The sequence below is a fragment of the Pseudomonas sp. CGJS7 genome, assembly GCF_036961695.1.
Genome location: NZ_JBAMDI010000017.1, coordinates 56041 through 113711 on the forward strand (window position 1 = coordinate 56041; position 57671 = coordinate 113711).

The window sequence follows — 57671 nt, forward strand, 5'->3', positions numbered from 1 at the left end:
ACAGGCCAATATCGAGCAGCCCTACGAGGCTGCCGAACTGGCGCAAAGCATCCTTGATGACCTGGAAGTACCGTTCGACCTCGACCACGAGCAAATCCGCCTGCGCGCGACCATCGGCATCACCCTGTTCCCCGAAGACGGTGACAGCACCGAAAAACTGCTGCAGAAAGCCGAACAGACCATGACCCTGGCCAAGGCCCGCTCGCGCAACCGCTACCAGTTCTATATCGCCAGCGTCGACAGCGAGATGCGTCGCCGTCGCGAACTGGAAAAGGACCTGCGTGAAGCCCTGCCCCGCAACCAGCTGTACCTGGTGTACCAGCCACAGATCAGCTACCGCGACCACCGGGTGGTTGGCGTAGAGGCCCTGCTACGCTGGCAGCACCCGGAACTGGGCATGGTGCCACCCGACCAGTTCATCCCCTTGGCCGAGCAGAACGGCAGCATCATCAGCATCGGCGAATGGGTGCTTGACCAGGCCTGCCGGCAACTGCGCGAATGGCACGACCAGGGCTTCAGCGACCTGCGCATGGCGGTCAACCTGTCTACCGTGCAACTGCACCACAGCGAGCTGCCACGGGTGGTCAACAACCTGCTGCAAGCCTATCGCCTACCACCGCGCAGCCTGGAACTGGAAGTCACCGAAACCGGCCTGATGGAAGACATCAGCACCGCCGCCCAGCACCTTTTGAGCCTGCGCCGCTCCGGGGCGCTGATTGCCATCGACGATTTCGGCACCGGCTACTCGTCCCTCAGCTATCTGAAGTCGCTGCCCCTGGACAAGATCAAGATCGACAAGAGTTTCGTTCAGGACCTGCTCGACGACGATGACGACGCCACCATCGTTCGCGCCATCATCCAGCTGGGCAAGAGCCTGGGGATGCAGGTGATCGCCGAGGGCGTGGAAACGGCCGAGCAGGAAACCTACATCGTTGCCCAGGGTTGCCACGAGGGCCAGGGCTACCACTACAGCAAGCCCCTTTCGGCCCGTGAACTGACCCACTTCCTCAAACAAGCGCAACGCAACCGGGTTTCGGTGTCCTGAGGCACCTGCCCGGTTACAGGCCGAGCCCCTGATTTACATGAATTGCGCGCCCGCCCCTTTACAGCAAATGCAAATCTTTCGCATGATGTTGTAGTTTTGCGTGCCACGGCGCACGGTCCACCCTTTGGTCCAACCACACGATGCAGGAAAACCAATAATGATTCGAATGCCTCTGGCCTCCGCCAGTCTGCTGGCCATTGCCATCGCCCTCGCCGGTTGCGGTGAAGGCAAGGACGAAAAAGCCGCCGCGCCGCAAGCCCAGGCACCTGCTGCTGCCACCACCGCTGCGCCAGGGGCTGTCGACGAAGCAGCCGGCAAAGCCGTGGTCAAGCATTACACCGACATGGTCTACGCCGTGTACAGCGACTCGCTGAGCACTGCCAAGACGCTGCAGACCGCGGTCGACGCGTTCCTGGCCAAGCCCAACGACGAAACCCTGAAAGCCGCCAAGGAAGCCTGGTTCGCCGCGCGCGTACCGTACCTGCAGAGCGAAACCTTCCGCTTTGGCAACACCATCATCGACGACTGGGAAGGCCAGGTGAACGCCTGGCCCCTGGACGAAGGCCTGATCGACTACGTCGACAAGAGCTACGAGCACGCCTTGGGCAACCCGGGGGCCAGCGCCAACATCATCGCCAACACCGAGATCCAGGTGGGTGAAGAGAAGGTCGACGTCAAGGACATCACCCCCGAGAAACTGGCTAGCCTGAACGAGCTGGCTGGCTCCGAGGCCAACGTTGCCACGGGCTATCACGCCATCGAATTCCTGCTCTGGGGCCAGGACCTGAACGGCACCGGCCCTGGCGCTGGCAACCGCCCGGCATCCGACTACCTGGAAGGCCAGGGCGCTACCGGCGGCCACAACGACCGCCGCCGCGCCTACCTGAAAGCGGTTACCGACCTGCTGGTGACCGACCTCGAAGAGATGGTCGGCAACTGGGCACCGAACGTCGCCGACAACTACCGCGCCAAGCTGGAAGCCGAGCCCGTCAACGACGGCCTGCGCAAGATGCTGTTCGGCATGGGCAGCCTGTCGCTGGGCGAACTGGCTGGCGAGCGCATGAAAGTTTCGCTGGAAGCCAACTCGCCGGAAGACGAGCAAGACTGCTTCAGCGACAACACTCACTACTCGCACTTCTACGACGCCAAGGGCATCCGCAACGTCTACCTGGGCGAGTACACCCGCCCGGACGGCACCAAGCTGACCGGCCCTAGCCTGTCGTCGCTGGTCGCCAAGGTTGACCCGGCCGCCGATGCAGCCCTCAAGGCCGATCTGGAAGCCACCGAGGCCAAGCTTCAGGTGATCGTAGACCACGCCCTCAAAGGCGAGCACTACGACCAGCTGATCGCCGCCGACAACGCTGCCGGCAACCAGGTTGTACGGGACGCCATCGCCGCCCTGGTCAAGCAGACCGGGTCGATCGAACAGGCCGCGGGCAAGCTGGGCATTGCCAACCTGAACCCGGACACTGCGGATCACGAGTTCTGATCCTGCTGTAGCGCTTCACCGCAAACGCCCGGCCTTGTGCCGGGCGTTTTCGTTTGCTGCCGGGTAAAACGCTTCCCGCTGCCTGGCGTGCGCGCAGATGCTCATCCTGTAGGCCTTCGATCAAACCTAACAGGAGGCACAGTGCTGCAGATTCTTGATGTCTGGGGCGAAGGCCGAATCGTCCAGCGCATGAATGGGGAAGACCTCATCACCGGATTCAACGATGCGTACAACCTGAACAAGGCTGGCCAGCTCATCTCCAACGGGCCGTTCGCTGGCGGGCACATTCCCAACCTCATCGTCGTATACGAATACGATGCTCCGGACTTTCCCCTCGACGACCATGCAGTCCCTCACGTGACGCTGATGGGCGCTCCGATCACCCACCGTGTGGCCGAGGAAATGTGCCGGGTAGTTGCCCGCCCCGGCAAGATCTACCTCTACGACCCCAACGAAACCGACCGCCGGATGTTCGAGGCAGTCGCCATTGACCATGGGATGCAGCTGCTCGGTCGCTTTCATCCCGCCGAGCTCGACCCCCCGTTCAACGAAATCACCTTGCTCGCGGCCTATGTCTATCGCGCCCCGACCAGCCCATTACCACGCCCGAAAACTGAACATTGAAAGGAAAACACTACATGGCCAACGTCACCTACTTACGCTCCATCGCCAATAACACCCCTTATACCTTGACCCTGATCGACGGTGAAAACCGCAGCAACAGCCTGGCAGTCGGCGCACAGCACGTCTGGAATGGCTCGCTGGCCATCCCGTGGATCGGCAGATCGACTGAGAACCACAAGGCCTTGCGCCTGATACTCGGCCCGTCTGCCGACACCAGCATCTGGATATTCCAGGATTACTGGCAACCTGCGCACATGGACGCGGTCAAGTGCATTACCGCCTCCTCCATGGAATACACCAGCGAAGAAGTCATCGAAGTCACCGGCGATAATCGCGGTGGTGGCAACAAGAACCTGATCGTCAACCTGGTCAACCGACACTTCATGCTCTATATGGCCTGACCAACCGCGCTCGCAGCGATTTCATCAAGCAAACGCAAATTGCTCTTATTCAATGATCCTGGGCCTGCTAAGCTGCACGCCGGTTTTTCGCTCACGCCCAGGATTCTCGATGTCCTTGTCGCTGTCCCGACTCCCCCCCCTGCTGCTGGCCCTGGCCTTGGCTGCCTGTGACGACGCCCCGCGTTTCACCCACGCCGAGCCCGGCGAAGCGTTGTCGGGTGGCCAGGCGACCGTGCAGCGCAGCGACCGCAATGCCTATTCCCTGCCCTCGGCCAACCTCTCGCCAGAGCTACGCCTGGACTTCGCCGTGGGTAACAGCTTCTTTCGCAACCCCTGGGTGATCGCGCCGTCAACCACCACCGCGCGTGATGGTCTGGGCCCGTTGTTCAATACCAACGCCTGTCAGAACTGCCACGTGCGCGACGGCCGTGGCCACCCGCCAGAGCCGGGCGACAGCAACGCGGTGGGTATGCTGGTACGCCTGTCGATCCCCGACCAACCCTACCTGGCCAAAGTGATCGAGCGCCTCGGCGTGGTGCCAGAGCCCGTCTACGGTACCCAGTTGCAGGACATGGCCATCCCCGGCGTGGCGCCCGAAGGCAAGGTGCGGGTGAGCTACACCCGCGAAACCGTGTCATTCAAGGACGGCCACCAGGTCGAGCTGCGCAAGCCGGCCCTGCAAATCACCCAGCTCGGCTATGGAGTGATGCACCCCGACACGCGCTTTTCTGCGCGGGTGGCACCACCGATGATCGGCCTGGGCCTGCTTGAAGCGATCCCCGAAGCCGACCTGCTGGCCAACGAAGACCCGGACGACCGTAACCGCGATGGCATCCGCGGGCGGGCCAACCGTGTGTGGGACGACGCCCAGGGCAAAACAGTGATCGGCCGCTTCGGCTGGAAAGCCGGGCAGCCCAACGTCAACCAGCAGAACGTGCACGCCTTTGCCGGCGACATGGGCCTGACCAGCACCCTGCTGCCCAACGACGATTGCACCCAGGCACAAACCGGCTGCCTGGCTGCGCCCAACGGCGATGGTGCCGATGGCGAGAAAGAAGTCAGCGACAACATCCTGCGCCTGGTCACGTTCTACACCCGCAACCTGGCTGTGCCGGCCCGCCGCGACGTCGGCTCGCCACAGGTACTGGCGGGCAAGAACCTGTTCTACCAGGCGGGTTGCCAAGGTTGCCACACACCGCAGTTCACCACCGCCGCCGACGCCACCGAACCCGCGTTGGCCAACCAGGTCATACGCCCCTACAGCGACCTCCTGCTGCATGACATGGGCCCGGGGCTGGCCGACGAGCGCACCGAATTCGCCGCCAACGGCCAGGACTGGCGTACGCCGCCACTGTGGGGCATCGGCCTGAGCGAAACGGTCAGTGGCCATAGCCAGTTCCTGCATGACGGCCGCGCCCGCAACCTGCTTGAGGCCGTGCTGTGGCACGGTGGCGAAGCCGAGGCGGCACGCAATTTCGTACTCACTTTCGATGCCGAGCAGCGCGCTGCGTTGCTCGCGTTCCTGAACTCACTTTAAACGCGCAAAGGAGCCGGGCATGTTCCGACCCAAACTGTTGTTCACCAGCCTCGCCGCACTCGCCCTCGGTGCCTGCTCGCCACAAGACCCGCAAGCAGTGACCTCCGCCGCCATCGCCAACCAGGTGATCCTGCCTACCTACAGCCGCTGGGTCGAAGCCGATCGAACGCTGGCTGCCAGTGCCCTGGCCTATTGCGAAGGCAAGGAAAGCCTGGACAAAGCCCGCGCCGACTTCCTCAACGCACAAAAAGCCTGGGCCGAGCTGCAACCGCTGCTGGTCGGCCCGTTGGCCGAAGGAAACCGCGCCTGGCAGGTACAATTCTGGCCCGACAAGAAAAACCTAGTCGGCCGTCAGGTCGAGCAACTGGTCAACGGCGACAAGCCCGTTGATGCTGAGGTCTTGGGCAAGTCCAGCGTGGTGGTGCGTGGCCTTTCGGCCTATGAGTACATCCTGTTCGACAGCAAGCCGGACATCGCCACGGCCGAACAGAAAGCCCGCTACTGCCCGCTGCTGGTGGCCATCGGCGCGCACCAGAAGGCCTTGGCAGAGGAGATTCTCAAAGGCTGGAACAGCACCGACGGCATGCTTTCGCAGATGACCAAGTTCCCCAACCAGCGCTATGCCGACTCCCATGAGGCTATCGCCGATCTGCTGCGCGCCCAGGTGACCGCCCTGGACACCCTGAAGAAGAAGCTCGGCGCACCGATGGGCCGTCAGAGCAAGGGCATCCCGCAGCCGCTGCAGGCCGAGGCCTGGCGCAGCCACAACTCGATGAACAGCCTGCAGGCCAGCCTCAAGGCCGCCGAAGCCGTCTGGGTCGGGGTAGACAACCAGGGCCTGCGCGGCCTGTTGCCCAGCGATCAGAAAGCGCTGGCGGACAAGATCGACGCCGCCTACGCTACCTCGCTCAAGTTGCTTGCCGACAACCAGAAAACGCTCGGTGAGCTGCTGGCCGACGACGCCGGCCAGCAAACCCTCAACCAGATCTACGACAGCTTGAATGTCGTCCACCGCCTGCACGAAGGCGATCTGGCCAAGGCACTGAACATCCAGCTGGGCTTCAATGCCAACGACGGTGACTGATCATGCTGCGACGCCAGGCACTCAAACTCGGTAGCGTATTGCTCAGTGCCCTCACCTTGGGCGGCTGGAGCCTGTTCCGCAGCAAAGGCAGCGAACCCTTGCTGCTCTCGGCGCGTGACAACGGCGACGGCCAGCACTATGCCGTAGGTTTTCGCCTGGACGGTACACAGGTGTTCAGCACGCAGGTCGCTCAGCGTTGCCATGCCATCATCCACCACCCCGAGCAGCCAATCGCTCTGTTCGTCGCCCGCCGCCCAGGTACCGAAAGCTACCTGATCGACCTGCGTGACGGGCGCCTGCTGCAAACGGTAGCCTCGCAGCCGAACCGGCACTTCTATGGCCACGCCGTCGTGCACAAAGGCGGCGAATGGCTGTATGCCACCGAGAACGACACCACCGACCCAGGGCGCGGCGTGCTTGGCGTGTACCGTTTCGAAGGCGAACGCCTGGTGCACACCGGTGAAATCCCGACCCACGGTATCGGCCCGCACGAGGTTGCCTGGCTGCCTGACGGTGAAACGCTGGTCGTGGCCAACGGCGGTATCCGTACCGAAGCCGAAAGCCGTGTCGAGATGAACCTCGACGCCATGCAACCGAGCCTGGTGCTGATGCAGCGCGACGGCACCCTGTTGAGCAAGGAAACCCTGGCCCAGCAGATGAACAGCGTGCGACACCTGGCAGTGGCCAGCGATGGCACCATCGCCGCCTGCCAGCAGTTCATGGGCGATGCCGATGAAATTGCCGAGCTGCTGGCGATCAAGCGCCCGGGCGAGCCATTCAAGGCCTTCCCGGTACCGGAGCGGCAACTGCAAGCCATGGCCCAATACACCGCAAGCGTTGCCATCCACAGCGAGCTGCGGCTGGTGGCGCTGACGGCACCGCGGGCCAACCGCCTGTTCATCTGGGACCTGGACAGCGGCGCTGTGCGGCTGGATGCCCCGATGCCCGACTGCGCAGGCGTTGGCGCGGTGAAGGACGGCTTTGTCGTCACCTCCGGGCAGGGCCGCTGCCGGTTCTACGATTGCCGCAAGGCCGAACTGGTCGGGCAACCGATGAACCTGCCGTCCGGCTTCTGGGACAACCACCTGCATCTCGTCTGATTGTTCTGTTGCACTCACTGGCCTTCTCGCAGCTAAAGCCGATCCCACAGGGTTCTACACAGTCCCTGTAGGAGCGGCTTTAGCCGCGAAAAGGCCGGCACAGGCATTTCACCCCCCCACCTCCGGAAAAACAGTCAATACTTCCCCCATCCACACGTGGGCAGGATCGCCCGTTGTCGTGTAGAAGCGAATAACAACTGCATCCAAGGAACCGGACCTATGCTGCGCCGCCGCATGCTCATCATGTTGGCCGTGGTTCTGCTGATCGTGCTGGCCCTGGGGGGTTACAAAGCCTTCTCGATCTACCAGCAGATCCAGATGTTCACTGCCCCCAAGCCCCCTATCACCGTGGCGGCTGCCATGGCTGAACAGCGCCCGTGGCAAGAGCGCCTGCCCGCTGTCGGCAGCCTCAAGGCGCTGCAGGGTGTGGATCTGAGCCTGGAGGTGGAAGGCATCGTCAAATCCCTGCACTTCGACTCAGGCCAGCAGGTCAAGGCCGGGCAACTGCTCTTGCAGCTCAATGACGATCAGGAAACAGCCCTGCTCGGTACCGCCCTGGCCGACCTGGGCCTGGCCAAGGTCGACTTCGGCCGTGGCAGCCAGCTGGTGGGCGATTCGGCCATCTCCCGCGGCGAGTTCGACCGCCTTTCCTCCCAGTACCGGCGCAACCAGGCGGTGGTCGAGCAGCTTAAGGCGCAGAAGATCAAGAAACGCATCAATGCACCTTTCAGCGGCACCATCGGCATCCGCCAGGTGGACATCGGCCAGTACCTGGCCGCCGGCACTGTGATCGCCACCCTGCAAGACACCTCCAGCCTGTACGTAGACTTCAACGTGCCGGAACAGGCGCTGCCACACCTGAGCCTGGGCCAGAAAGTGCTGGTGCAAGTGGCCGCCTACCCGGGTCAGCGCTTCCCCGGCAGCCTCAGCGCCATCAACCCCAAGGTCGAGGAAACCACGCGCAACCTGCTGGTACGCGCCACCATGGCCAACCCCGACGGCAAACTGCTGCCAGGCATGTTCGCCAGCCTGTTGATCCTGCTGCCCAACCCGCAGCCGCAAGTGGTGGTGCCGGAAAGCGCCATTACCTACACCCTGTATGGCAACTCGGTGTATGTCGCCTCACCGAAAAAGGACAAGGACGGCAAGCCGGAATACGACGACAAGGGCCAACCCCAGCTGGTCGCCGAACAGCGCACGGTAAAGACTGGCGAGCGCCGAGACGGCGTGGTTGTAGTCAGCGAAGGCCTGCAGGCCGGGGAACAGGTGGTCACCGCCGGGCAGCTGAAACTCACACCCGGTGCCGCAATACGCATTGGCCAGGACAACGCCCTCAAGCCCGAACCGGGCGCAGCGGCCAAGGACTCAGGAGGCTGACATGGCGTTCACCGACCCGTTCATCCGCCGCCCGGTGCTGGCCAGCGTGGTCAGCCTGCTGATTCTGCTGCTCGGCTTCCAGGCCTGGAACAAGCTGCAGATCCGCCAGTACCCGCAAATGGAAAACGCCCTGATCACGGTCACCACCGCCTACCCCGGGGCCAACGCCGAAACCATCCAGGGTTATATCACCCAGCCATTGCAGCAAAGCCTGGCCAGCGCCGAAGGCATCGACTACATGACCTCGGTGAGCCGGCAGAATTTCTCGATCATTTCCATTTACGCGCGCATTGGCGCCGACAGCGACCGGCTGTTCACCGAGCTGCTGGCCAAGGCCAATGAGGTGCGAAACAAGCTACCCCAGGACTCCGAAGACCCGGTACTGAGCAAGGAAGCTGCCGACGCCTCGGCGCTGATGTACGTCAGCTTCTACAGCAAGGAAATGAGCAACCCGCAAATCACCGACTACCTGTCACGGGTTATCCAGCCCAAGCTGGCCACTCTGCCGGGCATGGCCGAGGCGGAGATCCTCGGCAACCAGGTGTTCGCCATGCGCCTGTGGCTGGACCCGGTGAAGCTGGCCGGTTTCGGCCTTTCGGCTACCGACGTGACCAATGCCGTGCGCCGCTACAACTTCCTTTCCGCCGCTGGCGAGGTGAAAGGCGAATACGTGGTCACCAGCGTCAACGCCAGCACCGAACTGAAGTCGGCCGAGGCGTTCGCCGCCCTGCCGCTCAAGACCAGCGGTGACAGCCGCGTGCTGCTGGGCGATGTGGCGCGGGTCGAGATGGGCGCAGAAAACTACGACACGGTCAGCTCGTTCGACGGCACCCCGTCGGTCTATATCGGCATCAAGGCCACCCCGGCCGCCAACCCACTGGATGTCATCAAGGAAGTGCGGCGCATCATGCCTGAGCTGGAAAGCCAGCTGCCCTCGGCATTGAAAGTGTCGATTGCCTACGACGCCACGCGGTTCATCCAGGCCTCGATCGACGAAGTGATCAAGACCTTGGGCGAAGCGGTGTTGATCGTCATCGTCGTGGTGTTCCTGTTCCTTGGTGCCCTGCGCTCGGTACTGATTCCGGTGGTGACCATACCGCTGTCGATGATCGGTGTACTGTTCTTCATGCAGATGATGGGCTACTCGCTCAACCTGCTGACCCTGCTCGCCATGGTGCTGGCCATCGGCCTGGTCGTGGACGATGCCATTGTGGTGGTGGAAAACATTCACCGGCACATGGAAGAAGGCAAGTCGCCGTTCGACGCAGCCCTGGAAGGCGCGCGCGAAATTGCCATGCCAGTGGTGTCCATGACCATCACCCTTGCCGCCGTGTATGCACCGATCGGCTTCCTCACCGGGCTCACCGGCGCGCTGTTCAAGGAGTTTGCCCTGACGCTGGCCGGGGCGGTGATCATTTCCGGTATCGTTGCCCTGACCCTGTCACCGATGATGTGCGCCCTGCTGCTGCGCCGGGAGCAGAACCCGAGCGGCCTGGCCCACCGCCTCGATCAGCTGTTCGAACGCCTGAAAGGGCGCTACCAGCGCGTGCTGCACGCCACCCTCGACAGCCGGCCGGTGGTGCTGGTGTTTGCCGTGATCATCCTGTGCCTGATCCCGGTGCTGCTCAAATTCACCCAGAACGAACTGGCGCCCAACGAGGACCAGGGGGTGATTTTCATGATGAGCAGCTCGCCTCAACCGGCCAACCTCGACTACCTCAACGCCTACACCGACCAGTTCACACCGCTGTTCAAGGCCTTCCCCGAGTATTACTCGTCGTTTCAGATCAACGGCTTCAACGGCGTGCAGACCGGTATCGGTGGTTTTTTGCTCAAGCCCTGGAACGAGCGCGAACGCACACAGATGGAGCTACTGCCGCTGGTGCAGGCCAAACTCGAGGAAATCAGCGGGCTGCAGATCTTCGGCTTCAACCTGCCTTCGTTACCCGGCACTGGCGAGGGCTTGCCATTCCAGTTCGTGATCAATACCGCTGGCGACTACCCGGCACTGCTGGACGTGGCCCAACGCATCAAGACGCGCGCTCAGGAGTCGGGCAAGTTCGCCTTCCTCGATATCGATCTTGCCTTCGACAAACCCGAAGTGGTGGTGGACATCGACCGGGCAAAGGCGGCGCAGATGGGGGTGTCGATGGACACCCTCGGCGGCACCCTGGCGACCCTGCTGGGCGAGGCGGAAATCAACCGTTTCACCCTTGAAGGCCGCAGTTACAAGGTGATCGCCCAGGTTGAACGGCCTTACCGCGACAACCCCGGCTGGCTGAACAACTACTACGTGAAGAACGACCAGGGCCAGTTGCTGCCGCTGTCGACCCTGATCACCCTCACCGACCGCGCTCGCCCACGCCAGCTCAACCAGTTTCAGCAACTGAACGCTGCGATCATCCAGGGCCTCCCCATGGTCAGCCTGGGCGAAGCGCTGAAGACCGTGCAGGACATCGCTCGCGAAGAGGCCCCGGAAGGCTTTGCCTTCGACTACGCCGGCGCGGCCCGCCAGTATGTACAGGAAGGAAGCGCACTGTGGGTCACCTTCGGCCTGGCGCTGGCGATCATTTTCCTCGTGCTGGCTGCACAGTTCGAAAGCTTCCGCGACCCGTTGGTGATTCTGGTGACAGTGCCGTTGTCGATCTGTGGCGCGCTTTTGCCGCTGTTCCTGGGCGTGTCGAGCATGAACATCTACACCCAGGTTGGGCTGGTGACATTGATCGGGCTTATCAGCAAGCACGGTATCCTGATCGTCGAGTTCGCCAATCAGCTACGCGATGAGCGTGGCCTGAGTGTGCGCGAAGCGATCGAGGAAGCAGCGGCCATTCGCCTGCGGCCGGTGCTGATGACCACTGCGGCTATGGTGTTCGGCATGGTGCCGCTGATTCTGGCAAGCGGGGCCGGAGCGGTCAGCCGGTTTGACATCGGTATGGTGATTGCCACCGGGATGTCGATTGGCACGCTGTTTACCTTGTTTGTGTTGCCGTGCATCTACACCCTGCTGGCGCACAAGGCGAGCGCCAAGGCACCTGCAATCGCTTGAACCCTACCTGGGGGCTTGCCCGCGAAGAGGCCGGTAAGCCAGACGCAAAAAGCCAAAGGCCCCGCAATCGCGAGGCCTCTGGCTTTTCCAGCTAACGCAGGGTTCATCCCTGTGGCCGCAACCCTTGACGCAGGCCAAACAGGAACAGCAAAAGGTCCTGGTCCGGCTCGCTCCGGGCCTGCTGCTGCGGTTTTGCATCCCGCGGCAACGCGCACTGGTCTGCCATCTCAGCCTTGCTGAACACGGTTGGCCTCGGCTCTTCCCAGGCAGCCACCGCCACGGTGGTCACCGCCAGGCCAGCTACCAGGAACAAAGCTCGAGCAATTTCTAGTTTCATTACTCTAACCCTTTGACAGCGCTGCCAAACGCCATCTTGTAAAAGTAGAGCAGCGTCCGCCATTCCGCGTCATTGAGCGACGAATGGCGGCGTAGCTGACGCAAGTCATTGCCGGCCGCCCGCTGGCAGCTGATACGCCGCCTGCACTTTTCCAGGTCCAGCAGCGCCACTTCGACGCGGGCCTGCTCGCCCTCGCCAATTACCTTGATGAATACGTGCTTGCCATACAGGCAGCCGTGCTGCCAGTGCCCCAGGTGCATCCGCGCCAGGTTGTCCGCCAGGTCCTTGAGCATGCGCTCATGCACCACCTGCGGGTAACGCTCGCGGGCACCTTCGGCATGCCAGGTGTCGAGTTCGACAAAACCGTCCAGCGCTTCGCTGACCAGCAGCGCGCGCCACTGGTGCTGGGCATCGCGCTGCGCGCCACAGAAGACGATGCGCGGTACACGCACGCCCAACTGCTCGAAACTGTTCAGTGCATCGAGTTCACGCAACACGGTCGGCCGACCAAAAGGGTGCAGCAGGCTGCGGTAGATATGCCCGACCTGGCGTTTGGCATACAACAGCTTGCCATCGGCATCGTTGAGGCGTTGCACGCCACTCTCGCCGCCGCGGCGCTGGTTAGGCTCCTCGACCCACTCGCCTTGCTGGCGCCAGTAAAAATCGAACTGCGCTTCCCCTTTATGGGCTACAGCCATCAAACACTACCCCTTACGCAATACATAGACCCGCCACATGGCATAGAACGGCAGGAAGTCGAGGCGTTCCTGGATTCTGAAGCCGGCGGCCCTGAATTCTTCTTCGACCGTTTCGGCAGGTAACACGAAACGGTTCTGGTAATTATCCTGCTCGGCCTTGGCGCTACGGCGTTGCTCCAGCTTTTTCCGCCGCCAGGCCTTGAAGTTGCCATCCACCCACAGGGAAAGGATCACACTATCACGGCTAACCCGTTGAAATTCCGAAAGAATGGTCTTTCTGTGCGCCGACTCGCCAATGTGATGGAACAGGCGCATGCAGAAAATACTGTCCACCGCGTTATCTGGCAGGTCGATGGCAAATGCAGAAGTCTGCAAAGGCCGTACCCGTGCCACAACTTCTGGCGGTTGCGCCGCACAGGCTGTCTCGATCATGGCCTCGGAGTTGTCGGCACCGATGATTACCCGATTGGGCTTTTCCGCCAACAGCGGCCAGAAACGGCCCGCTCCGCATGGCAGGTCGAGTACCAGGCCAGGCTCGCCCGCCAATGCCAAGGCGCGGCGCGCCAACTGCTCATCTCGCTTGTGGGAAAGGCGTCGCGCCAGGCCGTCCTGGTGCTTGAGAAAGTACTCGCGCGCATGGTCTTTGTCGTACTTCTCGGAAAATTCAAGCTTGATGGGGCTACGCATTGGGCATCTCCTGACTCCATTGCGCCCACACTAGTCATGCAAGCGTTGGAATCAGGTCATGCCAATGTGAAAAAAACGTTGGGCGCCAGTTGACCTGATACAAGAAATTACTCGACCAGGGCGTCCGGGTCGCCTTTGGCCGCGGTGTTGCTCAGGTCCACCTGGAAGCGGCAGCCATGCGGCAAGGTGGATGTCAGGGTGACACGCCAACCTTGGTCGTCGCAGATCCGCTGCACCAGCGAAAGCCCCAGCCCAAGCCCCTCGCCACGCCGTTCATCGCCCCGCACGAACGGTCTGAACATGGCCTCACGCTGCTCTTCGGGGATACCCACGCCACTGTCCTCTACGCTGAAACCGTTGGCTTCCAGACTCAGGCGGATATACCCACTGTCGGTGTAGTGCGCCGCATTGCGCAGCAGGTTGCCCATCACCGACTGCAGGAAGGTGGCGTTGTACAGCACAGGGCTAGCGCTCACGCGGCCATCGAAATACAGGGTGAGGCCTTTCTGTTCGATGGTGTCGCGCCACACCCCGATGAGCTCGTCGGCCACTTCGCGCAGGGTCGCCCGTGACGCCACTGCCCCCTCATCACGCTGCGCGCGGGCCAACATGAGGAAGGTCTTGACCAGCTCGCGCATCTCTTCGGTGGCCCGCGCCACGCGCTCCACCTGGCTACGCGCGCGGGCATCGAGGCCAGGGTTTTCCATCAGAAGCTCACACGAGGTCGCCAACACCATCAACGGCGTGCGCAGCTCGTGGCTGACGTCGCTGGTGAACAGCCGCTCGCGGGTCAGCGCATCACGCAGGCGGCCCAGGGTATCGTCGAAAGCCACTGCAAGCTGGCCGACTTCGTCTGCCGCATAATCCGGAGCCAGCGGCGGGGCCAGGCCCAGTAGTTGATCGCGGTGGCGCACCTGACGCGCCAGGCGGATGACCGGTGCCATTACCCGACGTGCAACCAGCCAGCCAAGGATGACCGCCAGCACCAGGCTGAGCACGAAGCCCACCACAACCACGGCAAACAGCACGCGCTCGCGCTCCTCGAAGTCGCTCTGGTCCTGCAGCAGTACATAACGGCGACCATCGACGATCTCGACCATGGCGTGGTAGGACAGCTGGTCTCGGAACACCTCGTGGAAACCGCGGTCGAGGTGACGCAGGTCCTTGGGCAGCTCGAAGTCGTCACGCCCGCCGCTGAAATAGAACAGCTGGTCTGGGCGAGGCCGATGACTCCAGTCACTGACGCTGTCCATACGCAGCAGGCGCTGCAGGTCACCGCCCAGTACCGAGGAAATCAGTCGCTCTTCGACCAGGTGCACCGTGCCGACGATACCGAATGCGAAGGCCCCGGCCACCAGCGCGCTCATCAGGGCAAAGGCGATGATGATGCGCTGGGCAAGGCTTTGCTTAAACTCCATCGCGGCCCTCGGCGAGGCGATAGCCGACGCCATGGACGGTATGCAGCAACGGTTTTTCAAACGGTTTGTCGATCACCTGGCGCAGTTGATGCACATGGCTGCGCAGGCTGTCGCTATCAGGGCAGTCGTCGCCCCACAAGGCTTCTTCCAGCACCTCGCGGCGCAGTACGTGCGGGCTTTTCTGCATCAGTACCGCCAGCAGCTTGAGGCCGACCGGGTTGAGCTTCAGCAGACGACCCTGGCGGGTTACCTCGAGGGTATCGAGGTCGTAGCTCAGGTCAGCCACCTGCAGGGTGCGGCGCCCACCGCCCTGGGCACGGCGCAGCACCGCTTCGATGCGCGCCGCCAGCTCCGACAGGGCAAATGGCTTGAGCAGGTAGTCGTCAGCCCCCGAGCGGAAGCCCTGCAGGCGGTCGTCCAGCTGGTCACGGGCAGTGAGCATGATCACCGGCGTGTCACGGCGGGCATCTTCGCGCAGGCGCTTGCACAGGGTGTAGCCATCGATGCCTGGCAGCATGATGTCGAGTACGATCAGGTCGTAGTGTTCGGTGGCGGCCAGATGCAGCCCGGACAGGCCATCCTGGGCGCAGTCGACGGTGTAGCCTTTCATGCCCAGGTAATCGGCCAGGTTGGCCAGGATATCGCGGTTGTCTTCAACCAAAAGAATGCGCATCGGTTTCTCCTGTGCGGCGCTTCTCGCTGTGGTGCGCGGCAGGCGCAGCTTAAGGCCTATGCCTGCACGGTGCCAGCCCTGGGGAAAATTCACCGCACTTGACGGTTTTTTCACTGATCCTTCACGGACACAGGATAGCGGGCGGCCGACAATACCCGATCTTTTTCGCGCCCTGGAGCCGTCATGCAGCAACGCACCCGCCCTCGCCCTATCAACTACTGGCTGTACCTGGGAATTCCCCTGGCGACTGCGGTGGCCTTGATCCTGCTGGAGCTGACTTCAGTCGACATGGATGTCGCCAACCTGTTCTTCGACCCCGCTGCCGGGCAGTTCATTGGCCGCCACAGTTACCTGTTGGAAAACATCCTGCATGATCGGGTCAAGCAAGTGGTGATCCTGTTGGGGGTGATATCGCTGCTGACCTTTGCCGCGAGCTTTTTCTGGAAGCGCCTGTTTGGCTGGCGCCGTGAACTGGGCTGCCTGGCGCTGGCACTGGGCTTGTCCACGGCGTTTGTCACGCCGCTGAAAAAAGTCACCCAGGTGCAGTGCCCCTGGAGCCTGACCCAGTTTGGCGGCACCGAAACCTACAGCAAGCTGCTGGAACCACGGCCGCCTACCGACAAGCCTGGCCTGTGCTGGCCGGGCGGGCATGCAGCGACCGGTTTCTGCCTGTTCGCCTTGTTCTTCATGCTGCGGGATCGCAAGCCGCGTCTGGCACGGGTGGCGTTTGTAGTGGCCTTGACAGCAGGGTCGATACTGTCGGTGGGCAGGATGATGCAGGGGGCGCACTTCCTGTCGCACAATGTGTGGACGGCAGTGTTCTGCTGGTTGATCGGATTGGGGTCGTATTACCTGGTTCTCTATCGGCGGGGGCTGGCCGAGGTGCCCGTCGCCGAGCGCAGCGCCGCATGAAAGAGGGGCCGCTTTGCGGCCCTTCGCACTTCAAATGCTACTCAGGCATGCTCGACGAACACATCAGCAAACACCTGTCCCCGCGGTACCCCTGTCATGAACATGCGCCGGGCAAACCGCTCGACACTCCCCGGTGCCCCACACAGCAGCGCCACCGTCTGTCGCGACAACAGCCGCATCCCGGCCAACGCTTCATCCACATGCTCCACCAGCACCAGCTCGACACTGACCCCTGGCAGCTTCAGCAGCTTCTCCGCCAGATAGTGCCCAGCCGGATCCCGCGCCACATGCACCACCCGGATTTCGCCCCGATGCCCCCGGCGCAACGCTTCGCGCAAGATACCCCAGAGCGGCGCCAGCCCGGTTCCCGCAGCCAGCAACCACAGCGGCCGCTCCTGCCAATCAGGGTCGTAATGAAGGGCTCCGCCTCTGAACTCCCCCAAACGCATCTCATCGCCGACCTGCAGACCACGCGCCTTGTCGCAAAAGGCACCAGGCCGCTGGCAATCGATATGAAACTCGAGAAAATCATCCTCGCCCGGCAGGCTGGCCAAGGAATAAGGCCGAGCAACCGCGCCTAGCCACAGCACCACGTGCTGCCCCGCCTGGTAACGCACCACCCGATCGGGGCGCAACCGCAGGCGCAATACATCGCCAAACCAGTCCAACGCACAGACCTGTGCCGGTACACCACCCAGCAAGGGGTCGTATAGCGCCACACGCAGGTCCTCGACCACCCGGCACTGGCAAGCCAGACGCCAGCCCTGGGCGTGCTTCTCCAACGCCAATGCCTCGGGCAATGCGTCTGCCGGTTGCCCTTCCAGGCAGCGCACCAGGCAGGCGTGGCAACTGCCAGCACGGCAACTGTAAGGCACATTCAGCCCCGCCTCGTTGAGGGCATCGAGCAGGTTGCTGCCAATGGGCACAGTCCAACGGCGCAAGCCCACACAGATTATGGGCATGATTACAGTTTCTCCAAAACAAGGAACCCGACGGCGGGTTTCATGGCGAATGTACCACAGCGACGGCAGAATTATTTTTTACAATCAACGAATTGAGTGTCAACTGACAAATTTGACAGTTTAACCTTGATGGTTAACACATCACGCTGGGATCTCCTCAAGCGTGGAGGTACCCATCATGAAATTCACACCTATAAAATCAGAACTATTAGACCCTGACTATGGCGAACAAGGCATTGCTTATCCAGACCTGAACTTGGTGTCAATAAACGCCTCAACAGTCTCAGCCAAAGATGATAAATGGCGCCTGTGCGTAGGTCAGACCCGTATTGGCGATGCGTTGGGTTATGCGCTCATGCGCATAGACCACAACGGGAAATTGGATACTACGTTTGGCAAAGGCGGCTTGGCTACCGGAACCTTCAAAGAGGGCTTCAACTCTTCATCCGCAGGCATTCATCTGCACGGCGAGCACATCATCATCACGGGCACCTGCCGCGACCCATCGACCAACTTGGAGTTGCCGGCGCTGGCTCGTTTCACTGCGAACGGGCAGTTGGACACCCGATTCGGCAGCCATGGACACAAGGTCATCGAACTGCCCCCGGCACCTCCGAAGTCCTCAACAAATCCGACAACGAATCCGGCAGCGGCACCGCCCCTCACCAGCATATCCAGCACAGACGGAGTTTTTGTTACCTACCAGTACCCCTGGTCACACAGCGTGCTGATGAAGTTTAACTTCGACGGAGATTACGACACCAGCTTCAATAAGGTTGGATATAAATTCCTGACCCCTCCTCAATCTTCCGAAAGCTCCGGAAAAGTCTGCTTGATCACAGGCAGAAAAATCTATGTCTGCGGCATCACTACAATCAAGGACGACAGTGGCCCCTACATAGTCTGCTTGAAAGACACCGGTTTGGAAGATGGAGAGTTTGGTGCGAATGGATATTTACTATCGGAGCTCGCGAGCGGCTTGTATTTCCATGATCTGGATACGCTGAATGATGAAGGCAGCATCGTTTGCATCGCCTCCGTGGGCCTGCAAAAAGGCTACCTGACGGCCTTTACGCGCAGCGGCTCGAAAATCCCCGGCTTCGGCGGCACCACCGAATTTGGTGGCGAGGGCGGGCAGTGGACAAGCGGATACGTCAACCGTTCCCTGGAGAAAATTATCACCTCCGGTTCCACGTTAGGCGGTGAAGAAGCTGATGTCGTCGTCGGGCGCTTCAACCTTGACGGAACTCCTGACACAGCATTTGGTGAAAACCGCGGCTGGGGACGCATTGCATTGGGTGACAGCATGGATATTGCCGTGAGATCCAGCGCCGAGGTGACTGGCAAAACCATCATCTGCGGAACCGATTTCGAGTCCGGTCGTGCCCGCGTGGGCTTTTTACTCCGTTGCAACACGGACAGTTGACCCCATCACCTCTGCTACGTTGTAGTGATCAAAGGCCGAGTTCACCTTAACCCGTGCACGAGCTCGGCCTGTACCCTCCATATTCTTCAGTCGGCTCACCCCCTATCACCACTCAGCCTCTTGGATACCTGTCGCCTGCGACGTCACGCTTGGCAGAAAAACCATGCCTGCCCGTTACCGACCATGGTCCAGACCGGCCGCAGGTGTGCCGGGCACGGATGCGCGCTATACTGCCGCGCCTTTTTCCGTCGGCCTGACCTGCCGGCGCCTTGCAAGGCGCTTCGACGTGCTGGTCGGCTATGTCGAGCGTCTTTTTGAATGTTCCCGTCTTTAAGAGGAGCGCGCTGCATGACCGTGATCAAGCAAGACGACCTGATTCAGAGCGTCGCCGACGCCCTGCAATTCATCTCGTACTACCACCCCGTCGATTTCATCCAGGCCATGCACGAGGCCTATCTGCGTGAGGAATCGCCTGCTGCACGCGATTCCATCGCCCAGATCCTGATCAACTCGCGCATGTGCGCCACCGGCCATCGTCCAATCTGCCAGGACACCGGTATCGTCACCGTGTTCATCCGCGTGGGCATGGACGTGCGCTGGGACGGCGCCACCATGAGCGTCGACGACATGATCAACGAAGGTGTGCGTCGCGCCTACAACCTGCCTGAAAACGTCCTGCGCGCTTCGATCCTGGCCGACCCGGCCGGTGCCCGCAAGAACACCAAGGACAACACCCCGGCAGTGATCCACTACTCCATCGTCCCCGGCGACAAGGTGGAAGTCGATGTCGCAGCCAAGGGTGGCGGCTCGGAAAACAAGTCGAAGATGGCCATGCTCAACCCGTCCGACTCGATCGTCGACTGGGTACTGAAGACCGTGCCGACCATGGGTGCTGGCTGGTGCCCGCCTGGCATGCTCGGCATCGGCATCGGCGGTACCGCCGAGAAGGCCGCGGTCATGGCCAAGGAAGTGTTGATGGAGTCCATCGACATTCACGAACTGAAAGCCCGTGGCCCACAGAACCGCCTGGAAGAAATCCGCCTGGAGCTGTTCGACAAGGTCAACCAGCTGGGCATCGGCGCCCAGGGCCTGGGTGGCCTGACCACCGTGCTCGACGTCAAGATCATGGACTACCCGACCCACGCCGCGTCCTTGCCGGTGTGCATGATCCCCAACTGCGCTGCTACCCGCCACGCCCACTTCGTGCTCGATGGCACCGGCCCGGCAGAACTGGAAGCGCCGTCGCTGGACGCTTACCCGGAAATCGTCTGGGAAGCCGGCCCGAGCGCCCGTCGCGTCAACCTCGACGACATCACCCCGGAAGAAGTTGCCAGCTGGAAGCCGGGCGAAACCATCCTGCTCAACGGCAAGATGCTGACCGGCCGCGATGCCGCGCACAAGCGCATGGTTGAAATGCTCAACCGTGGTGAAGAGTTGCCGGTAGACCTGAAAGGCCGCTTCATCTACTACGTCGGCCCGGTCGACCCGGTGGGTGACGAAGTGGTAGGCCCAGCCGGCCCGACCACTGCTACCCGTATGGACAAGTTCACCCGCCAGATCCTTGAGCAGACTGGCCTGCTGGGCATGATCGGCAAGTCCGAGCGTGGCCCGACCGCCATCGAGGCGATCAAGGACAACAAGGCCGTGTACCTGATGGCCGTTGGCGGCGCTGCCTACCTGGTCGCCCAGGCCATCCGCAAGTCGAAGGTACTGGCCTTCGCCGAGCTGGGCATGGAAGCGATCTACGAGTTCGAGGTCAAGGACATGCCGGTGACCGTCGCCGTGGACAGCAACGGTGAGTCGGTACACATCACTGGCCCTGCCCTGTGGCAGAGCAAGATTGCCGAAAGCCTGGCCGTCGAAGTGAAGTAACCTGATGTAACTGCGGCGGCTGCTTCGCGGGCAAGCCCGCTCCCACACGTACAGCGCAAGCCAGAAGGCTACGCATTTGACTGTGGGAGCGGGCTTGCCCGCGATGAGGCCGCCACAGTCATCACAGGACTCTCTCGAACTGCTCCGGCCAGTCCCGCCAGGTAAACACCTGCCCTTCCCGCCTCACCCGCCGCACTTCCTCCAAATCTACCTCACACACCAGCCACTGGCTGCAGTCCGGGTTCAGCTGCTCGCTCAACGCTACCACACCGTCCCCCGGCATCCCGTGATCCGGCGGCACGAACAAGCCTGCCCGGCCGATATTCTCGTCCAATGCCGGCGACCAGGGCGCCACGCCCACCGTAGGGCTCTGCAACACGGCAATCTGGTTCTCCAGGGCGCGCGCCTGGGCGCCAATACGCACCCGGTGGTAACCGGCTTCGGTATCGGTACAACTTGGCGCCAGGATCAGGTCGGCACCACACTCGGCCAGGCGGCGGGCCAGCATCGGGAACTCGTTGTCGTAGCAGATCAGGATGCCCAAGCGCCCCAGTTCGGTTTCGAACACCTGCAGCCCCTGGCCTGCAGCGATGTCCCACTGCTCGCGCTCGAAGCGGGTCATCATCAGTTTGTCCTGATAACCCAGCACACCTTGGGGGCCGAACAGCCAGGCACGGTTGCGGTAGCGCCCATCGTTGTCCAGCACCGGCACACTGCCCGGTTGCAGGTAGATCCCCCAGCGTCGGGCAAGGCTCTCGCACAACGCTTTCCAGGGTTCGATCAGCGGCTGGATGCCGGCAATCGAAGCCTTCAGGTCTTCCCGCTGCCCGGCATTCAGCTGGCCGCTCAGCACCAGCCCGGCGTACTCCGGCAACAGCAGCAAGCGTGCCCCCGCCTCCACCGCTTCGGCGCACAGGCCTTGCAGGTGGTCGGCGTAGGCGTCCCAGGTTTCGTGCAGCTCGATGGCGTACTGGCAGGCTGCCAGGCGGATCATATCGGCAGTGCCTTGAGCCAGAACGACATCAGCTTGTCGGAGCTTTCCTGCTCGTCCAGATCGCGCCAGGCGTAGGTGGTACGCAGCGACGGGTCGTGCAGGAAGCCGCGGTTGCGCCAGAAGCCGTGCAGGGGTTTGTACTCGGCTGGCCGGCGCGGGTGCGCACCGGGTCGCTCGACCGCGCAGAACGCGCAGTAATCGAACTCGGCCAGTTTGTGTGCGTAGGACTCGCGCTCGATGAAGAAGCGAACCCCCAGGCCCTGTCCGCGGTATGCCGGCAACACCAGCGACTCACCGAAGTAGTACACACTGGCCGGGTCGCGCCCCTGGGCCAGGAATGGCTGCTGGAATTCGGGCGCGACATCCACCAGCGGCAGGCCGGTAGAGGCGCCGACCACCTTGCCGTCGTCCAGCGCCAGCACAACCAGGCTGCGCCCGGAGCGGGCATAGTTGGCCAGGTAGTCGGCCTCGTACTCCGGGGTGCCGTCGTAAAGGTAGGGGAACTCGCGGAACACAGTAAGGCGCAGGCGAGCGAGGTCATCGATGTAAGGCGCGATAGCGGCACCGTGCAACAGGCGTATTTCCATGTTTGGCGGTCGTTTTGTCGATGTGGATGACGCGCTCGGCTAAGCCGGGCTTGAGGGGAAACCCTATCATCCGAGTTAACGACCCGCCTTTTCCCTACACGACAGGAAATGTTCCATGACCGCAACCGAACTGGTAAATGCTTACTACGCCGCCTTCAACGCGGGTGACATGCAGGCGTTTCTGGCGCTGCTCAGCGAAGACGTGATCCACGACATCAACCAGGGCGAGCGCCAGATGGGCAAGGCCAGGTTCGCCGCGTTCATGGAAAAGATGAACCGCTGCTACCGCGAGCGCCTGGCCGACATCGTGGTGATGCAGAACGCCGATGGCAGCCGCGCGGCGGCGGAGTTCACCGTGCATGGCCAATACCTGGCCGATGACGAAGGGTTGCCGACAGCAAACGGCCAGACCTATGTGCTGCCGGCGGGGGCGTTCTTCTATATTCACTGTGGCAAGATTGCCCGGGTGACCAACTACTACAACCTCAATGACTGGGTGGAGCAGGTTGCCTGAAGCAACCCACTGCCAACCCAATCAAGCCTGTCAGACAATACGCGTGCCCAGCACTTGCAGGAACGCCGCCAGCCAGGCCGGGTGCGCGGGCCATGCCGGTGCGGTCACCAGGTTGCCATCCACATGCGCCTGGTCCACCGCGATGTCGATGAACGTGCCACCCGCCAGGCGCACTTCTGGCGCACATGCCGGGTATGCGCTGCACTCACGCCCCTCCAGCACCCCTGCCGCCGCCAGCAGCTGGGCACCATGGCACACCGCCGCAATCGGCTTGCCGGCCTGGTCGAACGCCCGCACCAGGTCCAACACCTTTTCATTCAGGCGCAGGTACTCCGGCGCCCGGCCACCCGGGATCAGCAGCGCGTCATAACTCTCGGGCCGCACCCGCACGAAATCATAATTCAGGGCAAAATTGTGCCCAGGCTTTTCGCTGTAGGTCTGCTCACCCTCGAAGTCATGAATCGCGGTACGCACGGTCTGCCCCGCCAGCTTTTCCGGGCACACCGCATGCACCGTGTGGCCCACCATGCTCAAGGCCTGGAACGGCACCATCGCTTCGTAATCTTCGACGTAGTCGCCCACCAGCATGAGAATTTTCTTCGCCGTCATCTCGCCCACTCCTTCGGTTAACTGTGAATAGTCACTGCACGATAGCCGCTGTCAGTCACGGCGGTCGAGGAAGTTGACCACCAGCCGATCGAGCCAGCCCCAGATCCGTTGCTTCACCCTGCGCCACAAAGGGCGCGCATGCCAGTGGGCGAGGTCGACTTCTTCGCTCTGGGCGAAGTCGCGCTCGAAGCTGGCCACCACCGCCGCTGTCAACGGCGGGTCGAGCGCTTCGATGTTGGCTTCAAGGTTGAAGCGCAAGTTCCAGTGGTCGAAGTTGCACGAACCGACGCTGACCCAGTCGTCTACCACAGCCATCTTCAGGTGCAGGAAGCACGGCTGGTACTCGAAAATCCGTACGCCCGCGCGCAACAGACGCGGGTAGTAACGATGCCCGGCGTAGCGTACCGAGGGGTGATCGGTACGCGGGCCGGTCAACAACAGACGCACGTCCAGGCCCTTGCTGGCAGCCCGGCGCAACGACCGGCGCACGCTCCAGGTCGGCAAGAAGTACGGCGTGGCCAGCCACACCCGTTTCTGGCCGCTGTTCAGCGCCCGTACCAGCGCGTGCAGGATGTCCTGGTGCTGGCGGGCGTCGGCATAAGCGACCCGGCCCATGCCCTGCCCCTGCGCAGGCACCTTGGGCAGACGCGGCAGGCCAAAGCCTTCAGCAGGGCGCCAGGCGGTGCGGCGGTTGTTGGCTTGCCACTGACGGTCGAACAGCAACTGCCAGTCGCTCACCACCGGCCCCTGCATCTGCACCATCACTTCGTGCCATTCGCTGGTCGCCTCACCCGGCGTCCAGAACTCGTCGGTAACGCCCGTCCCCCCCACCACTGCCCAACGTTCGTCAACCAGTAGCAATTTGCGATGATCACGGTAGAGGTTACGCAGGCCACGCTTCCAGCGCAGGCGGTTATACCAGCGCAAGTACACGCCAGCGTCCAGCAGGCGCTGACGCAACGCGCTGTTGAAGGCCAATGAACCGTAGTCATCGAACAGGCACCGCACTCGCACGCCACGCCGGGCAGCCTGCTCCAGCGCGTCGACCACCGCCTCGGCACAGGCACCGGCCTCGACCAGGTACAGCTCCAGGTCAACCTGGAACTCGGCACGCATGATCGCCAGGAGCATGCGCGGAAAGAACGCAGGGCCGTCGATAAGCAGTTCGAACTGATTGCCATCCCGCCAGGGGAAGACCGGCCCCGCCATGTCAGCGCGCAGTGAAGATCAGCACCGCGCTAACCGGTACCGACGGGTTGATGGACTTCAACCTGGCGAACTTGCGCAGGCTTTCCAGCCCCGGCACCAAGCCAAAATCTTCGGCGCGCAGCACCAGAGGCTCAAGGGTCACCACCTGAAAGCGCCGCGCATCCAGGCGGGTGGCCAGCAACAGGACATTGTAGCTGTGCGACTGGCCATGCAGGGTGACCGTCAGCGGCAGGCGCAATTCGATCTGTGCACCGTCGGCCAGGTCATTGATCGGCTGCAGGTCGATCTGCGCCTTCACTGTGGCCTCGGCGAAGCGCTCGACCTCGAACAGGTTGTCGCGCATTTGCTCGTCACGCAGCGGAATACCGCTGCTCACCGAGTCCATCTCGATCCTCAACCCGGCCATACCCTTGCGATCGACCGTGCCATGCAACACCAGAAAGCGATGCACTTCGGCGGTGTCGCCGTTCTTGCCGGTGATGAACGACAGCCGTGAAGATTCGCCATCCAGGTGCCAATTGGCATGAGCGGGCAGGCACAAAGCCAGTAATAAGGCAGGCAGCAGACGGGGCAACTTGAACATGACAGATCTCGTGAAACCAGGCCGCCAACCTTACCCGCCTGCATTCATGGCAGCAAGCGGCAGCCCTCACGCGCGCTTTGCCAGGCCGCCTGGCTGCGCCGCCCCAGGCCTTCAGCGGTGACTCGCTGCTGCTGGCTGTTTTCCTCCAGCAGGCTCAGTGGCAGCCACTGCTTCACGTACCCTTGGCAGTACACCTTGTCGAAGCCCATGACAAAGCGGCAGGAACAATATTCCTTGGCCGAGTAGGCCGAGAGTATGCCGGGGAAGTCCGCCAGCGCCTGGCGTTCCTGCCAGGCCCAGTACAGGAGCCCTGCCAGCGCCAGCAGCAATAACCGCTTCATGCCCCCTCCCCGGCCAGTACCGCCAGCACCCGCTTGAGCAATTCGTCGTGTCGATAGCTGCTGTCGCGGTCATCGGCGTAGCGCACGATCACCAGCCTTTGCTCAGGTAGCACATATAACGCCTGCCCCCAGTGGCCAAGGGCGGCGAAGGTGTCTGCGGGTGCACTGGGCCAAGGCCGTTCGGCGCCAGCCAGCGGCTGGTTGAGCCACCAGTGGCCGCCCGGGATGGCCTCGCCAGGCAGCGCCTGGGCCTGGGCAAACGGGGTGCGGTTGAAGGCTACCCAGGCTTTGGGCAGCAATTGTCGGCCCTGCCAGCGCCCGTCGCGCTGCATCAGCAGGCCAATACGGGCCAAATCGCGGGCACTGAGGTAGAGATAGGAAGAGCCTACGTAGGTGCCTGCTCGGTCACGCTCCCACACCGCACTGCCGATACCCAACGGGGTGAACAGTGCGTGCCAGGGGTAGTCGGGGTACTGCCCGGCATCGAGCATGCCACGCAGCGCGGCGGCCAGCAGGTTGCTGTCGCCGCTGGAGTAGAGGAACCGCTGACCGGGGCTGGCGGCGGCACCCCGGGCCGCCGCGTAGGCGGCCATGTCTGCGCGGCCACGGGTATACAGCATGGCCACTACCGAGGACTTCAGCGGCGCGTATTCGTAGTCTTCCTGCCACTCGAGGCCACTGGCCCAGTACAGCAGGTCGGCCACGCGCACGCCTGGGTGGGCGCGCATGGGGGGATAGAAGCGGCTGACCGGGTCTTGCAGCTGGAAGCGGCCTTCGCCCTGGGCTACGCCCATTACCGTGGCCAGTATGCTCTTGCTTACCGACCAGGTCAGGTGCGCGGTGGCGGCGCGGGTGGGCGCGGTGTAGCGCTCGTGGAGGATACGCCCGTCGCGGATGATCAGCAGAGCGTCCGTGCGGATGCCGTTGCGCTCCGAGGGGGAGCGTGCAGGAAAGGCGTAGGCGTCGACGGCCTGCCAGTCGAGGGTGGCAGGGTCGTTCTGCCACTGCGGGTCAGGCCAGTCTTCAGCTTTGGCGCTACCTGCAACCAGCGCAAGGATGACCAACAGTACCTTCATCGAGCTCGCCTTGATTGGGGCTGCTGTGCAGCCCTTCGCGGGCAAGCCCGCGCTCACAGTTGCAGGAGCGGATTCCCCCGCGAACAGGCCAACATCATCGATAAGGAATCAGCGCCGAACCGGCCGCTTCTGCAGCTTGCGCTGCAACGTCCGTCGGTGCATGCCCAGCGCCCGCGCGGTGGCCGAGATATTGCCTTCATGCTCGTTCAGCACGCGCTGGATGTGTTCCCACTGCAGGCGATCGACCGACATCGGGTTTTCCGGCACCAGGGTATCCAGGTCGGTGTGCTCCGACAGAAGTGCTGCCAACACATCATCGGCGTCAGCCGGCTTGCACAGGTAGTTGCAGGCACCGCGCTTGACCGCCTCCACTGCGGTGGCAATGCTCGAGTACCCGGTCAGGATCACCACGCGCATTTCCGGGTCCAGTTCCAGCAGCTTGGGCAGCAGCACCAGGCCGGAGTCGCCATCCATCTTCAGGTCCAGCGTGGCGTAGTCCGGCAGGTCCTGCTGGGCCAGAATCAAGCCTTCTTCGGCAGAACTGGCAGTGCTCACACGGAAACCGCGACGGCTCATGGCCCGGGCCATGACCCGGGTGAAGGTGGCATCGTCATCCACCAGCAGCAGGTGCGGCAGCTCTTCGCTTTCGACCTGGTTTTCTTCGCTCATCATTCATCTCCTCGCTTGCCATAGGGCAGGCGCAGTTCGGTCAGGGTGCCACCCTGTTCATGACTATAGAGTTTCACCGAGCCGCCCGCACGGGTCACGCTGGCCTTGCTCAAGAACAGGCCCAGGCCGAAGCCTTTGCCCTTGGTGGTAATAAAAGGTTTGCCGATGGCTTCGGCAATGGCTGGCGGTACACCAGGACCATGGTCGTGGATACTGATGACGATGTCCTGGGCGTCCCAGTCCAGGCGAACTTCCAGATCATCAGGGCAGGCATCGGCGGCATTGTTCAGCAGATTCAGTAACGCCTGGGTCAGGTCTGGCGGCGGCGCCAGACGCGGCACCTTGCCGTCGCGCAGGCGCTGGAAGCGGTAGCTGGCTTCCGGGCGCATCAGGTGCCAGCGGTTGAGCGCCTCGTCCAGCCAGGCAGTCACATCCTGCTCCACGATGGCCAGGCGCCGGTTGGCTTCCGCTGCGCGCACCAGCTGTTGCAAGGTCTCTTTGCACAGCTTTACCTGGTCCTGGAGGATCTGCAGGTCCTCCTGCAACATCGGGTCGGTGTGGTCCTGGCGCATTTCGTTGATCAGCACGCTCATGGTCGCCAGCGGCGTACCCAGTTCATGGGCGGCACCGGCAGCCTGGGTAGCCACAGCCAGCAGTTGCTCGTCGCGCAGGCTTTCTTCACGCCGCTCTGAACGCAGCTGCTCCTGGCGGCGCAGCTCTTCGGCCATGCGCGCGGCAAAGAAGGTGATCACAGCCGCCGCCAGGGCAATGCTCAGCCACATGCCGTAGACCTGCATCTTGTCCCGCGCCATCGGCAGCCCTTCGAGCGGGTAGAACTGCACCAGCAGCAAACTGTAGGCCGTCAGCGCAATGCCCGACAGGATCAGCGAATACAGCCACGGCAAGGTCACCGCAGCGATCGCCAGCGGCACCAGGTAATACGACACGAACGGGTTGGTCGAGCCGCCGGAGTAATACAGCAAGGCACTGTGGATCAGCAGGTCACAGGCCAGCTGCAGGGCGTACTCCATTTCGGTGACGGGCAGCGACAGCCGCAGGCGCAGGGCCGTGAAGGCACACAGCAACGAAGACAAAGCCAAGGTGCCGGCCAGCGACAGCCAGGGCAATGGCAGCAGTTCGGTCCAGTAGGCAACGCCCACCGAGCCGGCCTGGGCAGCCAGGACCAGGACCCGAATGACGGTCAGGCGCCAGAGGTTCTGGCGGGTAGCGGACAACGGTTGTACGGCGGCGAGCATGAGCTCTCCTGATGAGTGCTCCAGAAAAATCGGCTGGAGTATACCGAAGCCGGGCGCCTCGCTGCAGCGATGCGGCAAAGCGCCACACTTTGTCACAGGTTCATGATGGCACTTTTGAACCCACTACACTGTTGCCGGTCCTATGGGCCATGCGTGGAATGGATGACCAGCCCCCACGCCTTCAAATGCCAAGGAGTACCACATGCAAATCCCACGTCGCGGCGCCGCCCTGATCATGTCTTGCGGCCTGCTCGCCAGCCTGCCGGCACTGGCTGCCGATGAACCGCGTTTCAACCAGGTATCGCTGCGTGCCGAAGTCAGCAAGGAAGTGGCGCGCGACCTGATGGTCGTGACCCTGTACAGCGAAGCGCAGAACAGCGACCCGGGCAAGCTCGCCAAGCAGATTACCGAAACCATGAACAAGGCCGTGCAGCAGTCGCGCCAGGTCAAGGACGTGAAGATCAGCCAAGGCAGCCGCAACAGCTACCCGGTGTATGACAGCAAGGGCCAGAAAATTACCGGCTGGCGCGAGCGCGCCGAACTGCGCCTTGAAAGCGCCAACTTCCCGGCCTTGTCCCAGCTTACCGCCGATTTGTTGCAAGAGCTGAAAATGGCTGGCATGGACTTCTCCATCGCCCCGGCCACGCGCAAGGCCAGCGAGGATGCTCTGCTCAAGGATGCGGTCGATGCCTTCAAGGCACGCGCGCAACTGGCGACCGAAGCGCTGGGTGGCAAAGGCTACAAAGTGGTGAGCCTGAATCTCAACAGCAGCGGCTACCCGCGCCCGTACTTGCGTAGCGCGCCGATGGCGATGAAGGCCATGGGGGCTGATGAAGCGGCACCGGCGCCAGATATCGAGGCAGGCACCAGTGAAGTGAGCATGAATGCCGATGGCCTGATCGAAGTGCAGATGCCATAAGGCGTCCACGCATCATTTGTGGGAGCCCGCGAGCAGACACGGTGGTGGAGGCACGGGCTTCGCCCGTGTTCGCGGGTAAACCCGCTCCTACGGGTGACTGCGTCATTGTCACGATTTTCAGACATTTCTTACGCACCAACAGGGTGCGTCCTACGCATTCCCCTGCCTAGAAACATCGCGCAAAACGCCATCATTTTGCCTACGCAAACGTTTAACTTCGCCAAAAGTTATACCGATGCGACATCCATGTACGTTCGTGCCACTTTCCCGGCGTCAACTATCCTTGTACCTGTTGCAATGGGAACGCCCCCTGCATAAGTATCCGCAGGTCGGCTCACGAGGCCACCTCATCCAAAAAATGACAACAATGAGGCCACCATGCTCAAACACGCAGTCATTCCGTTCCTGCTGGGTGCAGGCTTGCTCAGCGGCGCACCGTCGGCCGTTGCCGCATCCAACCTGGTGTTCTGCTCCGAAGGCAGCCCGGCCGGCTTCGATCCGGGGCAGTACACCACCGGGACCGACTTCGATGCCTCGGCAGAGACCGTGTTCAACCGCCTGACCCAGTTCGAGCGCGGCGGCACTGCGGTCATCCCGGGCCTGGCGACCAAATGGGAAGTGTCCGACGACGGCAAGACCTACACCTTCCACCTGCGCGAAGGGGTCAAGTTCCACACCACCGACTACTTCAAGCCCAGTCGCCCGTTCAACGCCGACGACGTGCTGTTCACCTTCAACCGCATGCTCGACAAGGACAACCCGTTCCGCAAGGCGTACCCCACCGAGTTTCCATACTTCACCGACATGGGCATGGACAAGAACATTGCCAAGGTGGAGAAGCTTGACGAGCACACGGTGAAGTTCACCCTCAACGAGGTTGACGCCGCGTTCATCCAGAACCTGGCCATGAGCTTTGCCTCGATCCAGTCCGCCGAATACGCCGACCAGCTCCTAAAGAACGGCAAGGCCGCCGACATCAACCAGAAGCCGATCGGCACCGGCCCGTTCGTGTTCAGCAAATACCAGAAGGACGCGCAGATCCGCTTCAAGGGCAACAAGGACTACTGGCAGCCCGAGGACGTGAAGATCGACAACCTGATCTTTGCCATCACCACCGACGCCTCGGTGCGCATGCAGAAGCTCAAGAAGAACGAGTGCCAGGTCACCCTGTTCCCACGCCCTGCCGACATCGAGCCGCTAAAAGCCGACAAGAACCTGCAAATGCCGCAGCAGGCCGGTTTCAACCTCGGTTATATCGCGTACAACGTGATGGACAAGATCAAGGGCAGCAACGAGGCCAACCCCATGGCCCAGCTGAAAGTCCGACAGGCGCTGGACATGGCCGTGGACAAGAAAAAGATCATCGAGTCGGTGTACCAGGGCGCCGGCCAGCTGGCGGTCAACGCCATGCCGCCCACGCAGTGGTCCTATGACGACAGCATCAAGGACGCCGCCTTTGACCCCGAGAAAGCCAAGCAACTGCTCAAGGAAGCCGGCATCAAGGAAGGCACCGAAATCACCCTGTGGGCCATGCCCGTGCAACGCCCGTACAACCCCAATGCCAAACTGATGGCTGAAATGCTCCAGTCCGACTGGGCCAAGATCGGTATCAAGGCGAAGATCGTCAGTTATGAATGGGGCGAGTACATCAAGCGCTCCAAAGGTGGCGAACAGGGTGCCATGCTGATTGGCTGGAGCGGTGACAATGGTGACCCGGACAACTGGCTGGGTACCCTCTACGGTTGCGATGCCGTCGATGGCAACAACTTCTCCAAGTGGTGCTACAAGCCCTACGACGACCTGATCAAGCAGGCCAAGGCCACGTCCGACCAGGCCAAGCGCACCGAGCTGTACCAGAAGGCGCAGCATATCCTCAAGGAGCAGGTACCGATCACCCCGATCGCCCACTCCACTGTCTACCAGCCCATGAGCGCCAAGGTGAAGGACTTCAAGATCAGCCCGTTCGCGCTGAATTCCTTCTACGGCGTCAGCGTGGACAAATAGGCTGACTGAGGCACCCGCTGAATCGCGGGTGCCCTTCACCCCCGCCACCTCTTCATGTCGTCCTGCGGCCATACGCTGCGGGGACGGCGAACTGTTGCCGCCATTCGTACCCGGAGGCGGCGCGAACAGATGAAAAAGGATTTGCCATGCGCCACGTTACCCGCCTTTCCGCGCTGCTGGCTCTGGGCCTGGTCAGCCAATCCCCGGTCCTGCTGGCCAACAACCTGGTGTTCTGCTCTGAAGGCAGCCCAGCCGGCTTCGACACCGCCCAGTACACCAGCGCCACCGACAACGACGCCGCCGAACCCATCTACAACCGCCTGGTCGAGTTCGAACGTGGCGGCACCACCGTGCACCCGGCCCTGGCGACGCACTGGGAGGTGTCCGACGACGGCCTGCGCTACACCTTCCACCTGCGTGAAGGGGTCAAGTTCCACAGCAACAAGGCCTTCAGCCCGAGCCGCACGTTCAACGCCGACGATGTGCTGTTCACCTTCAACCGCATGCTCGACAAGGGTCATCGGTTCCGTCAGGCCTACCCTACCGAGTTTCCCTATTTCAACGGCATGGGCCTGGACAAGAACATCGCCCGCGTCGAGAAGGCCGACCCATTGACCGTGGTGTTCACCCTGAACACCGTCGATGCCGCGTTCGTCCAGAACCTGGCCATGAGTTTCGCCTCCATCCTCTCCGCTGAATACGCCGAACAGCTACTGGCCAGTGGACGCCCCAGCGACATCAACCAGCAGCCTATCGGTACCGGGCCGTTCGTGTTCCAGCGCTACCAGAAGGATTCGCAGATCCGCTACAAGGGCAACAAGGACTATTGGGCAGCGAACGAAGTGAAGATCGACAACCTGGTGTTCTCGATCAATACCGACCCGTCGGTGCGTATCCAGAAGCTGCGCCGCAATGAATGCCAGGTGACCCTGCACCCACGCCCGGCCGACCTGCCGGCGCTCAAGGCCGACAGCACGCTGCAGGTGCTCCAGCAACCAGGCTTCAACCTCGGCTACATCGCCTACAACACCCAGCACCCGCCATTCGACCGCCTGGAAGTGCGCCAGGCAATGGACATGGCGGTCAACAAGGAAGCCATCCTCCAGGCGGTGTACCAGGACGCCGGCCAACGGGCGGTCAACGCCATGCCACCGACCCAGTGGTCCTATGACGACAGCATAAAGGACGCCCCGTACGCGCCAGAAAAGGCCAGACAGCTGCTCCAGCAGGCGGGTGTCAAACCTGGCACCGAGATCACCCTGTGGGCGATGCCGGTGCAACGCCCGTACAACCCCAATGCCAAGCTGATGGCCGAAATGCTCCAGGCGGACTGGAGCAAGCTCGGATTCAAGGTGCGCATCGTAAGCTACGAATGGGGCGAATACCTCAAGCGCATGAAAAACGGTGAGCACGACATCGCCCTGATCGGCTGGACCGGTGACAACGGCGACCCGGACAACTGGCTGGGCACCCTCTACAGCTGCGAAGCCATCGGCAGCAACAACTACTCGCGGTGGTGCGACCCGCAGTACGACAGCCTGGTCAAGCAGGCCAAGCAGGTGACCGACCGTACGCAACGCACCGCCCTGTACCAGCAGGCCCAGCAGCGGCTCAAGCAGCAGGTACCGATCACGCCGGTGGCGCATTCCACCGTGAGCCAGCCGCTTAGCGTCAAGGTTTCCCAGTTCAAGGTCAGCCCGTTTGGGCGCAATGATTTTTCCGGTGTGAGTGTTGATTAAGCGTTAGCCAGTACCGGCCTCTTCGCGGGCAAGCCCGCTCCCACAGGATCTCGACAGGTTCGGACACTGCGCCCTACCTGAGGGAGCGGGCTTGCCCGCGAAGAGGCCAGAACGGCCAACACAACGCCCCGATTCTGCCCGGTGATCCCGCGGCACCCCTGGCAACACCGCAGCAATCACCCGGCCCACAAGGCCGGCCATAACTAGAAAAGAAAGGGAGCTTTAACCTTGAAAGTATTCACCTTGACCGCACTGGCGTTATCCATCAGTGCCTTTTCCACGGTGGCCCAGGCAGATCCGCAGAGCCAGGACTACATTCCGCTCACCCTCAAAAGCAGCAGCGAGCAAGCGCAAGCCAGCGGCTTCATCGACGGCCAGAGCCTGTCCGGCAGCACCCGCAACTGGTATGCCCGCGAACGTGCCGCACGCGCGCCGCTGTGGAAGTACTACAAGAACGACGGCACCCGCCACGACACTCACAGCCGTGAAAACTGGGTCCAGGGCACCATCCTCAATTACAGCTCCGGCTTCACCCAGGGCACCGTGGGCTTCGCCGTCGAGGCTGCCGGCTACAACGCCATCGCCCTGCAACAGAGCCGCGAAGCCATCGCCGGCCCCAACAACCGCACCCTCACCCACAGCGATGGCGACCCCGTCGGCCAGTGGAGCAAACTGGGCCTGGGCAATATCAAGGCGCGCGTGTCCAACACCACCCTTACCCTTGGCCGCCAATCGGTGGATACGCCGATGATCGCCTACATCGGCAACCGCGCCCTGCCCTCGAGCTTCCAGGGCGCGTTCCTGCACAGCGCTGAATTCGACAACCTCAGCATCGACCTGGGCACCTTCGACCGCGTCTCGCCACGTACCGAACAGAGCCTCAGCAAGTTCCGCAGCGAGTACAGCGCCACCGGCGTGGAAACCGACCGTGCCAGCACCGCCGGCATCAACTACCAGCCGTTCAAGAGCCTGAGTACCAGCCTGTACGCCACCAAGGTCGACGACTTCTGGAACCAGTACTACTTCGGCGCCAACCATGTGCTCGGCGACAGCGCAGTGCTCAGCCTGAGCACCGGCCTGAACTACTACAAGACCGTCGACGCCGGCAGCCAGAAAATGGGCAAGATCGACAACGACACCTACAGCCTGTCACTGGGCCTGACCCATCAGGCCCACACCCTCAGCGCCTCCTGGCAGCAGGTCAACGGCAATGAATACTTCGACTACCTGCACGAAACCAACGGCATCTTCCTGGCCAACTCGCTGCTGTCGGACTTCAACGGCCCCAACGAGAAATCGCTGCAGATTTCCTATGTGCTGAACATGGCGCCCTATGGCGTGCCTGGCCTGAAGTTCAACCTGTACAACGCCCGCGGCTGGGGTATCGACGGCACCCACTACCGCGGCACTGCCTACGACGTGAATGGCCTGGATGGCGAAACCCACTATGAGTGGGGTATTGGCACCAGCTACGCGTTGCAGAGCGGGCCGCTGAAAGACACCAGCATCCGCGCCACCTACACCACCCATCGCGCCAGCAAGGCCCAGGGCGATGGCAGCCTGGATGAGTTCCGCGTGGTCACCACCATTCCGTTCAACATTCTCTGACCGTCGGCGCCCTGGCCCGTTTCGCTGCGGGCCGGGGCGGCTACGCTGGAACCAATGCAAGCAGGGAGTTTTCAACACATGCACAGAGCTTTCATGAAATCGCGGCCGTTGCGCCTAGCCCTGGTCGCGCTGCTTCTGGGCGGCGCCACGCAACTGGCGGCCAAGCCGCTGGTGGTGTGTACAGAAGCCAGCCCGGAAGGGTTCGACATCGTCCAGTACACCACCGCAGTCACCGCCGATGCCTCGGCCGAGACAGTGTTCAACCGCCTGGTCGACTTCAAACCCGGCACCACCGAGATCCAGCCGGCCCTGGCCGAGCGCTGGGACATTTCAACCGACGGCCTGACCTACACCTTCCATCTGCGTCAGGGGGTGAAGTTCCACACCACCGACTACTTCAAGCCCACCCGTGACTTGAACGCCGATGACGTGCTGTGGAGCCTCAATCGCCAGCTCGACCCGAACCACCCCTGGCATGACAAGACCAGCGTCGGCTACCCGTACTTCGAGAGCATGGGGTTCAAGGAACTGCTCAAGTCGGTCAGCAAGGCTGACGAGCACACCGTGGTGATTACCCTCAGCCGACCGGAAGCGCCGTTCCTGCGCGACATGGCCATGGGCTTTACCTCGATCTACTCCGCCGAATACGGCGACCAGTTGCTCAAGTCTGGCAAGACCGCCGAGCTGAACAGCAAACCGATCGGCACCGGCCCTTTCATCTTCCAGCGTTACAACAAGGACGCCCAGGTCCGCTTCAAGCCCAACCCGGACTATTTCCGCGGCAAGCCGCCGGCCGATGCGCTGGTGTTCGCCATCGCCATCGACAGCAACGTGCGCCTGCAGAAACTGCGCGCCAACGAGTGCCAGGTGGCGCTCTATCCCAAGCCCGATGACGTGCCGTCGATCAAGCAAGACCCGAAACTCAAGGTTGAAGAAATCGAGGCCCTGGTCACCGGCTACATCGCCATGAATACCCAGCACAAATACCTCAACGACGTGCGTGTGCGTAAAGCCATCAACATGGCCTTCGACCGCCAGACCCATGTCGACCAACTGTTTGGCAAAGGCAACGCGCTGGTGGGTGTAAACCCTTACCCACCCACCATGATCGGCTACAACACCCATAACCAGAACCCACCGCGCGACCTCGATAAAGCCCGCGCACTGCTCAGCCAGGCCGGTGTACCCGAGGGCACGGTAATCACCCTGTTCACCCGCAACGGCGGCGGCCCGACCAACCCCAACCCGCGCCTGTCCGCCGAGATGCTGCAGGCCGACCTCAAACAGATCGGCCTCAAGCTGGATATCCGCGTCATGGAATGGGCCGAGATGCTGCGCCGGGCGAAGAACGGCGAAGCCGACCTGGTGTCCACCGGCTGGGCCGGCGACAACGGCGACCCGGACAACTTCCTCAGCCCACTGCTCAGTTGCGATGCCGTGAAAAGTGGCGAGAACTATGCGCGCTGGTGCAACCCCAAGTTCCAGGAGCTGATCAGCCGCGCCCGCGAAGTGATCGACAACGACGAGCGTGCAAGGCTCTATAACGAGGCATTGAAAGTGTACGATGACGAACAACCCTGGATCAGCATGGCTCATCCAAAGATGTTCACCGCCATGCGTGACAACGTGGAGGGCTACGTGATCAACCCTCTGACCAACAACAACTTCGCCACCACCAAGGTGAAGTAGAACAACAACGACCGCCGGCCACCCACACGGGGACCGGCGGCTCTGCCGTACCGGGCTGATCGCCCCACGGCCTGATGAGGTAACCCCGACAATGTTGAGTTTTATTGCCCGGCGCCTTGGCCTGCTGATACCGACCTTTTTCGGCATCACCTTGCTGACCTTCGCGCTCATACGCCTGATCCCCGGCGACCCGGTGGAAGTGATGATGGGCGAGCGCAGGGTCGACCCCGAAATGCATGCCCAGGCCATGGAACGCCTGGGCCTGAACAAGCCACTGCCGGTCCAGTACCTGGACTACGTCGGCAAACTTGCCCAAGGTGACCTTGGCGAATCGCTGCGCACCCGCGAAAGCGTGTGGCGCGAGTTCCTCACCCTGTTCCCGGCCACCCTGGAGCTGGCCTTCGCCGCCCTGCTGTTCGCCGGCGTCGTCGGCCTGCTGGCCGGTGTAATCGCCGCACTCAAGCGCGGTTCGCTGTTCGACCACGGGGTCATGGGCATATCACTGGCCGGCTACTCGATGCCGATTTTCTGGTGGGGCCTGATCCTGATCATGTTCTTCTCCGTGAGCCTGGGCTGGACCCCGGTGTCCGGGCGCATCGACCTGCTCTACGACATCGAGCCGAAGACCGGCTTCATGCTTATCGACACCCTGCTCAGCGATGAAGAAGGCGCGTTCAAGGACGCTGTGATGCACTTGATCCTGCCGGCCATCGTGCTCGGCACCATCCCGCTCGCGGTGATCGCCCGCATGACCCGCTCGTCGATGCTGGAAGTACTGCGTGAAGACTACATCCGCACCGCCCGCGCCAAAGGCCTGTCGCCGGCCCGTGTGGTGTTCGTCCATGGCCTGCGCAATGCGCTGATCCCGGTGCTGACCGTGTTCGGCCTGCAGGTCGGCACGCTGCTGGCCGGTGCGGTGCTGACCGAAACCATCTTTTCCTGGCCGGGCATCGGCAAATGGCTGATCGAAGCCATCGGTGCCCGTGACTACCCCGTGGTCCAGAACGGCATCCTGTTGATCGCCTGCCTGGTGATTCTGGTCAACTTCGTCGTGGACATCCTCTACGGCCTGGCCAACCCACGCATCCGTCATCAGCGCTGAGGCCCTTGCCATGACTAGCCCGATTACAAAATCCGTGTCACCGGCCAGCCCGGTGGACCAGAGCCTGCTCTACCCCTCCCCGTACAAAGAATTCTGGCAAGCCTTCGCGCGCAACAAGGGCGCGGTGATGGGCCTGGCCTTCATGTGCCTGGTGGTGTTCTGCGCGCTGTTCGCACCTTGGGTAGCCCCGCATGACCCGAGCGAGCAGTACCGCGACTTCCTGCTGACCCCGCCGGTGTGGCTGGAAGGCGGCACCTGGCAGTTCATCCTGGGCACCGACGAACTGGGCCGTGATCTGCTTTCGCGGCTGATTCAGGGTGCACGGCTATCGCTGCTGATCGGCCTGTCGTCAGTGGTGATGTCACTGATCCCAGGCATTCTCCTTGGCCTGCTGGCCGGCTTTTTCCCGCAGTTGCTCGGCCCGTCGATCATGCGCCTGATGGACGTGATGCTGGCCTTGCCGTCGCTGTTGCTGGCCGTGGCCATCGTCGCCATCCTCGGCCCTGGCCTGATCAACACCGTGATTGCCATCGCCATCGTTTCCCTGCCGTCCTACGTGCGCCTGACCCGCGCCGCGGTGATGGGCGAACTTAACCGCGACTACGTCACCGCCGCACGCCTGGCCGGCGCCGGCTTGCCCCGACTGATGTTCGTCACCGTGCTGCCCAACTGCATGGCACCGCTGATCGTGCAGGCCACGCTCAGCTTCTCCTCGGCCATCCTTGACGCCGCCGCACTGGGCTTCCTCGGCCTCGGCGTACAGCCGCCAACCCCCGAGTGGGGCACCATGCTGGCTTCGGCCCGGGATTACATCGAGCGCGCCTGGTGGGTGGTAAGCCTGCCCGGCCTGACCATCCTGCTCAGTGTGCTGGCAATCAACCTGATGGGCGACGGCCTGCGCGATGCGCTGGACCCGAAACTCAAGAACGCCGCCTGAGGAAAACGCCATGCCACTTTTGCAGATCAACAACCTCAACGTGCGCTTCGGCGACGCCAATGCGGTACCCGTGGTGGACGGCCTTGACCTGGTGGTAGACGCCGGCGAAATCCTGGCCATTGTCGGCGAGTCCGGCTCGGGTAAATCGGTCACCATGATGGCCCTGATGGGCCTGATCGACGCCCCCGGGCGCATCACCGCCGACGCCCTGACCTTCGACGGCACCGACATGCTCAAGCTCAGCGGCCGTCAGCGGCGCAAGGTGGTGGGCAAGGACATCGCCATGGTCTTCCAGGACCCGATGACCGCGCTCAACCCCAGCTACACCGTAGGCTTCCAGATCGAGGAAGTGCTACGACAGCACCTGGGCCTGAAAGGCAAGGCTGCACGCCAGCGTGCTCTGGAGCTCTTGAAAAAGGTCGAGATCCCGGCCGCCGAAAGCCGCCTGGACGCTTACCCGCACCAGCTGTCAGGCGGCATGAGCCAACGTGTGGCGATCGCCATGGCCATTGCCGGCGAGCCAAAGCTGCTGATCGCCGACGAACCGACCACGGCCCTCGACGTGACGATCCAGGCACAGATCATGGAACTGCTGGTCAACCTGCAGAAGGAGCGCAACATGGCGCTCATCCTGATCACCCACGACCTCGCCGTGGTCGCCGAAACCGCCAGGCGGGTGTGCGTGATGTACGCCGGCCAGGCCGTGGAAGTGGGCCAGGTGCCAGAACTGTTCGATGCGCCCGCCCACCCTTACAGTGAAGCCCTGCTAGCGGCGATCCCCGAGCACAGCATTGGCGCCGAACGCCTGGCCACCCTGCCTGGCATCGTCCCCGGCCGCTACGACCGCCCGGTCGGTTGCCTGCTGTCACCACGCTGCCCCTATGTTCAGGACAATTGCCGGCGCCAGCGCCCCCCCCTCGACCCTCAGGCCCACAGCCTGGTGCGTTGCTTCTACCCGCTGAACCAGGAGGTGGCGTGATGGCCGTCGTTCTATCCGCCCGGGAGCTGACCCGGCACTACGAAGTCTCCCGCGGGCTGTTCAAGGGCCATGCCCTGGTCCGTGCGCTCAATGGCGTTTCATTCGAACTGGAGGCCGGCAAGACCCTGGCTGTAGTCGGCGAGTCCGGCTGCGGCAAGTCGACCCTGGCCCGCGCCCTGACGCTGATCGAAGAGCCGTCGTCCGGCTCGCTGCAAATTGCCGGCACCGAGGTGAAGGGCGCCAGCAAGGCAGAGCGCAAACAACTGCGCCGCGATGTACAGATGGTGTTCCAGAGCCCCTACGCCTCGCTCAACCCAAGGCAGAAGATCGGTGACCAACTGGCCGAACCGCTGCTGATCAACACCTCGCTGAGCAAGGCCGAGCGCCGGGACAAGGTGCAGAAGATGATGGAACAGGTCGGCCTGCGCCCCGAGCACTACCAGCGCTACCCACACATGTTCTCTGGCGGCCAGCGCCAGCGTATCGCCCTGGCCCGGGCGATGATGCTGCAGCCCAAGGTGCTGGTGGCCGACGAACCGACCTCCGCGCTGGACGTGTCGATTCAGGCGCAGGTGCTGAACTTGTTCATGGATCTGCAGAAGGAGTTCAACACTGCCTACGTGTTCATCTCGCACAACCTGGCGGTGGTGCGGCATGTGGCGGATCAGGTACTGGTGATGTACCTGGGGCGGCCGGCAGAAATGGGGCCGAAGGAGGACATCTACAACAAGCCGCTGCATCCCTATACCCAGGCGCTGCTGTCGGCGACACCGGCGATTCATCCAGACCCGTTGAAGCCTAAGATTCGCATCGTCGGGGAGCTGCCCAACCCGCTGAACCCGCCGGATGGGTGTGCCTTCCACAAACGCTGCCCGTACGCGACCGAGCGGTGTGCCAAGGAGGTGCCGGCGCTGAGGCAGGTGAGTACGCGGCAGGTGGCCTGCCACTATGCGGAGCAGTTTCTTTAACTGTTAGAAAACTGGGCAGCCCTCAATGCGAAAAACAGCAGTTTGCTGCGCTGCCCAGCTGAAGTACCAAGGCTTTTTGATTGTGGAGCTGAATCCATTTGTGGACGAGGTTGCCATTGAGGCTGTAGCCCAAGGCGATGTTTGCGATGGAGGCGCCGGGCTCGTCGCACTCTGGGCTTTGAAAGGTTTATTGTAGGTACGGCGCTGAGGCCTGGAAAATCCGCTTGCTGGGTCAGAAATGGTGTCTACTTTTAGGTGGACACCATGGCCTTCGCCGGTTCCATCAGGAAGATGTGTTGGCCGGACGGATACCGGGATTCGACCATCAGGGAAGTGTCAGACTTTTGTGTACGGGACAAGGTATTTTCAATGCTTTGATACCTGCTTGCTGACTGCAGACGCCGTCAAGCCTAATCGGGCAGATGCGTATACAATACTTCCAGTTTCAACCACTACCGCAAATGCTGCCATGCAAGGCAACATATCAACATGACTTTCGCAAGATAGATTTGATAGTCCATTACTATGAGCACTCATATCTACAGGCCCACAGCGAAGAAATACGCCATTGGCACACCCCCAAAATCTACAATTTATATACCGAAGAAAATGTCACCCATACAGGTGCAGAAGCAAAGCCCCTGACAACACTAGGCTAACACCACCGATCTGGATGACTGACAGCCGCTCGCGAAAAAAGAAGTACCCCAGGATCGCGGCGATACCACCCGACAACGTGCTGATGACGGTGACAACGGACACCGAGCCATTTAGAGCCCCCCAAGAAAACGCAGAAAACCCTCCCAAGTTGAAAAGACTGGCCCCGCACAGTGAGCCATAGGTCTTCAGCATTATCGTCGTATGATCCCGCAGAAACTTGATGGCTTCAGGGATAAGGAACATGACCCCCACCGCATACCCTAGCGCCAGCATGTTCACCGGTCCCAGCGCCGGCAAGGTGAATTTCCCCTGAATCCAGAAGCTGATGCCGTAAAGCATGGCCGCCAACAAAGCAAACCACACAGACATTACGCTGGTGACCTTACGATCGAAACCACCATTATCGCTGCGGCAGGCCAACAGCACGCCGAAAAAGCAGACAAGGATACCGACCACCTGCCAAGCGGAAAGGGCATCACCACCCAGCCATGCCAACAGCGTTGTAAAAACACCATACGAAGTGACCAGGGGCGCCACGATGGCTGTCTTGCCAATAGCGAAAGCTTTTGAAAGCGCCAGCGCTCCTACTACGGTGCATAGAGAGGCGACAATTCCTAACCCTATCGTGAGCCAGGGCGCAGAAGTAAATTTCTGCCACTGATCGGCTGAAATGGCAATAATGATTGCCATCAAGAAAAGCCCTAGCAACTGACCGAAAAATACCGCCCGTTTTACTCCAACCGCTCTTGCGTTCACGCCGACCAAGAAGTCTGTGCACCCCCAGAACACCGCAGCCAGCAACCCCATGAATACGTCCATAGCAATGGTCCTTAATTATGAATTATTCCTGAACCTCCTCAGACAGTAATCGGGAAAACAGCAGAAATCAAACACCTATTTTGACAAGAATCTACAGACTAACGTATTTCGGCACGTCCACCAGCCTAGCAACATTATTAACGAGTTAGTTAGTACTGTAGAGATAGCGGCAAGTGCCAAGAGAATACTGTAGGAACTTTCAGACAACACTCCACTTGCACTTACTACACTAAATATTACTAATTCAACGAGACCCTTGGTGTTCATCAGAACACCAAATTGGATTTATTGATCTCAAGCCGGCATCCGGGCCCTGCCTTGCACACGCCTTTTGTAGCGAAGAGTTGTAGCAAAAGGGCCGCAAAGCGGCCCCTAAAATCTCAATGCATAAAGAACCAGATCAGAATAATCACCGGAATCGGCACCCCAATCATCCAAAGCAGTATCGAGCGCATGGCCTTTCTCCTTGTTCGATGGTGACAAGAAAGGTGCAGCCGCCATGCCAGTTGTATCAAAAAACTACATTCATAAGAATCAAAGGCTTACCCTCCAAGCCGCCTGAGCAAACCGTGCAATATGCAGGATCCACGCCCTTGCACCTGGGTGTTCTGCAATGCACTATCCTCCCATGATCGCCACCACCCTCCCCGACGGCCCCGAGCAAACGCCGCTTACCGCCGAAATCGTGCTGCGCTACCACCTCTGCTGGAAGCACCGCGACCTCGACGGTGTCATGGCGCTCTACCACCCCGATATCCAGTACCACGACTTCTTCCAGAACCGCGTGCTCGGCCACCAGGAACTGCGCGACTACGTACGCGCTTGCCTGCCCCATGAAGCCGGCGAGGACATCGTCCACAGCGACCGCATTCGCGTCGATGGCTGCACCGCATTCATCCAGTATCAGGTCACGGTCCAGGGCGGCGACGGCCTGGTTGCGTTTCAGTCCAGCGAGGCGATCACCGTCAGGGACGGGCTGATCTGGCGGGTCAACGAATACGCCACGCTGGTCCGCCGGAACGGCACAGGCCCCGCCAACAGCGGCCCGCGCCCCGCCACCAGCCGCCTGGGCCTGTCGCCCCGGCAGTTGTCGACCATGGCCCAGGACCTGGAGCACTACTTCCAGCGTCAACGCCCCTACCTCGACCCGGAGCTCGACCTGCAACAGGTCGCCGACGCCAGCGGCTACAGCCGCAACCAGATTTCCTACCTGCTTAACCAGGTGCTGGGGCAAAGCTTCTACCGCTACGTCAACCAGGCACGCCTGCAGCACCTGATGGCCAGCCTCGGCGATGACAGCGTCGAGGCGACGATCGACGAGCTGGCCTTCAGTGCCGGCTTCAACTCGCTGTCGGCGTTCTACAAGTGCTTCCGTGAGCACACCGGGCTCACGCCCAAGGCCTACCTGAAGCAAATTTCCCTGCGTGCACGCACGTAGGACAGCTGCCCGCTGACACCACTACGATCGCCCACAGACCTTGACGGATGTGGAGCCGAACCCGATGCAACCCCTGCGCACGCTCAGCCTGTGGATGGACCAGCTCGACGAGCCGCTGTGCGCGCGCCCGGCACTGCGCAATGACCTCGACGTTGACGTGTGCATCATCGGTGCCGGCTATACCGGCCTTTGGACCGCGTACTACCTCAAGCGCCAGGCCCCCCAGCTGAACATTGCGGTGATCGAAGCCCAAATCGCTGGCTTCGGCGCCTCCGGCCGTAATGGGGGCTGGCTGATGGGCAACCTGCTCGGCGAAGACCGCCTGCTCGGTGCCCTCTCGCCGCAACAGCGCCGCGCCAGCATCGACCTGCTGCACGGCATCCCGGATGAAGTGCAGCGCGTGCTGCAAAGCGAAGGCATCGACTGCGACTACCGCAAAGGCGGCGTCCTTTATTGCGCGGCGCGCTACCCGGAGCAGGAACGCAGCCTGCGCGCCTACCTCGACGACTTGTATCGTCAAGGCATGACCGAGGACGACTACCGCTGGCTGAGCCCCGAGCAGTTGGGGAGCCAGCTGCGGGTCAGCAATGCGTTTGGAGCCATTTACAGCCCGCACACGGCGACCATCCAGCCAGCCAAGCTGGTACGCGGCCTTGCCCGGGCAGTGGAGGCGCTGGGCGTCTCGATCTACGAAAACACCCCGGCCATCGACTGGCAGCCGAGCGAGGTGCGTACCCCGCTGGCACAGATTCGCTGCCAGTGGATGGTACCTGCCGTGGAGGGTTACGCCGCCAGCCTGCCGCCACTGGGCAAACACCAATTGCCGGTACAGAGCCTGCTGGTGGCCACCGAGCCGCTGCCGGAGGCCACCTGGGAGCAGATTGGCCTGAGCCAGGGCCAAGCCTTCAGTGAAAGCAGCCGCCAGGTCACCTACGGCCAGCGCACCGCCGACAACCGCCTGGTCTTCGGTGCCCGCGGTGGCTACCGCTTCGGTGGGCGTCTGCGCGAAAACTTCAACCTCGACGAACACGAAGTCGAACTGCGCCGCTACCTGTTCGGCGAACTGTTCCCGCAGCTCAAACAGGTACGCATCACTCATACCTGGGGCGGCAACCTGGGCATGGCGCGACGCTTCCGCCCACACATGCTCTGCGACCGCCAGCGCGGCATCGCCCTTGCCGGCGGCTACGGCGGCGAAGGCGTGGGGGCTACCAACCTGGGTGGACGCACCCTGGCGGCGCTGATCCTCAACCAGCGCAACGAGCTGACGGCGCAACCCTGGGTGCTCGACAACCGCCCGCTATCGAGCCTGGCCAGCTGGCCTCCCGAGCCCTGCCGCTGGCTGGGCTACAACGCGATCATCCAGAGCTTCGTCCACGAGGACCGGACCCTCGCCAACCCCGCCAGCGCGCCGTGGAGGCGGCGCCTGGCCATCTCGGTTGCGGACTTCATGGAAGGCTTCATGCACTGACTTCCCTTTTCACTCGTACAGGATCCACCGGTCATGAGCATCACCCAGTTCAAGAACACCGAATTTGCCGTGCTCGACAGCTCCAACCCGGTCGCGGTACCGCTCGGCGAACCCGTGGCAGTCACGTCAGTCACCTGCGTGGAGCGCAGCGATGGCGTTGAAACCGGCATCTGGGAATGCACCCCAGGGCGCTGGCGGCGGCAGATCGTGCAACAGGAGTTCTGCCATTTCATCAAGGGCCGCTGCACGTTCACCCCCGACGGTGGCGAGCCCCTGGTCATAGAAGCCGGAGACGCATTGATGCTACCGGCCAACAGCACCGGCACCTGGGACATCCAGGAGACCGTGCGCAAGACCTACGTGCTTGTTTTCTGATCCGCTGATCGCCTGCCTTCGATAACAACAGACAAAGCAAGGTAAACCCGACATGCGCACCTTCCTCCTCGCCCCCCTGATGCTGGCCGCCAGCGTGGCCAGCGCCGCTGAAACGGTGAAGATCTACAACTGGTCCAGCTACGTGGCTCCCGACACGTTGAAGAACTTCCAGCAAGCCAGCGGCATCGTGCCGACCTATGACGTGTACGACAGCAATGAAACCCTCGATGGCAAGTTGATGACCGGCAATTCCGGCTACGATGTGGTGTTCCCCTCCAACCACTTCATGGCCCGGCAGATCCAGGGCAAGGCCTTGAAGCGCCTGGACAAGTCGCAGCTGCCTAACTGGCACAACCTCAACCCGGTGCTGCTCAAGGCGCTGGAGGTCAACGACCCAGGCAATCAATACGGTTTCCCGTACCTGTGGGGCAGTACCGGTATTGGCTACAACATCGACAAGGTCAAAGCAGTGCTCGGCGACAACGCGCCCGTGGACTCCTGGGACCTGATCTTCAAGCCCGAGTACATGAGCAAGCTGAAAAGCTGTGGCGTCGCGGTGCTGGACAATGGCCCCGAACTGCTGCCGATCGCCCTGCACTACCTGGGCTTGCCCCATCACAGCCAAGACCCCAAGGACTACGAGAAGGCCAAGGAGCTGCTGATGAAGGTGCGGCCGTACATCAGCTATTTCCACTCGTCCAAGTACACGGGCGACCTGGCCAACGGCGATATCTGCGTGGTGGTGGGGTTCTCAGGGGATGTGCTGCAGGCGAAGAACCGCGCCGACGAGGCGAACAATGGCGTGAAGGTGGGCTATTCGATACCCAAGGAGGGTGCGCCGATGTGGTTCGACATGGTCGCGATGCCCGTCGATGCGCCGGATGAAAAGGCCGGATATGCCTACATGAACTACCTGCTGCAGCCGGAAGTGATGGCCAACATCAGCAACCATGTGCAATACGCAAACGGCAACCTCAAGGCAGACGGCCTGGTAGACCCGGCGATGAAGGGCAATACGATGATTTACCCGAGCGACGAGGTAATGGGCAAGCTGTATGCGCTGGAGGCGATGCCGGCGAAGATCGACCGTATTCGTACGCGAATCTGGACCAGTATCAAAGCCGGGAACTGAAATGGGGCCGCCTAGCGGCCCTTCGCGGGCACGCCCGCTCCCACAGGTATCCCATGACCTCCTGGTTTGGTGATTCCCTGTGGGAGCGGGCGTGCCCGCGAAAGGCTGCAAAGCAGCCCCGATTTCAGGCCTTAATGGTGCTCGCGGGTAGCGCGGAACTTGATGTCCGGCCAGCGCTCTTCCATCAGCGCCAGGTTGACCCGGGTCGGCGCCAGGTAGGTCAGGTGACCGCCGCCGTCGATGGCCAGGTTTTCCATGGCCTTGGTCTGGAATTCCTCGAGCTTCTTCTTGTCATCGCAGCTGATCCAGCGCGCCGACCAGACAGTGATGGGCTCGTAGGCGCACTCGACCTTGTACTCTTCCTTCAGGCGGCTGGCGACCACGTCAAACTGCAGCACACCGACCGCACCCAGGATGATGTCGTTGCTGCGCTCAGGGAAGAACACCTGAGTAGCACCTTCTTCGGCCAGCTGCTGCAGGCCTTGTCGCAGTTGCTTGGATTTCAGCGGGTCTTTCAGGCGTACGCGGCGGAACAGCTCCGGTGCGAAGTGCGGGATACCGGTGAAGCCCAGCGCCTCGCCTTCGGTGAAGGTGTCGCCGATCTGGATGGTGCCGTGGTTGTGCAGGCCGATGATGTCACCGGCAAAGGCTTCTTCCAGCTGCTCACGCTCGGAGGAGAAGAACGTCAGCGCATCGCCGATACGCAGGTCTTTGTTCAGGCGCACGTGGCGCATTTTCATGCCTTTCTCGTACTTGCCCGAGCAGATGCGCATGAAGGCGATACGGTCTCGGTGTTTCGGGTCCATGTTCGCCTGGATCTTGAACACGAAGCCGGTGAACTTTTCTTCCACAGGCTCCACGGTGCGCTCGTGGGCCACACGGCCAAGCGGACGCGGCGCCCAGTCGACCACGGCGTCGAGCACGTGGTCGACACCGAAGTTGCCCAGTGCAGTACCGAAGAACACAGGGGTCAGCTGACCGTTGATGAACTCTTCCTGGTTGAACTCGTGGCAAGCGCCCTGCACCAGCTCCAGTTGCTCGACGAACGAATCGTACTGGTCGCCCAGGTGCGCGCGGGCTTCGTCCGAGTCCAGCTTCTGGATGATCTTGGCTTCGGTGCGCTCGTGGCCATGGCCCGGGGTGTACACCACGATGTAGTCACCGGTCAGGTGGTACACGCCCTTGAAGTCGCGGTAGCAACCGATCGGCCAGGTGATTGGCGCGGCCTTGATCTTCAAAACGGCTTCGATCTCGTCGAGCAGTTCGATCGGGTCGCGGATGTCTCGGTCGAGTTTGTTGATGAAGCTGACGATTGGCGTGTCGCGCAGGCGGCACACGTCCATCAGGGCGATGGTACGCGGCTCAACGCCTTTACCGCCGTCGAGCACCATCAGCGCCGAGTCCACCGCGGTCAGGGTGCGGTAGGTGTCTTCCGAGAAGTCTTCGTGGCCGGGGGTGTCGAGCAGGTTGATCATGTGCTCACGGTACGGGAACTGCATCACCGAGGTGGTGATGGAGATGCCGCGCTGCTTCTCCATTTCCATCCAGTCGGAGGTGGCATGGCGGTCGGACTTGCGCGACTTCACGGTACCGGCGACGGCAATGGCCTTGCCCATCAGCAGCAGCTTCTCGGTGATGGTGGTCTTACCGGCGTCGGGGTGGGAAATGATTGCGAAAGTGCGGCGCTTCGCGACTTCGGCGGCCTGGTTGGTCATGGGAAATCGCCTGACTGGGGGATTTGAAAGGGGCAGTATCATACCTGAAGTTGGGCCTGGGCCAAAATCTGCCGAATGAATGGCGCCTGTGCCGGCCTCGTCGCGGGTAAACCCGCGCCTACAGGTACGACACAGGATCCGGATGCGGTGCAGTCTTCGTAGGAGCGGGTTTACCCGCGAAGACGCCAGCACAGACAAAACAAACCCAACAGGCAATCGCTTTATCACGACAAATAACCAAAACGCAGTTATTTCAACGCCTGCAGCACATCAAGTCGCTGTTTTTTCTCGCCCAAAAACCCGCAACCCAGCGATTAACGCTGGCCAAATGCCGTCCCAGATGGGAACCTTTACGCCCACGGAGACGTCCACTCCCCTGCAAACCGCTTCGGTTGGGGACTGGTTTCATCAGCATTTTCGGGCCCGACGGGGTTCGGCTCATGGCCTGATCGCAGCCCTCGGTTTGCATCACGCTGCTACTCGCGAACACACCACCCGCCGCCAGGACTGGCCGGCAACCAAGAAGTGTGCTCGCCGACTACACAAGGAGTCCACCTGTGGCTAAACGCTACGGAAAGGGGCTGTTGGGATGGGCCGCCGTGCTCGTCATCCTGGCCCTGCTGGTCCACTGGATCGGCATCGACACGATCGCGCGTTATCGCGACGATCTTGGGTTCTACCTGCAAGCGCACCTGGTACTGGTGCTGGCTTCGATGGCGGCGGCGCTGGCCGTGGGCATCCCCGCCGGCATTGCGTTAAGTCGACCGCACCGGGTCGACAAAGCCGAGCGCTTCATGCAGTTCTTCAACGTTGGCAACACCATCCCCCCTCTGGCCGTTCTGGCCATCGCCCTGAGTATCCTGGGCATCGGCGCCGGGCCTGCGATCTTCGCACTGTTCCTCGCGTCCCTCCTGCCCATCGTGCGCAACACCTACGAAGGCCTGAAAAACGTCCCCGCATCGCTCAAGGAAGCCGCTACCGGCATTGGCATGACCCCGCGCCAGCAACTCTGGCAGGTGGAACTGCCCAACGCCGTGCCGATCATCGTCGGCGGCGTACGCGTGGCCCTGGCGTTGAACGTGGGCACCGCACCGCTGGCATTCCTGATCGGCGCCAACAGCCTGGGCAGCCTGATTTTCCCCGGCATCGCCCTGAACAATCAGCCGCAGCTGCTGCTGGGGGCCGCCTGCACCGCGCTGCTGGCACTGGTGCTGGATGCGGCGGTGAGTTTCTCCAGCAGGCGCTGGCTGGAACGTGGCCTGGCCCAATAAGGATAGGAAACGCATGAAGAAGAGAATCGCCTTGCTGCTGGGCGCGGCCCTGCTGTTCGCAGGATTTGCCCAGGCAGCGGAAAAACCGCTGATCCGCATCGGCGCGCGGGTGTTCACCGAACAGACCGTGCTCGCCGAAATCACCGCGCAGTACCTGCGCGCCAATGGCTTCGATGTGCGTGTCATCGGCGGGCTTGGCAGCAGCCTCGCACGTCAGGCCCAGGAAACCGGCCAGCTCGACCTGATGTGGGAATACACCGGGGTGTCGCTGGTGTCCTACAACCACATCGATGAGCGTATGCCCAGCGCCGAGGCCACCTACGCCAAGGTCAAGGAGCTGGATGCCAAAAAAGACCTGATCTGGCTGACCCCGTCGAAATTCAGCAACACCTATGCCCTCGGCTTGCCAAAGCAGGTCGCGGAGGCCTACCCGCAGATCAACTCGATCAGCGACCTTAACCAGGTGCTGCGCGACGAGCGCAAGCGTAATCACCTGGTGGCCCTGGACACCGAGTTCGCCAACCGCCCCGACGGCCTGGTCGGGCTCAAGGAAATGTACGACCTGAAGGTCGGCCGCGCCAACATCCGCCAGATGGACGCGGGCCTGGTCTACACGGCCATGCACAACAACCAGGTGTTCGCAGGCCTGGTCTACACCACCGACGGTCGCCTGAGCGCGTTCAACCTCAAGCTGCTCGAAGACGACAAGCACTACTTCCCCGACTACACCGCCGCCCCGGTGGTGCGCAAGGCCGTGCTCGACGCCAACCCGCAACTGGTCGCCCTGCTCAAGCCACTGGCCGAGCAGCTCGATGACGAGACCATGCGCCAGCTCAATGCCAAGGTCGACGTAGACCACCAGAACCCGACCGCTGTGGCCGCGGCATTCCTGCGAGAGCATCCCCTCAAGGAGGTACAGCCATGAGCCTGCTCGACACGTTCGCCCACCTCGACTGGGCCCAGGTGCTGCAACTGACCTGGCAGCACATCATGCTGGTTGGCATCGCCGTCGGCCTGGCGATCCTCGTTGGCGTGCCGCTGGGCATCCTGATGACCCGCTTCCCGGCAGTGGCCGGCCCGCTGCAGGCCAGCGCCACAGTGCTGCTGACCATCCCATCGATTGCGTTGTTCGGCCTGCTGCTGCCGTTCTACTCCAAGTTCGGCCAGGGGCTGGGCCCCTTGCCTGCGATCACTGCCGTGTTTCTTTATTCGCTGCTGCCAATCATGCGCAACACCTACCTGGCCCTGACCAATGTCGAGCCCGGTATCCGTGAAGCCGCGCGTGGCATTGGCATGACCTTCGGCCAGCGCCTGCGCATGGTCGAGCTGCCCATCGCCGTACCGGTGATCCTCGCCGGCGTTCGCACCGCCGTGGTGATGAACATCGGCGTCATGACCATTGCCGCCACCATCGGCGCCGGCGGCCTCGGCGTGCTGATTCTGACTTCCATCAGCCGCAGCGACATGTCGATGCTGCTGGTCGGCGCCGTACTGGTCAGCCTGCTGGCGATCATCGCCGACCTGCTGCTGCAAACCCTGCAACGTGCCCTGACTCCAGAAGGACTGCGCTCATGATCGAACTGAAGAACCTCAGCAAAACCTTCAACGTCAACGGCAAGGACGTCAAAGCCGTCGACTCGGTAAGCCTCACCGTCAATGAAGGGGAAATCTGCGTGTTCCTCGGCCCGTCGGGCTGCGGCAAGAGCACCACGCTGAAAATGATCAACCGCCTGATCACGCCCACCTCGGGCCAGGTGTTCATCAACGGCGAAGACACCACCGGCCTGGACGAAGTTACCCTGCGCCGGCACATCGGCTATGTGATCCAGCAGATCGGTCTGTTCCCCAACATGACCATCGAGGAGAACATTACCGTGGTCCCGCGCCTGCTTGGCTGGGACAAGCAGAAATGCCACGAGCGGGCTCGCGAGCTGATGCACATGATCAAGCTCGAACCCAAGCAGTACCTGCAACGCTACCCGCGCGAGCTATCTGGCGGCCAGCAACAGCGTATCGGCGTGATTCGCGCCCTGGCAGCAGATGCACCCGTGCTGTTGATGGATGAACCGTTCGGCGCGGTCGACCCGATCAACCGCGAGATGATCCAGAACGAGTTCTTCGAAATGCAGCGGGCGCTGAACAAGACGGTGATCATGGTCAGCCACGACATCGACGAAGCGATCAAACTGGGCGACAAGATTGCCATCTTCCGTGCCGGCAAGCTGTTGCAGCTGGATCACCCGGATACCCTACTGGCGCACCCGGCGGATGATTTCGTCAGCAACTTTGTGGGCCAGGACAGCACCCTCAAACGCCTGTTGCTGGTGCGTGCCGAGGATGCAGCGGACAACGCGCCGTCGGTGAGCCCGGAAACACCAGTGAGCGACGCACTGGAGCTGCTCGATGAGCACGACCGCCGCTACGTGGTGGTGACCGACGCGCAGAACAAGGCGCTGGGCTATGTGCGCCGACGTGACATGCACCGCCAGCAAGGGACGTGTGGCGATTTCCTGCGGCCGTTCAATGCCACGGCGTCGCACGATGAGCATTTGCGCATCCTGTTGTCGCGCATGTACGAGTTCAACCGCGCGTGGTTGCCAGTGTTGGATGCCGAGCAGGTGTTCTTGGGCGAGGTGACGCAGGAGTCGATTGCCGCGTACCTGAGCTCGGGGAGATCGCGGGGGGCGAAGAGCAGTATCGTTTCGCCGGCCGAGGCGGTGGTTTCGTAATCGCCGGGGGCGCTTTGCGCCCCTTCGCGGGTAAACCCGCTCCTACAACGGCCTGTGTTCAATCCCCGATGTATGTCCACAACCGATCAATGTGTAGGAGCGGGTTTACCCGCGAATACGGTGGTGGCGGCAACGGTGAACGACGGGTGAAGATTGGCCAGCAGTCCCGGCCCTTTCGCGGGTGAACCCGCTCCTACGACGGCCTGCGCCCAATCACCGATGTGTCCACCATCGATCAATGTGTAGGAGCGGGTTTACCCGCGAATACGGCAGCGGAGGCAACGGTGAACGACGGGTGAAGATTGGCCAGCAGGCCCGGCCCTTTCGCGGGTGAACCCGCTCCTACACCCGACCGCGAAGGGCCGCAAAGCGGCCCCGGCAATCTCCGATCAAAACCCAACACTGGCCTGCACGTAGAAGGTTCGCGGCTCACCCACGTAAAGGCCGGCATTGTTGTCACTGGAGCGGGTGAAGTACTGCTTGTCGAACAGGTTCTTCACCCCCGCCGCCAGCTTCAGGTTGGACCACTGCGGCCCGAACTCATAACCGCCACGGGCATGCCAGGTCACGTAGCCTGGAATATCGCCATACTGCCCGTCAGCACTCGGCTCGGTGATGTAGTCGCCATTGAAACTGCCATCGGCATTGATCCCGGTACCGGGTGCGCGCTGCCTGGATTGGGCATAGGCATCCAGGTTCCAGGTCCAGTGGTTGATCGCGTAACGCACCCCGGCAGTGGCCACCTGGCGTGAATAGAACGGCAGGTCACGGCCCTTGAACCCCGGGATATCCCCTTCATAGGTCGCGCGGGTATAGGTGTAGCCACCGCTCACCGACAGCCCGTCCAGGCGCGGGTCCAGCCCTGCCAGGTCATAACGCACCGAGGCCTCGATGCCCTGGTGCTTGGTCGCACCGAGGTTGGTCCAGCCCACGTCGTTGCTGATGTACTGCAGCTCATCATCGAAGTCGATGTAGAACGCCGTCAGCTCACCGGCAAAGCCGCCATTGTCATAACGGGTACCGATTTCGTAGGTCTTGGCTTTTTCCGGCTCCAGGCCATTGGCCGTACTGTTGCCAGAACCGCCCTGGCCCAGCTGGAAGTACTGCAGGCTACCGAACGAAGTCTCGTAGTTGGCGAATACCTTCCAGGCATCGGAAACGTGGTACATCACGCTGAGCGCCGGCAAAGGCTCGTTGCTGGTGATGCTGCGCTTTTTCTCGGCTACCGGGCGGTTGTTGGCGTCCAGTACCGGGCGGTCGCGCCAGTCGGTATTGATGTGCTCGAAGCGCACGCCAGGGGTAATGGTCCAGTTGCCCACGTCGATCTTGTCGTCGATGTAGTAGGCGCTGGCCTCGGTGCCGCCGCTGCGGTCCTGGAACACGTGGCCGTCGGAAGTCGGGGTCACCGTCGGTACGTTGTCGATCAGCGCCAGGCGAGTCGACTGTTCGCGCATCGCTTCCTTCAGGTAACGGTAACCGACACTGACTTCCTGGGTGGTTGGGCCGGCAAAGAAGATGCGCGACACACGGGGTTCAATGGCGAAGGTGTGGTAGTTGCGCGGGTACGACGACAACGTCTTCATGTCCCGCGAGGCTATTGTGCTGCCGCGGAAGCTGTCGGTGTAGTAGGTCAGCACTTCGAACTGGGTGGCATCGTCGAGCTGCCGCTGCCATTTGAACGACACATCCTTGCGCCGGCCCGCGAAGTAGTCGTAATCGCGCAGCGACTGGTACGGGTTGCTGTCGTATTGGGCCTGGGTCAAGCCACCCGGCATGTCGGCACGGCCATCGTAATAATGGAAGTTGAGCCAGAACTCATCGACATCGGTTGGCGCCCAATGCGTCTTGAGGATAACGTCGTCGATGTCGTTGCCGTTGTTGCTTTCACGGTAACCGTTGCCATTCACCCCGGTGTACAACAGCGCCACGCCCATGCCATTGTCGGCCGTGCCACCGACGAAGGCTGACTCGGTGTGTTTCCAGCCACCGTGCTGGGAGGTCTCCAGGGTGGTGGACAGCTCTGCCGAGGCCTTTTCCGGAATCGCCCGGGTTACAAAGTTGATCACGCCGCCCACGTTCTGCGGGCCATAGCGCACCGAGCCGGCACCGCGCACGACGTCGATGCTGTCGAGGTTGCCAGAGGAAATCGGTGCCATCGACAGCTGTGGCTGGCCATACGGCGCGAACGCGGCCGGGATGCCATCGATCAGTACCGTGGAGCGTGGTGACAGGCGCGAAGTAAGGCCGCGCACGCCCACGTTCAGCGACAGGTCGCTGCCACCGGTTCCGTTGGAGTCCTGCACTTGCACGCCGGGGATGCCGCGCAGCACGTCGCGCACGTTCATTGCGCCCTTCTCCACCATCGCCTCGCGGCGTACCACGGTGCGTGCCCCGGGGTGGTTCTGTACCACGCTCTGCTGGGCATCACCCAGCCAGTCACCGACCACCTTGATGTCGGTGGGTGCCAGCTCCAGGCTGCCGCTGCCCAGGTCAAGGGTAGTCGGCAGAGGCTTCACCACAACGGTGTCCCCGGACATCTCGTAGGTGAGCCCGCTGCCTTGCAACAGCTGTTGCAGCGCCTGCACCGGCGCCAGGTTGCCCGATACCGCCGGGGCCTGTTTGCCGGCGACCAGCTCGGGGCTGAAAAACAGCTGCAGGCTGGTCTGCTGGCCGAGCTGGTTCAGCGCCGAACCCAACGGCTGGGCCTGGATCTGGAGGGTATTGCCGGCCTCTGCGGCCTGGCTGTCAACGGCCACGGTGCTGACCGCCAGGGCCAGCGCCAGGGCGCGAAAGCGTGGGAAGGGTCTGTTGTTGTTCACGTCGTCGAAACATCCTGGAATGCGGAATAAACGCCAACCGCGTGCAAATGGAAATGCTTGGCAGTTGCAGCTGGCGAGGAAGACGAACGAGTGAAAAAAAACCTGAATCTAGTTGGCGATTATTTCGCTGGAGCCGTCTTCATGGGCCTTGATGGCCACCGGCAGGATGCTCGGCAAAGCCCGCAGCAGAGCGTCTGTATCGTTGGTACTGAAGGTGCCGGACAGGCGCAGCCGCGCGACTTTCCCAGGGGCGACCCGCAATGGCTGGCTACGGTAGCGCAAGGTTTCGGCCACTACTTCGGTGAGGGTTGCGTTGTCGAACACCAGCTTGCCCTGTCGCCATGCGGTCATGGCGCCGGTGTTGACCGCATAGGGTGCGGCGACCAGGCCCTGTGCATCTATATGCGACCCCTGCCCGGCCGTCAGTTGCGCCAGCGAGGCGCCCTTACCCTGCACCCGCACCGACCCCTGTTCCACCGCCACACGGGTGCTGGCTGGGTCCAGGCGGACGTCAAAGCGGGTACCTGTGACGATCACACTGCCCTGGGCAGTGTCGACCACAAACGGCCGGTTACTGTCATGGGCGACGCTGAACATCACTTCCCCGGCGTTCAGGCGCACGTGCCGCTGGCCGGCGCTGAACTCCACCTGCAACTGCGTGCTGCCATTGAGCTCCAGATGCGAGCCATCCGGCAGTTCGACCTGACGGCGCTCATTGAAGGCCGTCTGCAGGCTGCCCTGATGGTTCAGTTGCAGGTGGTGCCAGCCGGTCCAGCCCAGGCCCAGCGCCACTACCGCGACACTGGCGGCCAACGCCTGGCGCATGAAACGCCGTCGTGGCAGCTGCTGCACCGGGTCTGGCCGGCACAGCGCCTCCAGGTGCTGGCGTGGAATGAAGTCGGCGGCCTGCCACACGCGGCAGAGATGCTCATATTCTTCCCGGTGATGCTCGTCGCTCGCCAACCAGGCACGCAACTGCTTGTGCAGCCCGGCATCCCGAGGTGCATCCTGCACGCGGGCGAACCATGCGGCCGCCTGCTCGCGGACGGCATCGGTACCGTGCTGTTTCATCGAAAAGGCCTCCTGACTCTTCATGCCGACACATCCAGGTGCTCACGCAGGTGCCGGAGCGTGCGGATCATATACTTTTCGACCATGTTCTTGCTCAAACCCATGCGCTCGGCAATCTCGGCCTGGGTCAGGCCTTCGAGCTTCTGCCAGATGAACACCTGCCGGCAGTTGAGTGGCAGCTCGGCCAGGGCGCGCTCGACGCGGTCGGCCAGCTCCAGGGCATGCACGTAGGCTTCCGGGTCGCCACTGCCGGTTGCGCCTTCTTCGAAGGCTTCCCGCTCCAGCGCCTGGCGGCGGTCCTCGCGACGGAAGCCATCCACAGCGATGTTGCGCGCAGCCTGATGCAGGTAGGCGCGTGGCTGCTCAACCTGCTCGCGCGGGGTTTCCAGTACCCGGACAAAGGCATCGTGGGTGAGGTCCTCGGCCTGCTGACGACTGCGCAGCTTGCGCGTCCAGGTGCCGATCAGCTCATGGTAGTGGTCGAGGAAGCCTTTGTGTCCGGACACGGTCGGGGGTCATCAGGGAGGCAGATAAGGGTGCGAATAGTAATGTTTCTCATCAAAAGCAGCAAATCCGCCAGTCGGTAACAAAAAATTTATGGGCGATTTCCTGTACGGGGGTACCAGGAAAATGTGGCCATAAATATGAACACCTCCGGCCCTTTCGCGGGCAAGCCCGCTCCCACATGGAACGCGTATCCCCTGTAGGAGCGGGCTTGCCCGCGAAGGGCCCAACACGCTCCATTCCACAATTTTTTACGCTTGAAAGATCGCAGGGAACATCAGCCGGTCACACGAGTCGGTTATTCAAATGGCTGGTCGTCGATCCACGTCGATCACGCCCGGATTGCCTGTTGATTCTGCATTCTTCACGCCCTAAAGTGCGCGCCGAACGTCCATGCTGGAAACGATCCATCCGGCTCAAGTACTGAGTAGGCGAACCAAAGTGGGGATACGGAGGACGTTCAGTTTGCAGCCACTTAATCTTTCAGTTTGCCCATGGAGTCCCTGAGCATGTCGATCCAGGTCGAAGACTATTTCGCGCGTGAAACCTTCCAGAAAATGAAGGCGTTCGCTGACAAGCAGGAAACCCCGTTCGTACTCATCGACACCCAGATGATCAGCCAGGCGTACGACGACCTGCGCGCCGGTTTCGAATTCGCCAAGGTCTACTACGCGGTCAAGGCCAACCCGGCCGTTGAAATCATCGACCTGCTCAAAGAGAAAGGTTCGAGCTTCGACATCGCCTCGATCTACGAGCTGGACAAAGTGATGGGCCGCGGTGTCAGCGCCGACCGCATCAGCTACGGCAACACCATCAAGAAGTCCAAGGACATCCGCTACTTCTACGAGAAGGGCGTGCGCCTGTATGCCACCGACTCGGAAGCCGACCTGCGCAACATCGCCAAGGCCGCACCGGGCTCGAAAGTGTATGTGCGTATTCTGACTGAAGGCTCCACCACTGCCGACTGGCCACTGTCCCGCAAGTTCGGCTGCCAGACCGACATGGCCATGGACCTGCTGATCCTCGCCCGCGACCTGGGCCTGGTGCCTTATGGCATCTCCTTCCACGTGGGCTCGCAGCAACGCGACATCAGCGTGTGGGACGCCGCCATCGCTAAGGTCAAGGTAATCTTCGAACGTCTGAAAGAAGAAGACGGCATCGAACTGAAGCTGATCAACATGGGTGGTGGCTTCCCG

52 protein-coding genes (2 of these 52 only partly in view) are annotated in these 57671 nt (G+C 62.0%); 31 read left to right on the forward strand and 21 right to left on the reverse strand.

The window, feature by feature from the left end; genetic code table 11:
- The 9 genes from V7787_RS13100 to V7787_RS13140 form a co-directional block, all read left to right on the forward strand.
- A protein-coding gene (locus V7787_RS13100; RefSeq protein WP_020192983.1) for a putative bifunctional diguanylate cyclase/phosphodiesterase crosses the window boundary here: on the forward strand, nt 1-1045 show its 3' portion. Its footprint begins 1007 nt before the window's first position; 1045 of the gene's 2052 nt are visible here — the last part of the coding sequence; its start codon lies off the left edge, out of view; it ends in the stop codon at nt 1043-1045.
- A 157-nt stretch (nt 1046-1202) separates the two neighbouring features.
- Nucleotides 1203-2534, forward strand: a complete 1332-nt coding sequence (locus V7787_RS13105) for an imelysin family protein (RefSeq protein WP_010952117.1) — start codon at nt 1203-1205, stop codon at nt 2532-2534.
- Between the two features lie 141 nt (nt 2535-2675).
- Nucleotides 2676-3158, forward strand: coding sequence for a hypothetical protein (locus tag V7787_RS13110; RefSeq protein WP_064492398.1), 483 nt, complete (start codon nt 2676-2678; stop codon nt 3156-3158).
- Between the two features lie 14 nt (nt 3159-3172).
- Nucleotides 3173-3559, forward strand: coding sequence for a hypothetical protein (locus V7787_RS13115; protein WP_020192047.1), 387 nt, complete (start codon nt 3173-3175; stop codon nt 3557-3559).
- A gap of 109 nt (nt 3560-3668) precedes the next feature.
- Entirely contained in the window at nt 3669-5096 is a 1428-nt protein-coding gene (locus V7787_RS13120) for a di-heme oxidoreductase family protein (protein WP_274139869.1), read from the forward strand.
- 19 nt (nt 5097-5115) lie between these two features.
- Nucleotides 5116-6180: an imelysin family protein gene (locus V7787_RS13125; RefSeq protein ID WP_104960841.1), complete on the forward strand. Its 1065-nt coding sequence runs from the start codon at nt 5116-5118 to the stop codon at nt 6178-6180.
- A 2-nt stretch (nt 6181-6182) separates the two neighbouring features.
- Nucleotides 6183-7280 carry a DUF1513 domain-containing protein gene (locus tag V7787_RS13130; RefSeq protein ID WP_336088534.1) on the forward strand — a complete coding sequence of 366 codons (1098 nt, stop codon included), beginning with the start codon at nt 6183-6185 and terminating at the stop codon, nt 7278-7280.
- A 219-nt stretch (nt 7281-7499) separates the two neighbouring features.
- On the forward strand, nt 7500-8657 hold the full coding sequence (locus V7787_RS13135) for an efflux RND transporter periplasmic adaptor subunit (protein ID WP_198747330.1): 1158 nt from the start codon (nt 7500-7502) through the stop codon (nt 8655-8657).
- A gap of 1 nt (nt 8658) precedes the next feature.
- A complete protein-coding gene (locus V7787_RS13140) occupies nt 8659-11703 on the forward strand; it encodes a multidrug efflux RND transporter permease subunit (RefSeq protein ID WP_336088535.1) in 3045 nt (1014 codons plus the stop codon).
- 103 nt (nt 11704-11806) lie between these two features.
- Here the strand turns inward: V7787_RS13140 and V7787_RS13145 are convergent, their stop codons facing one another.
- From V7787_RS13145 to colR, 5 genes are all read right to left on the reverse strand, one after another.
- Nucleotides 11807-12040, reverse strand: coding sequence for a hypothetical protein (locus tag V7787_RS13145; RefSeq protein ID WP_047603320.1), 234 nt, complete (start codon nt 12038-12040; stop codon nt 11807-11809).
- Nucleotides 12040-12738 (reverse strand): lipopolysaccharide kinase InaA family protein, encoded by a 699-nt coding sequence (locus V7787_RS13150; RefSeq protein ID WP_121161060.1) that lies wholly within the window; start codon nt 12736-12738, stop codon nt 12040-12042. The genes V7787_RS13145 and V7787_RS13150 overlap by 1 nt, the downstream gene beginning before the upstream one ends.
- Nucleotides 12739-12744: 6 nt before the next feature.
- Nucleotides 12745-13425: a class I SAM-dependent methyltransferase gene (locus V7787_RS13155; RefSeq protein WP_010952107.1), complete on the reverse strand. Its 681-nt coding sequence runs from the start codon at nt 13423-13425 to the stop codon at nt 12745-12747.
- Nucleotides 13426-13532: 107 nt separating this feature from the next.
- Entirely contained in the window at nt 13533-14843 is a 1311-nt protein-coding gene (locus tag V7787_RS13160) for a sensor histidine kinase (protein ID WP_064492394.1), read from the reverse strand.
- Nucleotides 14833-15516 carry a two-component system response regulator ColR gene (gene colR, locus V7787_RS13165; protein WP_003255215.1) on the reverse strand — a complete coding sequence of 228 codons (684 nt, stop codon included), beginning with the start codon at nt 15514-15516 and terminating at the stop codon, nt 14833-14835. The genes V7787_RS13160 and colR overlap by 11 nt, the downstream gene beginning before the upstream one ends.
- 183 nt (nt 15517-15699) lie before the next feature.
- Here colR and V7787_RS13170 point away from each other — a divergent pair, with 183 nt between their 5' ends.
- Nucleotides 15700-16428: a phosphatase PAP2 family protein gene (locus tag V7787_RS13170; protein WP_064492393.1), complete on the forward strand. Its 729-nt coding sequence runs from the start codon at nt 15700-15702 to the stop codon at nt 16426-16428.
- Between the two features lie 41 nt (nt 16429-16469).
- Here the strand turns inward: V7787_RS13170 and V7787_RS13175 are convergent, their stop codons facing one another.
- A complete protein-coding gene (locus tag V7787_RS13175; protein ID WP_336088536.1) occupies nt 16470-17390 on the reverse strand; it encodes an iron-sulfur-binding ferredoxin reductase in 921 nt (306 codons plus the stop codon).
- Between the two features lie 178 nt (nt 17391-17568).
- Between V7787_RS13175 and V7787_RS13180 the strand changes: the two genes are divergently transcribed.
- Entirely contained in the window at nt 17569-18816 is a 1248-nt protein-coding gene (locus V7787_RS13180; RefSeq protein ID WP_336088537.1) for a hypothetical protein, read from the forward strand.
- A gap of 348 nt (nt 18817-19164) precedes the next feature.
- Nucleotides 19165-20688: a fumarate hydratase gene (locus tag V7787_RS13185; protein WP_003255232.1), complete on the forward strand. Its 1524-nt coding sequence runs from the start codon at nt 19165-19167 to the stop codon at nt 20686-20688.
- 121 nt (nt 20689-20809) lie between these two features.
- On the opposite strand, the gene V7787_RS13190 is transcribed toward V7787_RS13185, so the two are convergent.
- Both V7787_RS13190 and V7787_RS13195 read right to left on the reverse strand, forming a co-directional pair.
- The gene (locus V7787_RS13190) at nt 20810-21682 is read right to left on the reverse strand and encodes a carbon-nitrogen hydrolase family protein (RefSeq protein WP_104886651.1); all 873 of its coding nucleotides are present in this window, start codon (nt 21680-21682) and stop codon (nt 20810-20812) included.
- Nucleotides 21679-22269, reverse strand: a complete 591-nt coding sequence (locus tag V7787_RS13195; RefSeq protein WP_003255235.1) for a GNAT family N-acetyltransferase — start codon at nt 22267-22269, stop codon at nt 21679-21681. Before V7787_RS13195 ends, V7787_RS13190 begins: the two co-directional genes overlap by 4 nt.
- Nucleotides 22270-22384: 115 nt before the next feature.
- Between V7787_RS13195 and V7787_RS13200 the strand changes: the two genes are divergently transcribed.
- A complete protein-coding gene (locus V7787_RS13200; protein WP_064492390.1) occupies nt 22385-22783 on the forward strand; it encodes a nuclear transport factor 2 family protein in 399 nt (132 codons plus the stop codon).
- A gap of 30 nt (nt 22784-22813) precedes the next feature.
- Here V7787_RS13200 and V7787_RS13205 read toward each other — a convergent pair whose 3' ends face one another.
- The 7 genes from V7787_RS13205 to V7787_RS13235 all read right to left on the reverse strand — a co-directional run bounded on the left by V7787_RS13205 (nt 22814) and on the right by V7787_RS13235 (nt 28526).
- A complete protein-coding gene (locus tag V7787_RS13205) occupies nt 22814-23392 on the reverse strand; it encodes a DJ-1/PfpI family protein (protein ID WP_003255238.1) in 579 nt (192 codons plus the stop codon).
- Nucleotides 23393-23443: 51 nt separating this feature from the next.
- Nucleotides 23444-24601, reverse strand: a complete 1158-nt coding sequence (locus V7787_RS13210; protein WP_104886652.1) for a phospholipase D-like domain-containing protein — start codon at nt 24599-24601, stop codon at nt 23444-23446.
- 1 nt (nt 24602) lies between these two features.
- A complete protein-coding gene (locus tag V7787_RS13215) occupies nt 24603-25184 on the reverse strand; it encodes a YceI family protein (protein WP_129932954.1) in 582 nt (193 codons plus the stop codon).
- 44 nt (nt 25185-25228) lie between these two features.
- A complete protein-coding gene (locus V7787_RS13220) occupies nt 25229-25525 on the reverse strand; it encodes a hypothetical protein (RefSeq protein ID WP_064492388.1) in 297 nt (98 codons plus the stop codon).
- Nucleotides 25522-26601: a serine hydrolase domain-containing protein gene (locus V7787_RS13225; RefSeq protein ID WP_336088538.1), complete on the reverse strand. Its 1080-nt coding sequence runs from the start codon at nt 26599-26601 to the stop codon at nt 25522-25524. The genes V7787_RS13220 and V7787_RS13225 overlap by 4 nt, the downstream gene beginning before the upstream one ends.
- A gap of 108 nt (nt 26602-26709) precedes the next feature.
- Nucleotides 26710-27270: a response regulator transcription factor gene (locus tag V7787_RS13230; protein ID WP_003255244.1), complete on the reverse strand. Its 561-nt coding sequence runs from the start codon at nt 27268-27270 to the stop codon at nt 26710-26712.
- Nucleotides 27270-28526, reverse strand: coding sequence for an ATP-binding protein (locus V7787_RS13235; protein WP_012051278.1), 1257 nt, complete (start codon nt 28524-28526; stop codon nt 27270-27272). The genes V7787_RS13230 and V7787_RS13235 overlap by 1 nt, the downstream gene beginning before the upstream one ends.
- A 202-nt stretch (nt 28527-28728) precedes the next feature.
- Between V7787_RS13235 and V7787_RS13240 the strand changes: the two genes are divergently transcribed.
- The 9 genes from V7787_RS13240 to V7787_RS13280 all read left to right on the forward strand — a co-directional run bounded on the left by V7787_RS13240 (nt 28729) and on the right by V7787_RS13280 (nt 40471).
- Nucleotides 28729-29445 (forward strand): SIMPL domain-containing protein, encoded by a 717-nt coding sequence (locus V7787_RS13240; RefSeq protein ID WP_003255248.1) that lies wholly within the window; start codon nt 28729-28731, stop codon nt 29443-29445.
- A gap of 378 nt (nt 29446-29823) precedes the next feature.
- On the forward strand, nt 29824-31449 hold the full coding sequence (locus V7787_RS13245; RefSeq protein WP_010952093.1) for an ABC transporter substrate-binding protein: 1626 nt from the start codon (nt 29824-29826) through the stop codon (nt 31447-31449).
- Between the two features lie 146 nt (nt 31450-31595).
- Entirely contained in the window at nt 31596-33188 is a 1593-nt protein-coding gene (locus V7787_RS13250; protein WP_064492386.1) for an ABC transporter substrate-binding protein, read from the forward strand.
- A 228-nt stretch (nt 33189-33416) separates the two neighbouring features.
- The gene (locus V7787_RS13255) at nt 33417-34796 is read left to right on the forward strand and encodes an OprD family porin (protein ID WP_104886654.1); all 1380 of its coding nucleotides are present in this window, start codon (nt 33417-33419) and stop codon (nt 34794-34796) included.
- A gap of 78 nt (nt 34797-34874) precedes the next feature.
- A complete protein-coding gene (locus tag V7787_RS13260; RefSeq protein WP_177409996.1) occupies nt 34875-36485 on the forward strand; it encodes an ABC transporter substrate-binding protein in 1611 nt (536 codons plus the stop codon).
- Between the two features lie 91 nt (nt 36486-36576).
- Nucleotides 36577-37587 (forward strand): ABC transporter permease subunit, encoded by a 1011-nt coding sequence (locus V7787_RS13265; protein ID WP_003255257.1) that lies wholly within the window; start codon nt 36577-36579, stop codon nt 37585-37587.
- Between the two features lie 10 nt (nt 37588-37597).
- Entirely contained in the window at nt 37598-38524 is a 927-nt protein-coding gene (locus tag V7787_RS13270) for an ABC transporter permease subunit (RefSeq protein ID WP_003255259.1), read from the forward strand.
- Between the two features lie 10 nt (nt 38525-38534).
- The gene (locus tag V7787_RS13275; RefSeq protein ID WP_104886656.1) at nt 38535-39503 is read left to right on the forward strand and encodes an ABC transporter ATP-binding protein; all 969 of its coding nucleotides are present in this window, start codon (nt 38535-38537) and stop codon (nt 39501-39503) included.
- Nucleotides 39503-40471 carry a peptide ABC transporter ATP-binding protein gene (locus tag V7787_RS13280; protein ID WP_003255261.1) on the forward strand — a complete coding sequence of 323 codons (969 nt, stop codon included), beginning with the start codon at nt 39503-39505 and terminating at the stop codon, nt 40469-40471. The genes V7787_RS13275 and V7787_RS13280 overlap by 1 nt, the downstream gene beginning before the upstream one ends.
- Nucleotides 40472-40837: 366 nt before the next feature.
- Here V7787_RS13280 and V7787_RS53075 read toward each other — a convergent pair whose 3' ends face one another.
- A complete protein-coding gene (locus V7787_RS53075; RefSeq protein WP_196766214.1) occupies nt 40838-41008 on the reverse strand; it encodes a helix-turn-helix domain-containing protein in 171 nt (56 codons plus the stop codon).
- Between the two features lie 75 nt (nt 41009-41083).
- Entirely contained in the window at nt 41084-41950 is an 867-nt protein-coding gene (locus V7787_RS13285) for a DMT family transporter (RefSeq protein ID WP_064492383.1), read from the reverse strand.
- 613 nt (nt 41951-42563) lie between these two features.
- On the opposite strand from V7787_RS13285, the gene V7787_RS13290 reads away from it, so the two are divergent.
- The 4 genes from V7787_RS13290 to V7787_RS13305 all read left to right on the forward strand — a co-directional run bounded on the left by V7787_RS13290 (nt 42564) and on the right by V7787_RS13305 (nt 46366).
- Nucleotides 42564-43388, forward strand: coding sequence for an AraC family transcriptional regulator (locus V7787_RS13290; protein WP_177429881.1), 825 nt, complete (start codon nt 42564-42566; stop codon nt 43386-43388).
- A gap of 64 nt (nt 43389-43452) precedes the next feature.
- On the forward strand, nt 43453-44859 hold the full coding sequence (locus V7787_RS13295; RefSeq protein WP_064492381.1) for an NAD(P)/FAD-dependent oxidoreductase: 1407 nt from the start codon (nt 43453-43455) through the stop codon (nt 44857-44859).
- A 33-nt stretch (nt 44860-44892) separates the two neighbouring features.
- Nucleotides 44893-45234 carry a cupin domain-containing protein gene (locus V7787_RS13300; protein ID WP_014589771.1) on the forward strand — a complete coding sequence of 114 codons (342 nt, stop codon included), beginning with the start codon at nt 44893-44895 and terminating at the stop codon, nt 45232-45234.
- Between the two features lie 52 nt (nt 45235-45286).
- On the forward strand, nt 45287-46366 hold the full coding sequence (locus V7787_RS13305) for a polyamine ABC transporter substrate-binding protein (RefSeq protein WP_028697402.1): 1080 nt from the start codon (nt 45287-45289) through the stop codon (nt 46364-46366).
- A gap of 131 nt (nt 46367-46497) precedes the next feature.
- On the opposite strand, the gene V7787_RS13310 is transcribed toward V7787_RS13305, so the two are convergent.
- Nucleotides 46498-48081 (reverse strand): peptide chain release factor 3, encoded by a 1584-nt coding sequence (locus V7787_RS13310; protein WP_003248481.1) that lies wholly within the window; start codon nt 48079-48081, stop codon nt 46498-46500.
- A gap of 557 nt (nt 48082-48638) precedes the next feature.
- On the opposite strand from V7787_RS13310, the gene V7787_RS13315 reads away from it, so the two are divergent.
- The 4 genes from V7787_RS13315 to V7787_RS13330 are packed head-to-tail and all read left to right on the forward strand — an operon-like array spanning nt 48639 to nt 52081.
- Nucleotides 48639-49352, forward strand: a complete 714-nt coding sequence (locus V7787_RS13315; RefSeq protein ID WP_003248483.1) for an ABC transporter permease — start codon at nt 48639-48641, stop codon at nt 49350-49352.
- A gap of 13 nt (nt 49353-49365) precedes the next feature.
- A complete protein-coding gene (locus V7787_RS13320) occupies nt 49366-50277 on the forward strand; it encodes a glycine betaine ABC transporter substrate-binding protein (RefSeq protein ID WP_064492380.1) in 912 nt (303 codons plus the stop codon).
- A complete protein-coding gene (locus tag V7787_RS13325) occupies nt 50274-50927 on the forward strand; it encodes an ABC transporter permease (RefSeq protein ID WP_003248487.1) in 654 nt (217 codons plus the stop codon). The genes V7787_RS13320 and V7787_RS13325 overlap by 4 nt, the downstream gene beginning before the upstream one ends.
- The gene (locus V7787_RS13330) at nt 50924-52081 is read left to right on the forward strand and encodes an osmoprotectant ABC transporter ATP-binding protein OsmV (RefSeq protein ID WP_064492379.1); all 1158 of its coding nucleotides are present in this window, start codon (nt 50924-50926) and stop codon (nt 52079-52081) included. The genes V7787_RS13325 and V7787_RS13330 overlap by 4 nt, the downstream gene beginning before the upstream one ends.
- Before the next feature lie 389 nt (nt 52082-52470).
- Here V7787_RS13330 and V7787_RS13335 read toward each other — a convergent pair whose 3' ends face one another.
- The 3 genes from V7787_RS13335 to V7787_RS13345 all read right to left on the reverse strand — a co-directional run bounded on the left by V7787_RS13335 (nt 52471) and on the right by V7787_RS13345 (nt 56477).
- A complete protein-coding gene (locus tag V7787_RS13335) occupies nt 52471-54900 on the reverse strand; it encodes a TonB-dependent siderophore receptor (protein ID WP_336088539.1) in 2430 nt (809 codons plus the stop codon).
- Between the two features lie 108 nt (nt 54901-55008).
- Nucleotides 55009-55971 (reverse strand): FecR family protein, encoded by a 963-nt coding sequence (locus V7787_RS13340; RefSeq protein WP_064492417.1) that lies wholly within the window; start codon nt 55969-55971, stop codon nt 55009-55011.
- A gap of 20 nt (nt 55972-55991) precedes the next feature.
- A complete protein-coding gene (locus V7787_RS13345; protein WP_064492377.1) occupies nt 55992-56477 on the reverse strand; it encodes an RNA polymerase sigma factor in 486 nt (161 codons plus the stop codon).
- A gap of 507 nt (nt 56478-56984) precedes the next feature.
- On the opposite strand from V7787_RS13345, the gene V7787_RS13350 reads away from it, so the two are divergent.
- Nucleotides 56985-57671 carry the 5' portion of a type III PLP-dependent enzyme gene (locus tag V7787_RS13350; RefSeq protein ID WP_003248498.1) on the forward strand. 477 nt of this gene lie beyond the right edge of the window, so 687 of the gene's 1164 nt are visible here — the first part of the coding sequence; its start codon is at nt 56985-56987; its stop codon lies off the right edge, out of view.

Bases quoted from the DNA above. Each gene is read 5' to 3' on its own strand.
- V7787_RS13270 (WP_003255259.1), top strand. From the start codon at position 37,598: ATGACTAGCCCGATTACAAAATCCGTGTCACCGGCCAGCCCGGTGGAC.
- V7787_RS13285 (WP_064492383.1), bottom strand. From the start codon at position 41,950: ATGGACGTATTCATGGGGTTGCTGGCTGCGGTGTTCTGGGGGTGCACA.
- V7787_RS13160 (WP_064492394.1), bottom strand. From the start codon at position 14,843: ATGGAGTTTAAGCAAAGCCTTGCCCAGCGCATCATCATCGCCTTTGCC.
- V7787_RS13135 (WP_198747330.1), top strand. From the start codon at position 7,500: ATGCTGCGCCGCCGCATGCTCATCATGTTGGCCGTGGTTCTGCTGATC.
- V7787_RS13310 (WP_003248481.1), bottom strand. From the start codon at position 48,081: ATGACCAACCAGGCCGCCGAAGTCGCGAAGCGCCGCACTTTCGCAATC.
- V7787_RS13220 (WP_064492388.1), bottom strand. From the start codon at position 25,525: ATGAAGCGGTTATTGCTGCTGGCGCTGGCAGGGCTCCTGTACTGGGCC.
- V7787_RS13320 (WP_064492380.1), top strand. From the start codon at position 49,366: ATGAAGAAGAGAATCGCCTTGCTGCTGGGCGCGGCCCTGCTGTTCGCA.
- V7787_RS13295 (WP_064492381.1), top strand. From the start codon at position 43,453: ATGCAACCCCTGCGCACGCTCAGCCTGTGGATGGACCAGCTCGACGAG.
- V7787_RS13300 (WP_014589771.1), top strand. From the start codon at position 44,893: ATGAGCATCACCCAGTTCAAGAACACCGAATTTGCCGTGCTCGACAGC.
- V7787_RS13175 (WP_336088536.1), bottom strand. From the start codon at position 17,390: ATGCCCATAATCTGTGTGGGCTTGCGCCGTTGGACTGTGCCCATTGGC.
- V7787_RS13210 (WP_104886652.1), bottom strand. From the start codon at position 24,601: ATGGCGGGGCCGGTCTTCCCCTGGCGGGATGGCAATCAGTTCGAACTG.
- V7787_RS13125 (WP_104960841.1), top strand. From the start codon at position 5,116: ATGTTCCGACCCAAACTGTTGTTCACCAGCCTCGCCGCACTCGCCCTC.
- V7787_RS53075 (WP_196766214.1), bottom strand. From the start codon at position 41,008: ATGAGTGCTCATAGTAATGGACTATCAAATCTATCTTGCGAAAGTCAT.
- V7787_RS13280 (WP_003255261.1), top strand. From the start codon at position 39,503: ATGGCCGTCGTTCTATCCGCCCGGGAGCTGACCCGGCACTACGAAGTC.
- V7787_RS13240 (WP_003255248.1), top strand. From the start codon at position 28,729: ATGCAAATCCCACGTCGCGGCGCCGCCCTGATCATGTCTTGCGGCCTG.
- V7787_RS13185 (WP_003255232.1), top strand. From the start codon at position 19,165: ATGACCGTGATCAAGCAAGACGACCTGATTCAGAGCGTCGCCGACGCC.
- V7787_RS13235 (WP_012051278.1), bottom strand. From the start codon at position 28,526: ATGCTCGCCGCCGTACAACCGTTGTCCGCTACCCGCCAGAACCTCTGG.
- V7787_RS13140 (WP_336088535.1), top strand. From the start codon at position 8,659: ATGGCGTTCACCGACCCGTTCATCCGCCGCCCGGTGCTGGCCAGCGTG.
- V7787_RS13265 (WP_003255257.1), top strand. From the start codon at position 36,577: ATGTTGAGTTTTATTGCCCGGCGCCTTGGCCTGCTGATACCGACCTTT.
- V7787_RS13130 (WP_336088534.1), top strand. From the start codon at position 6,183: ATGCTGCGACGCCAGGCACTCAAACTCGGTAGCGTATTGCTCAGTGCC.
- V7787_RS13115 (WP_020192047.1), top strand. From the start codon at position 3,173: ATGGCCAACGTCACCTACTTACGCTCCATCGCCAATAACACCCCTTAT.
- V7787_RS13150 (WP_121161060.1), bottom strand. From the start codon at position 12,738: ATGGCTGTAGCCCATAAAGGGGAAGCGCAGTTCGATTTTTACTGGCGC.
- V7787_RS13330 (WP_064492379.1), top strand. From the start codon at position 50,924: ATGATCGAACTGAAGAACCTCAGCAAAACCTTCAACGTCAACGGCAAG.
- V7787_RS13230 (WP_003255244.1), bottom strand. From the start codon at position 27,270: ATGAGCGAAGAAAACCAGGTCGAAAGCGAAGAGCTGCCGCACCTGCTG.
- V7787_RS13145 (WP_047603320.1), bottom strand. From the start codon at position 12,040: ATGAAACTAGAAATTGCTCGAGCTTTGTTCCTGGTAGCTGGCCTGGCG.
- V7787_RS13200 (WP_064492390.1), top strand. From the start codon at position 22,385: ATGACCGCAACCGAACTGGTAAATGCTTACTACGCCGCCTTCAACGCG.
- V7787_RS13215 (WP_129932954.1), bottom strand. From the start codon at position 25,184: ATGTTCAAGTTGCCCCGTCTGCTGCCTGCCTTATTACTGGCTTTGTGC.
- V7787_RS13260 (WP_177409996.1), top strand. From the start codon at position 34,875: ATGCACAGAGCTTTCATGAAATCGCGGCCGTTGCGCCTAGCCCTGGTC.
- V7787_RS13275 (WP_104886656.1), top strand. From the start codon at position 38,535: ATGCCACTTTTGCAGATCAACAACCTCAACGTGCGCTTCGGCGACGCC.
- V7787_RS13205 (WP_003255238.1), bottom strand. From the start codon at position 23,392: ATGACGGCGAAGAAAATTCTCATGCTGGTGGGCGACTACGTCGAAGAT.
- V7787_RS13325 (WP_003248487.1), top strand. From the start codon at position 50,274: ATGAGCCTGCTCGACACGTTCGCCCACCTCGACTGGGCCCAGGTGCTG.
- V7787_RS13290 (WP_177429881.1), top strand. From the start codon at position 42,564: ATGCACTATCCTCCCATGATCGCCACCACCCTCCCCGACGGCCCCGAG.
- V7787_RS13195 (WP_003255235.1), bottom strand. From the start codon at position 22,269: ATGGAAATACGCCTGTTGCACGGTGCCGCTATCGCGCCTTACATCGAT.
- V7787_RS13225 (WP_336088538.1), bottom strand. From the start codon at position 26,601: ATGAAGGTACTGTTGGTCATCCTTGCGCTGGTTGCAGGTAGCGCCAAA.
- V7787_RS13305 (WP_028697402.1), top strand. From the start codon at position 45,287: ATGCGCACCTTCCTCCTCGCCCCCCTGATGCTGGCCGCCAGCGTGGCC.
- V7787_RS13190 (WP_104886651.1), bottom strand. From the start codon at position 21,682: ATGATCCGCCTGGCAGCCTGCCAGTACGCCATCGAGCTGCACGAAACC.
- V7787_RS13180 (WP_336088537.1), top strand. From the start codon at position 17,569: ATGAAATTCACACCTATAAAATCAGAACTATTAGACCCTGACTATGGC.
- V7787_RS13245 (WP_010952093.1), top strand. From the start codon at position 29,824: ATGCTCAAACACGCAGTCATTCCGTTCCTGCTGGGTGCAGGCTTGCTC.
- V7787_RS13250 (WP_064492386.1), top strand. From the start codon at position 31,596: ATGCGCCACGTTACCCGCCTTTCCGCGCTGCTGGCTCTGGGCCTGGTC.
- V7787_RS13340 (WP_064492417.1), bottom strand. From the start codon at position 55,971: ATGAAACAGCACGGTACCGATGCCGTCCGCGAGCAGGCGGCCGCATGG.
- colR (WP_003255215.1), bottom strand. From the start codon at position 15,516: ATGCGCATTCTTTTGGTTGAAGACAACCGCGATATCCTGGCCAACCTG.
- V7787_RS13105 (WP_010952117.1), top strand. From the start codon at position 1,203: ATGATTCGAATGCCTCTGGCCTCCGCCAGTCTGCTGGCCATTGCCATC.
- V7787_RS13120 (WP_274139869.1), top strand. From the start codon at position 3,669: ATGTCCTTGTCGCTGTCCCGACTCCCCCCCCTGCTGCTGGCCCTGGCC.
- V7787_RS13170 (WP_064492393.1), top strand. From the start codon at position 15,700: ATGCAGCAACGCACCCGCCCTCGCCCTATCAACTACTGGCTGTACCTG.
- V7787_RS13155 (WP_010952107.1), bottom strand. From the start codon at position 13,425: ATGCGTAGCCCCATCAAGCTTGAATTTTCCGAGAAGTACGACAAAGAC.